Annotated in this window: 51 protein-coding genes (2 of these 51 running past the window's edge); 14 read left to right on the top strand and 37 right to left on the bottom strand. The window is 62.6% G+C overall.

The window, feature by feature from the left end:
• On the top strand, window positions 1-378 hold the 3' portion of the coding sequence (locus RKE25_RS22665) for a hypothetical protein (protein WP_311842475.1). The gene continues 12 nt to the left of window position 1, outside the view; the window shows 378 of its 390 coding nt (coding positions 13-390); the start codon falls outside the window, past its left edge; it ends in the stop codon at window positions 376-378.
• Between the two features lie 113 nt (window positions 379-491).
• On the opposite strand, the gene RKE25_RS22660 is transcribed toward RKE25_RS22665, so the two are convergent.
• From RKE25_RS22660 to RKE25_RS22650, 3 genes are all read right to left on the bottom strand, one after another.
• Window positions 492-1,154, bottom strand: coding sequence for a hypothetical protein (locus tag RKE25_RS22660; RefSeq protein ID WP_311842474.1), 663 nt, complete (start codon window positions 1,152-1,154; stop codon window positions 492-494).
• Window positions 1,155-1,240: 86 nt separating this feature from the next.
• Complete coding sequence (locus RKE25_RS22655; RefSeq protein ID WP_311842473.1) at window positions 1,241-1,888, bottom strand: hypothetical protein; 648 nt, start codon at window positions 1,886-1,888, stop codon at window positions 1,241-1,243.
• 209 nt (window positions 1,889-2,097) lie between these two features.
• On the bottom strand, window positions 2,098-2,391 hold the full coding sequence (locus RKE25_RS22650) for a hypothetical protein (protein WP_311842472.1): 294 nt from the start codon (window positions 2,389-2,391) through the stop codon (window positions 2,098-2,100).
• Between the two features lie 111 nt (window positions 2,392-2,502).
• Between RKE25_RS22650 and RKE25_RS22645 the strand changes: the two genes are divergently transcribed.
• Entirely contained in the window at window positions 2,503-2,739 is a 237-nt protein-coding gene (locus RKE25_RS22645) for a hypothetical protein (protein ID WP_311842471.1), read from the top strand.
• Here the strand turns inward: RKE25_RS22645 and RKE25_RS22640 are convergent.
• From RKE25_RS22640 to RKE25_RS22605, 8 genes are all read right to left on the bottom strand, one after another.
• Entirely contained in the window at window positions 2,716-3,003 is a 288-nt protein-coding gene (locus tag RKE25_RS22640; protein ID WP_311842470.1) for a hypothetical protein, read from the bottom strand. The two genes, RKE25_RS22645 and RKE25_RS22640, sit on opposite strands and share 24 nt — an antisense overlap.
• Window positions 3,004-3,074: 71 nt before the next feature.
• Window positions 3,075-3,314, bottom strand: a complete 240-nt coding sequence (locus RKE25_RS22635; protein ID WP_311842469.1) for a hypothetical protein — start codon at window positions 3,312-3,314, stop codon at window positions 3,075-3,077.
• A gap of 347 nt (window positions 3,315-3,661) precedes the next feature.
• On the bottom strand, window positions 3,662-5,002 hold the full coding sequence (locus tag RKE25_RS22630) for a hypothetical protein (RefSeq protein ID WP_311842468.1): 1,341 nt from the start codon (window positions 5,000-5,002) through the stop codon (window positions 3,662-3,664).
• Between the two features lie 171 nt (window positions 5,003-5,173).
• Window positions 5,174-6,112: a PD-(D/E)XK nuclease family protein gene (locus tag RKE25_RS22625; protein ID WP_311842467.1), complete on the bottom strand. Its 939-nt coding sequence runs from the start codon at window positions 6,110-6,112 to the stop codon at window positions 5,174-5,176.
• A gap of 13 nt (window positions 6,113-6,125) precedes the next feature.
• Window positions 6,126-7,250 (bottom strand): hypothetical protein, encoded by a 1,125-nt coding sequence (locus RKE25_RS22620; RefSeq protein ID WP_311842466.1) that lies wholly within the window; start codon window positions 7,248-7,250, stop codon window positions 6,126-6,128.
• An 89-nt stretch (window positions 7,251-7,339) separates the two neighbouring features.
• Window positions 7,340-7,948 carry a hypothetical protein gene (locus tag RKE25_RS22615; protein ID WP_311842465.1) on the bottom strand — a complete coding sequence of 203 codons (609 nt, stop codon included), beginning with the start codon at window positions 7,946-7,948 and terminating at the stop codon, window positions 7,340-7,342.
• Between the two features lie 278 nt (window positions 7,949-8,226).
• Window positions 8,227-8,403, bottom strand: a complete 177-nt coding sequence (locus tag RKE25_RS22610; RefSeq protein WP_311842464.1) for a hypothetical protein — start codon at window positions 8,401-8,403, stop codon at window positions 8,227-8,229.
• Between the two features lie 152 nt (window positions 8,404-8,555).
• Window positions 8,556-8,861 (bottom strand): hypothetical protein, encoded by a 306-nt coding sequence (locus tag RKE25_RS22605; protein ID WP_311842463.1) that lies wholly within the window; start codon window positions 8,859-8,861, stop codon window positions 8,556-8,558.
• A gap of 750 nt (window positions 8,862-9,611) precedes the next feature.
• Between RKE25_RS22605 and RKE25_RS22600 the strand changes: the two genes are divergently transcribed.
• The 4 genes from RKE25_RS22600 to RKE25_RS22585 all read left to right on the top strand — a co-directional run bounded on the left by RKE25_RS22600 (window position 9,612) and on the right by RKE25_RS22585 (window position 13,186).
• Window positions 9,612-10,403, top strand: coding sequence for a hypothetical protein (locus tag RKE25_RS22600; protein WP_311842462.1), 792 nt, complete (start codon window positions 9,612-9,614; stop codon window positions 10,401-10,403).
• Window positions 10,403-12,139 (top strand): ATP-dependent helicase, encoded by a 1,737-nt coding sequence (locus RKE25_RS22595; protein ID WP_311842656.1) that lies wholly within the window; start codon window positions 10,403-10,405, stop codon window positions 12,137-12,139. The genes RKE25_RS22600 and RKE25_RS22595 overlap by 1 nt, the downstream gene beginning before the upstream one ends.
• 30 nt (window positions 12,140-12,169) lie before the next feature.
• Window positions 12,170-12,580, top strand: coding sequence for a hypothetical protein (locus RKE25_RS22590; RefSeq protein ID WP_311842655.1), 411 nt, complete (start codon window positions 12,170-12,172; stop codon window positions 12,578-12,580).
• Window positions 12,581-12,664: 84 nt separating this feature from the next.
• Complete coding sequence (locus RKE25_RS22585) at window positions 12,665-13,186, top strand: hypothetical protein (protein ID WP_311842654.1); 522 nt, start codon at window positions 12,665-12,667, stop codon at window positions 13,184-13,186.
• Between the two features lie 480 nt (window positions 13,187-13,666).
• On the opposite strand, the gene RKE25_RS22580 is transcribed toward RKE25_RS22585, so the two are convergent.
• From RKE25_RS22580 to RKE25_RS22545, 8 genes are all read right to left on the bottom strand, one after another.
• A complete protein-coding gene (locus tag RKE25_RS22580; RefSeq protein WP_311842653.1) occupies window positions 13,667-14,320 on the bottom strand; it encodes a DUF4400 domain-containing protein in 654 nt (217 codons plus the stop codon).
• Window positions 14,317-14,868, bottom strand: coding sequence for a hypothetical protein (locus RKE25_RS22575; protein WP_311842652.1), 552 nt, complete (start codon window positions 14,866-14,868; stop codon window positions 14,317-14,319). The genes RKE25_RS22580 and RKE25_RS22575 overlap by 4 nt, the downstream gene beginning before the upstream one ends.
• An 18-nt stretch (window positions 14,869-14,886) precedes the next feature.
• The gene (gene traD, locus RKE25_RS22570; protein ID WP_311842651.1) at window positions 14,887-16,803 is read right to left on the bottom strand and encodes a conjugative transfer system coupling protein TraD; all 1,917 of its coding nucleotides are present in this window, start codon (window positions 16,801-16,803) and stop codon (window positions 14,887-14,889) included.
• A complete protein-coding gene (gene mobH, locus RKE25_RS22565) occupies window positions 16,800-19,601 on the bottom strand; it encodes a MobH family relaxase (protein WP_311842650.1) in 2,802 nt (933 codons plus the stop codon). Before mobH ends, traD begins: the two co-directional genes overlap by 4 nt.
• Before the next feature lie 101 nt (window positions 19,602-19,702).
• Entirely contained in the window at window positions 19,703-20,164 is a 462-nt protein-coding gene (locus tag RKE25_RS22560; protein ID WP_311842649.1) for an HAD domain-containing protein, read from the bottom strand.
• Between the two features lie 178 nt (window positions 20,165-20,342).
• Window positions 20,343-21,074 carry a complement resistance protein TraT gene (locus tag RKE25_RS22555; RefSeq protein ID WP_311842648.1) on the bottom strand — a complete coding sequence of 244 codons (732 nt, stop codon included), beginning with the start codon at window positions 21,072-21,074 and terminating at the stop codon, window positions 20,343-20,345.
• Between the two features lie 332 nt (window positions 21,075-21,406).
• Window positions 21,407-25,099, bottom strand: a complete 3,693-nt coding sequence (locus RKE25_RS22550; RefSeq protein ID WP_311842647.1) for a YadA-like family protein — start codon at window positions 25,097-25,099, stop codon at window positions 21,407-21,409.
• 283 nt (window positions 25,100-25,382) lie between these two features.
• Window positions 25,383-26,471, bottom strand: a complete 1,089-nt coding sequence (locus RKE25_RS22545) for a tetratricopeptide repeat protein (protein ID WP_311842646.1) — start codon at window positions 26,469-26,471, stop codon at window positions 25,383-25,385.
• 874 nt (window positions 26,472-27,345) lie between these two features.
• On the opposite strand from RKE25_RS22545, the gene RKE25_RS22540 reads away from it, so the two are divergent.
• Window positions 27,346-29,097 carry a copper resistance system multicopper oxidase gene (locus RKE25_RS22540; protein ID WP_311842645.1) on the top strand — a complete coding sequence of 584 codons (1,752 nt, stop codon included), beginning with the start codon at window positions 27,346-27,348 and terminating at the stop codon, window positions 29,095-29,097.
• A gap of 19 nt (window positions 29,098-29,116) precedes the next feature.
• Here RKE25_RS22540 and RKE25_RS22535 read toward each other — a convergent pair whose 3' ends face one another.
• Window positions 29,117-29,350: a hypothetical protein gene (locus RKE25_RS22535; RefSeq protein WP_311842644.1), complete on the bottom strand. Its 234-nt coding sequence runs from the start codon at window positions 29,348-29,350 to the stop codon at window positions 29,117-29,119.
• A gap of 40 nt (window positions 29,351-29,390) precedes the next feature.
• On the opposite strand from RKE25_RS22535, the gene RKE25_RS22530 reads away from it, so the two are divergent.
• Together RKE25_RS22530 and RKE25_RS22525 are read left to right on the top strand one after the other, a co-directional pair.
• Window positions 29,391-30,329: a copper resistance protein B gene (locus RKE25_RS22530; RefSeq protein ID WP_311842643.1), complete on the top strand. Its 939-nt coding sequence runs from the start codon at window positions 29,391-29,393 to the stop codon at window positions 30,327-30,329.
• Window positions 30,330-30,340: 11 nt separating this feature from the next.
• A complete protein-coding gene (locus RKE25_RS22525) occupies window positions 30,341-31,045 on the top strand; it encodes a cytochrome c (protein ID WP_311842642.1) in 705 nt (234 codons plus the stop codon).
• Between the two features lie 150 nt (window positions 31,046-31,195).
• Here the strand turns inward: RKE25_RS22525 and RKE25_RS22520 are convergent, their stop codons facing one another.
• From RKE25_RS22520 to RKE25_RS22445, 16 genes are all read right to left on the bottom strand, one after another.
• Entirely contained in the window at window positions 31,196-31,552 is a 357-nt protein-coding gene (locus RKE25_RS22520; protein ID WP_311842641.1) for a copper-binding protein, read from the bottom strand.
• Entirely contained in the window at window positions 31,549-34,728 is a 3,180-nt protein-coding gene (locus tag RKE25_RS22515; protein ID WP_311842640.1) for a CusA/CzcA family heavy metal efflux RND transporter, read from the bottom strand. Before RKE25_RS22515 ends, RKE25_RS22520 begins: the two co-directional genes overlap by 4 nt.
• Window positions 34,725-36,023: an efflux RND transporter periplasmic adaptor subunit gene (locus RKE25_RS22510; protein ID WP_311842639.1), complete on the bottom strand. Its 1,299-nt coding sequence runs from the start codon at window positions 36,021-36,023 to the stop codon at window positions 34,725-34,727. Before RKE25_RS22510 ends, RKE25_RS22515 begins: the two co-directional genes overlap by 4 nt.
• Window positions 36,020-37,189, bottom strand: coding sequence for a TolC family protein (locus RKE25_RS22505; RefSeq protein ID WP_311842638.1), 1,170 nt, complete (start codon window positions 37,187-37,189; stop codon window positions 36,020-36,022). Before RKE25_RS22505 ends, RKE25_RS22510 begins: the two co-directional genes overlap by 4 nt.
• Window positions 37,190-38,625: 1,436 nt before the next feature.
• On the bottom strand, window positions 38,626-39,576 hold the full coding sequence (locus tag RKE25_RS22500; RefSeq protein ID WP_311842637.1) for a hypothetical protein: 951 nt from the start codon (window positions 39,574-39,576) through the stop codon (window positions 38,626-38,628).
• Window positions 39,577-39,631: 55 nt separating this feature from the next.
• Window positions 39,632-41,641, bottom strand: a complete 2,010-nt coding sequence (locus RKE25_RS22495; protein WP_311842636.1) for a DEAD/DEAH box helicase — start codon at window positions 41,639-41,641, stop codon at window positions 39,632-39,634.
• A gap of 216 nt (window positions 41,642-41,857) precedes the next feature.
• Window positions 41,858-42,538, bottom strand: a complete 681-nt coding sequence (gene ssb / locus RKE25_RS22490; RefSeq protein WP_311842635.1) for a single-stranded DNA-binding protein — start codon at window positions 42,536-42,538, stop codon at window positions 41,858-41,860.
• A gap of 543 nt (window positions 42,539-43,081) precedes the next feature.
• The gene (locus RKE25_RS22485) at window positions 43,082-43,885 is read right to left on the bottom strand and encodes a PRTRC system ThiF family protein (RefSeq protein WP_311842634.1); all 804 of its coding nucleotides are present in this window, start codon (window positions 43,883-43,885) and stop codon (window positions 43,082-43,084) included.
• Window positions 43,885-44,499: a DUF2016 domain-containing protein gene (locus RKE25_RS22480; RefSeq protein ID WP_311842633.1), complete on the bottom strand. Its 615-nt coding sequence runs from the start codon at window positions 44,497-44,499 to the stop codon at window positions 43,885-43,887. Before RKE25_RS22480 ends, RKE25_RS22485 begins: the two co-directional genes overlap by 1 nt.
• Before the next feature lie 10 nt (window positions 44,500-44,509).
• Window positions 44,510-45,283 carry a PRTRC system protein B gene (locus RKE25_RS22475; protein ID WP_311842632.1) on the bottom strand — a complete coding sequence of 258 codons (774 nt, stop codon included), beginning with the start codon at window positions 45,281-45,283 and terminating at the stop codon, window positions 44,510-44,512.
• Window positions 45,252-46,580: a hypothetical protein gene (locus RKE25_RS22470; RefSeq protein ID WP_311842631.1), complete on the bottom strand. Its 1,329-nt coding sequence runs from the start codon at window positions 46,578-46,580 to the stop codon at window positions 45,252-45,254. The genes RKE25_RS22475 and RKE25_RS22470 overlap by 32 nt, the downstream gene beginning before the upstream one ends.
• Window positions 46,581-46,583: 3 nt before the next feature.
• On the bottom strand, window positions 46,584-46,997 hold the full coding sequence (locus tag RKE25_RS22465; RefSeq protein ID WP_311842630.1) for a PRTRC system protein C: 414 nt from the start codon (window positions 46,995-46,997) through the stop codon (window positions 46,584-46,586).
• The gene (locus RKE25_RS22460) at window positions 46,997-47,599 is read right to left on the bottom strand and encodes a hypothetical protein (RefSeq protein ID WP_311842629.1); all 603 of its coding nucleotides are present in this window, start codon (window positions 47,597-47,599) and stop codon (window positions 46,997-46,999) included. The genes RKE25_RS22465 and RKE25_RS22460 overlap by 1 nt, the downstream gene beginning before the upstream one ends.
• Window positions 47,600-47,676: 77 nt before the next feature.
• On the bottom strand, window positions 47,677-48,771 hold the full coding sequence (locus RKE25_RS22455; protein ID WP_311842628.1) for a WGR domain-containing protein: 1,095 nt from the start codon (window positions 48,769-48,771) through the stop codon (window positions 47,677-47,679).
• 62 nt (window positions 48,772-48,833) lie between these two features.
• A complete protein-coding gene (locus RKE25_RS22450) occupies window positions 48,834-49,076 on the bottom strand; it encodes a hypothetical protein (protein WP_311842627.1) in 243 nt (80 codons plus the stop codon).
• Window positions 49,066-52,203 (bottom strand): DEAD/DEAH box helicase, encoded by a 3,138-nt coding sequence (locus tag RKE25_RS22445; protein WP_311842626.1) that lies wholly within the window; start codon window positions 52,201-52,203, stop codon window positions 49,066-49,068. The genes RKE25_RS22450 and RKE25_RS22445 overlap by 11 nt, the downstream gene beginning before the upstream one ends.
• Window positions 52,204-52,410: 207 nt before the next feature.
• On the opposite strand from RKE25_RS22445, the gene RKE25_RS22440 reads away from it, so the two are divergent.
• From RKE25_RS22440 to RKE25_RS22425, 4 genes are all read left to right on the top strand, one after another.
• Window positions 52,411-53,655, top strand: coding sequence for a HAMP domain-containing sensor histidine kinase (locus tag RKE25_RS22440; protein ID WP_311842625.1), 1,245 nt, complete (start codon window positions 52,411-52,413; stop codon window positions 53,653-53,655).
• A 49-nt stretch (window positions 53,656-53,704) separates the two neighbouring features.
• Window positions 53,705-54,667 (top strand): hypothetical protein, encoded by a 963-nt coding sequence (locus RKE25_RS22435; RefSeq protein WP_311842624.1) that lies wholly within the window; start codon window positions 53,705-53,707, stop codon window positions 54,665-54,667.
• A gap of 99 nt (window positions 54,668-54,766) precedes the next feature.
• Window positions 54,767-54,982, top strand: coding sequence for a hypothetical protein (locus tag RKE25_RS22430; RefSeq protein ID WP_311842623.1), 216 nt, complete (start codon window positions 54,767-54,769; stop codon window positions 54,980-54,982).
• Between the two features lie 21 nt (window positions 54,983-55,003).
• The gene (locus RKE25_RS22425; protein ID WP_311842622.1) at window positions 55,004-55,684 is read left to right on the top strand and encodes a hypothetical protein; all 681 of its coding nucleotides are present in this window, start codon (window positions 55,004-55,006) and stop codon (window positions 55,682-55,684) included.
• Here the strand turns inward: RKE25_RS22425 and RKE25_RS22420 are convergent.
• Window positions 55,674-56,738: a hypothetical protein gene (locus RKE25_RS22420; protein ID WP_311842621.1), complete on the bottom strand. Its 1,065-nt coding sequence runs from the start codon at window positions 56,736-56,738 to the stop codon at window positions 55,674-55,676. The two genes, RKE25_RS22425 and RKE25_RS22420, sit on opposite strands and share 11 nt — an antisense overlap.
• A gap of 193 nt (window positions 56,739-56,931) precedes the next feature.
• Between RKE25_RS22420 and RKE25_RS22415 the strand changes: the two genes are divergently transcribed.
• Window positions 56,932-57,671, top strand: the 5' portion of a protein-coding gene (locus RKE25_RS22415; protein ID WP_311842620.1) for a thermonuclease family protein. The gene runs 4 nt beyond the window's last position; 740 of the gene's 744 nt are visible here — the first part of the coding sequence; its start codon is at window positions 56,932-56,934; its stop codon lies off the right edge, out of view.

The raw sequence follows: 57,671 nt of genomic DNA, 5'->3' as shown, positions 1-57,671 counted from the left end.
GTAACGATCCCTGCTCCCGAGGGATTCCCTCTCTTTGGCTGGACCGAAGAGAAGGTTAAGGAGTACATCATCGAGAAGCCGCTTGACGTTGGTGAGGTCATGACGATTCTGAGCACCCATGGGGGCATAACTCACTACAGGCTCGCGCGGGTCGAGGCAGTCAATGTCGGCAAGCAGCGGCGCGTCGTGCTCTCGCGAGCGGGCAGCAGTGGGGGTACGGCCTTTCATCGCTCGGGCAAGAATTGCTTCATGCCGACCGGACAGTCGCGGATGCTCCCTCCCCTCGCGGAACTGCCGGAGCTGAATCTCGAACAGGACGTCATCTTGGACGCGCTGTACGGCGTCCCTGGGCGCCCGCGGGCACCAGGGAAGGAATAGGGGTCCAAAGAAAGAGAAGTGGCGAGCTGGCCCCGGACGGAGGTCAGCTCGGCACTGGTAGATCGGTGAGTGCCCGGCGTCGTAGACACGACGCCGGGCGATGTGGTGGTGGATCAGGCAGCCCGACGGTAGTGGTTGGAGAGGAATCCCTCCATGTAACCAAGACCTTCGAAGCCAACCCAGATCTTCGGATGGTCCTTCCAGAGCTGGTACGCCATGGCCAGGTGACACAGGATCGAAACGCATTCGTCGTCCTGCGGCGTCAGACGGACGCTGTAGCCGCCGTAGGCGCACGGGGTGAGGACACGTTCCCGCTTGAGCTGGGAGAAGTACTCCGAGCCCGCGATAGCCTCCTCTGCGCCGTACAGTGTCAGCAGCGAATGCATCAGCGGCACCAGTGCGTCGTAGTGAGCGACAGGGCGTTGCAACAGGCGGCGGTAGCGCTTGATGTAGCTTTCTGCCGACACGTATCCGCTGCTTCCCATGTTGCCGATGTGGATCATGCCGCCTTCGGCATCCCACGATGCCTTGGTGATCTGCTCGATGATGTCGTCCACGCTGCCGAAGGCCCTAAGGCCCCAGGATCGCGCACGAACCTCACGAGTACGACCGTCCGTGCCCCGCTTCATCGTCGTGCAGTTGGAATCGCCCGATTCGACAATCGCGAGGTACAGGTGATCGCGGATGCCAGCCGGGACCGTGATACCGGCGGTGCTCTGAAGTGCGCTCATGTCGAGTGACAGGGCGACGTGCTTGTATTCGATGTGAATGCTCACAGTGAAGACTCCTCGATGAGAAATCCGCGCGCACGCCCCCTAGCGGGAGTTCGTGCCCGCGGAGGGTTGGTTAAATTGCAGGGTTGTTAGAACAACTGAGCCATTGTCGGGGACGGATTGGCCGCGTCCAAACGTGCGGCAAACTCGGCGTGGACGATGGCAGAGAAGTTCTGGTACTGGGACAGCACCGCCAGGCCTACCACGTCCGCGAGTAGGTCCTCACGGTCGTCGCTTAGCTTAGGGATCACCGCTGCCCAGTGACTCTTGTTGAACTCGTCGCATTCCGGCTTCGCACCGCGGTGGCTGAGCCATTCGCGTGTGCGCTCCGAGTCGCGAACGAACTCGTCCCTGTAGAACACGTCCATGGTCAGGGGTTGGATGAGATCCAACGCCGCCTGACCTTGGATGGCGTCTGCAAGAAGCTTGCGGTGCATAGGAATGTAGTCCTCCGGCTTGATGACCTCACCGGACTCGCCATTGCCCACGCGTAGGTGTCCGCGAACCGTACCCACGCTCCGATAGCAGGCATGTCGGATCTGGTGACTGTCACTACCGGCAGCTCGGAACTCCCAACGTGATTGTCCGTTGGACTCGATCTTGGAGAAGGTCAGGTAGACCACGTTGTCGCCATAGCCAATGGACTCGGCGTGATACGGCCAGTACTTCTCGATAGTCGATTTAGCGGGCAGCAGGTCGAATTTCAGGACCACGGTGCTGCGTTCAATGGAGATCATGGGTACGTCCTCAGGTTAATGACCGTTGGACTTCGCACCGGAGGGCGTGAAGCCCTCGGGCGGGTGGGTGAATCCGGCTGTGAGCCCCGGAGATGGCTACCTGCAATGCAGGTGGTGAAAGGTCTTCCTGACGGGCCCGGCGCGCAGACCGGTCAGGAAAACCTCTCGTGACGAGAGGTGTGCCAAGAAGGCAAAAGGAGGTGGCCAGGTCATTCGCAGACTGGCATTTCCTCAGGGATACCGGCCTGTTCATCGTAGAAGGCCATCCAGTTGTGAACGGCAGCCTCCGCGTGATGCAGTGCTTCGGTGTCGGAGCCATATGGCCCATGGGTGTACGCAGGGTCGAACGACGCGCGCCCCTTCTCGCGGGCGACCACGGCCATGTAGGTGGCGATGGTTTGCTCGCTGCCCGAGATAGGCTTCAGGGTGGTCTCGGTGGTTACCTCCCATTTGCCGTCACTGGTGGTGATCCAGTGACCATGCTTGTAGGTGGTGGTGTGCATCTTAAGTCTCCTTCGCGAAGCCGGGTGCGACGTCGTGTCGACACCGGACAACGCTTGTGGGAAGGTGATGCGGCGGGTAGGCTCCTCTGCCCCGCATGGAGGCAAACAACCTTGGAACGTCTGAACAACGGACGCATTCACCTCGACGACGCCGAATGGCGGATCGTGAAGGCGTTCGCTCGGCCATGGATTGGCCAAGCAACCACCGCTCTCGAACTTAACGAGTGTTTGGTGGAGGCCCGCAGCAGGCTTTCGCCTGAGCTGCGGGTCGACCACGCCATCGCACTCGGTCTACTCGAACAGTTCGTCTCCGAAGCCAACGAATCACTGCTTACGGGAACTTGTTAGGCCCGGTTGAACTTGGACTTTGCATTTCTCGTAGAGCTCAGGGCATGCGGCCATGATCTTCGGTGACCCTTCCATGATCAGCATGATGCGCTTGGCCATGCGGATGTCACTGGTGGCCACGTCGATCAGGATCTCGATGCCCTTCTTGACGTCGTCGTGATCTCCGAAGATCACCTTGATTAGCGCCTCCGCCAGTTTGCGGCTGATGGCGCCTTCGTCCCACAGCTCTTGCTGACGCACAGGACGTCGGTTGATGTCTTTCATGGTGCATTCCTCAGGCGACGGTCCCCTCCCGACGGGAAGGGTTTCCCGTCAGGGGTGGTAGTGGTCGCCTATCAGCTCTGGGAGAGCGTCGAGGAACGGTTCGATTTGCTGCGCGGCTTGTACTTTCCGTACGCAGCGCGACGGACCAGTTCCTCCTCGGCTTTATCGAGGAGGTGAGCTGCCTCACGGTACGACGGAGTTTCGCCACGGAGGACGGTGATCACTTCTTCCAGGCCGGCGCGGCGCTGGAGCAAGTCGTCCTGGTCCATGGACTGGAACGAAGCAAGATCGAAGTCGAGATTGATGGACATGTGCGTTTCCTTCCCGATGTGCCGATCGGGTGCAAGAAGAGCGCTCCCCGTGGCACGGCGGGGAGGTATGACACCCGCCAGAAAACGAACACGACCGATCCCGACGGGAAGGCGTATGCGTTCCCGGCGGGAGAAAGGATGAGAAGCCCAGCGGAATGCCGGACTGCTTAGGGGTGATCAGAGATCACTGGAAGAAGATCGAATGGGAATCCATTCTGGGGATCTGTCTCGAGGACAGAAGCGGCCGTTCAGGCGGGCCTCGTCACCTTGAGTGGTGTGAACACACACTCGGGAAATTCATCGGCGCTACGCCGTGTGTTGAACCGTAGCGACCGCGCATTTCTGTGTCAACTGGAACGTAGGGCGCCGGCAACGGCCGCTGTGAGAAGCCGGCGGAGTTGGTTCGGATCATCGTTTGGGTGATGCTCCACCAGTCCGACAACGCCCGGCAGCGACTTCATGCGCGGGTGGGTAATCGCCTTGGACGCCAGGTAGTCTGGGTCCTTATCGAGGCCCATAGTCTCCACGATGATGCGCTTACCGCGCGGCAGCCAGAGCACGAAGTCGGGATGGCAACTCGTGCCGTCGGGGAGCACCTCGGGGAAAAGCGGTTTCTGCAGCTGGACCTCGACGTTGAAGGTGTCCGGCTTCACCCAGTAGGTCAGCTGCGAAAGGAGGATCTCGGCGGTTTCCCTTTCCAGTCCACTATCGACGGCAAGGAGAACGGATTTGCTCAGGCAAGGGTGCGCATAGGCGTTGACCAGGCTGAAGGCCTTCTCACCGCGCGGCTGCGCAATCTGGGCGATCACCCAGAACGGTCCCGCGTTCCCCTTGGTGTAGCCGGGGCGCTTCACGTCGCCACGCACATTCACCGTGGCCACCCGATCCTCGCTCGTTCCACGCCACAGGAGTTGAGTCTCGTTGGGACTGACCTTTTCGATCTCGTGCACGATGCCGACGAACAGACCTTGCGGGCGCGTCCCGCTCGGAAAGCGTCCCGAGATCGCCGGCATGTTCTGCATGAGCTTCGAGAGCCCCGGCAGGAACGTGCAGCCCACGTCGCGTAGCTTCAGCCTGGGTGCCACGGCCTGGTCGAGCAGAGCGTCGAGTCCCGCGTAGGCGTTCTTCGTCTTGCTCTGGGCGTGATGGCCCTTGCGGGTGATGACGTCGGAGGGCAGCACCGTGGTGTAGCCCACGTCCGTCAGCGCCGTGAAGAGGAGGCGCGCGATCGCAGGCACATTGGACGCGGGACTGCGAGGCGCCTGGGAAGGCGCAGCAGGAGCGCTTTGGGAGACATCCTGCGCCACCTGGTTGAGCAGGAGCCAGCGGCCTTGCCAGGGTTTCATGACTCCGTCGACGCCGTCGGATGCGGGACGCTCCGACTCGGTGATCTCCACCCAGAACGGACAGGCTTCGGCGTGCGGCGTCGCGCCGTGTCGCCAGATGTGGATCTGCCCATCGCGCAGACGTGGCGCCATGAGCGGAGGTGGGTCCACCTCCGATGGGCGGCACCCGCACGCGATCCAGTGCTGCTGGTCTCGAAGGTCCATCAGGCCCTTGGTCGCACGCTGACGATCCGTCTCGCTGGGAGACGGATGATTGCCAAAGCATCGGACGAGCGCGGCCGCCAGTGCGGACTCGATGTCGCCGAGGATGTGAGAGCGGTCGTGTAAGCGCAACTTGGTCATGGAGACCTCGTCAAATGGCCTGGTTCGAGGACGCGCATCAAGCATGCCCTCGAAAAAGGCCACTCAAAAGAGTGGCGAAAGGAACGATACAACTGGTTGTAGGGTGGTTGGAGTGGGTGTCCAGATTTATCGGCAAGTATTTCCAGCCTTATGGGCGAGAAATACAGGCTTTTAGGTTGAGCGGGAACGCGGTGGCCGGACGTGCAGGCCATCGCGAATCTGCTTGGAACACCACAGGTGGAAATCGCACATGGTCGTGCAAGGGGTGCAGTAGGAGTCCAGGCTACGGCGAGCGAATCGCTTTCGACGGATGTCGTCTGCAATCCACAGGCGCGACTGGATGTACTCCTCCACCTGCTCCGGCGTACGCGCCGGGACGAGGTGCATCGGTGCGACGACCGGGCCTTCCGCGTCCTTTTTCTGCGGCACCGGCCGCTTCACAGCATTGAGGAATCCGACCTTGTCGATGCTCGCAATCCCCAAGGATTCCTTGTGGGCGTCGAGAACCAACTGCTGACCCGTGAGCTGGCCAGAGTTCAGGGCGAATAGCTCCGTGGAGTCCTGGGACGGAGTTTTTACGTCCAGGATCACCACTTCACCGTCGGGGGTCATCACAACGAGATCGAGGATCGCGGTGTAGACGACATTCCGAGGAAGCCGCACGCGCAACTCACGTTGCACAAGTGGCATGCCCTGAAGGTCGACCATCACCTCGAGCCCGGAGACCTTCCACCATTCGACGAAACGCGAGAGCAGAAGCTCCCCCGTCGCGAGAATGTCGTCGTGGCCCTTCCAGCGTGTGCTGAAGTCGACAACGCGGGTGGCCGCCCATTCCTTGTACGCGCTGACGAAGATCGCATTGGCGTCCACGGAGAGTCCGTAGAGGTCAGCGATGACGAAGGCGGAAACGGCCTGATCAAATGCGGAGCCGAACCCAAGGTTCACGGAACTCGTCACGGATTCGAGACGGTCACGGTAACGGTACGCATAGGCGGCGCCGCACTTCTCCATCAGGGTCGATGAGGAGTGGGACAGGTAGACATCGAACTCAGCCGAACCAGGTGGCCGAGCCGATGCTACCGACGCTTGTGAAACGACTGCGGTAGTCATGGTTGGCTCCTTGTTAGGCTGCGGCCGATGCCGACGGGTTGGTGCAAAGCTCCTTGTAGAAGGTGCGAAGGTGCAGAGCGGAGTCGAACTGTTCCGGCACAGCCACGCCCTTGTGCTGGGCGCGATTGATGGCCTGACGGAGCAGGTTCGGGTTCAGCTCCTCACCGTTGGCGGCCTTCGGTGCAGTCGAGACGCCCTGGAGGGCGATCGGTGCGGCGGAGGCGACCGACTGGGTCGGGACGGGTGTCGACGGGGCCGCGATAACGACTTCGGGTTCCGACGTGGCGGGCGTTTCGACTGTGGCGCTTGCGCGTTGGTCGACCGCTTCGTCTGTTCCTTCCGTTGCAGCCGGCCGTGCGGCTTCTTTCGAAGCTACCTTGCCAGGCTTGGTGCGGGTCTGCTTCGAGGATGTTGGTGCAGTCACGTCAGGCTTCGAGGCTTCGGGGACATCAAGTGCAGCGGTGTCGCTGCCCTCCCCTGTCGCTTCGTTGCATTCAATGGCTGCCGGTGCGTCACTCTGCGCTTGCTCCGGGGCGGTCTGCGTGCCTGCCTGCTTGGCCTTCTCGATGAGAGCTTGGGCTTCGGCGGGCAGCTTGTTGCGGGTGCCGTCGGACGGCGTGGAGATGGCGGAGACTCCATTGCTGTGAGCGTTGCCGACTACCGGAGCCGGTGCCTGCTTCTGCTCGCCGCGAGGGGCGTCTTCACCCGACGTGGAACCCGGGAGACCGAGTGCCTCGTAGAGCTTGCCACGGACCTGCGAGTGACCTTCGGAGAAGGACGATGCCGAGTTGATGATCTTCAGGAACTCAGCGCTTGCGATGAGCCTCTGCTCGGGGTCCCGGAGGAACGCCTTGAAGAGGATCGTCGGCTGGATGGCCATGACCTGGCGGCCGTTACCATCGTCCACGAAGGTATCCGGATCGGGCAGTTCGAGCTTGCCCATCTCGGAGGTCACTTCCAGTGCGTAGCCCTTCAGTGGGCTGAACACATCGAGAAAGCGCTGAGTGCGGTGGTGAACACCGAAGATGTGCACGGGAACACCGTCGCGAACGACGGGGCAACCGAGACGATCCACCATCGGACGAAGCTCTTCCGCAGTGGGTTCGACGTCCTTGAAGGGACCAAAGGCAATTTTCATGGGTGTACTCCTCAGTCGGGTCCGGCCATTGGCGCGGCGTCCTGTCCCGACGTGATGCAAGAAGCCCCGGACGGGGGATTAGAGGTGAGTTACCAGTTGCGAGCGGTAAAGTGGGTTTCGAACGCGTCTTCAGGCATGTCCTTCTGACGGTTCTTTGTCGCTGCATCGTCTTTGGCGTCAGCGAACGAGGGTGTGGAAGGCTTCAACTGCTGTTCCGGACCCTGCGCACTTTGGCGTGGCGGGGGCGGCATGCGCTGTTGACGTTCCGTCTTCACCGGAGCTTGCTGCACAGGCTGTTGGGCCTCCGGAGCCGGTTCCTGGAGAGCTGCGTCTGCGGTCACCGACGCCTCTACGAGCACGTTGATGGTGGTTGCGCGGATGAAGTGCCAGTAACGGCGTCCGGCGGGGCCATCGTCTTCGTCGACGAGTTGCTCGCCCGACACGAGGATGCGTGCGTCCTTCTTGAGCTTGTCCCTGTAGTAGGGGAAGCCATCAGCCGGGACCTCGAACTTGACGTTGAACCAGGTCATGCGACTGCGAAGATCGTTACCACGGCGGTACAACTTGCGACTGCCAATGCGAAGCTTGAAGCGATAGGTGGTTGGAGTGGCCGAACCTTCAGGGAATGCCTTGTACTGCGCGTCCTCCCATACGGTGCCGGAAACGGTGTGGATGTTGGTGTCTTGAATCACGCTCATGGAGTCTTGCTCCGAGATGGTTCCATGGTGACCCGTCGATTGATTTTGGTTTATCGGCAGGCTTGGGCTCTGCTCCGTCCCAGTTGAACAGCTCTGGTGGCGAAGAGAAGTTGATGGGGGAATTGAAGGCTCCCTCTGACCCTTTTGGTGGCGATCGCCACGAAAACCTGTCGACTTATGCATGGGTGTTCTTCGTACAGAGCCTGCCGATCAGGCTCTCCAGGAAGAACACCCGGTGGCGTCCCACCGGGTGCTTGGGTCAAGCGGTGCGCCTTGCGTCATGCGGCCGGCGCGATCACTGCGGGTTCGCGGATGTGATCCATGAATCCCGCGTGGCGGGCCCAGCGCATCACGACGCCCGGTTCAATGCTCTCCTCCGAAGTGCGGATCAGCTCTTCAGCACTTTGGCGAGCAAACTCTTCACGGCGCGGGGAATTCTGCAAAGTGACCATCATTGGAAATCTCCATCGTTAACGGGGCCAGGTCCCCACCAAAGGAGCCGCGAGCAGCTGCTTTGGTGGGAACCTGGTCGTCACCGTGGAGGTGCCGGTGAGCACAGCTCCGGGCGAATGGAATCCATTCGCCACGGAGCGGGCTTACTGCGAGATCAGTCGTTCGAGCAAGTTGCAGCTTCCACCGGGACGTTACCGGTAGCGGCCGCTTCGACGACTGCGTCGATCTTGTTGGTCTGGCCAGAGGCGTAGGCAACAAGACCCGAAGCACTGCAATTCCTGGTTGCAGCCGTTTCGGCAGAGTGATGCGAGTGAATCAGCACCTTCGCGGCGCCGACGACGAGCAGGACAGTGACAACGAACACCCACAGAGCCGGGCTGGTCCAGAGGCTGGAACCTGCAGCAGTACGACCATGAGCGTTGGTATCAGCGACCCAAACCGAGCGATTGTTACGACGCATGAGGAAATTCCAATCCCGCCGTGCCGAGCGGGTAGAAGAAAAGGCAACTCCCCGTGGCACGTCGGGAAGGAAAAAACTTCCCGTGAATGCATGCGTCATCCGTGAGGATGGCGAAGCATCCCCAGGAGGAAAGGAATCTGCGCAGACGTCGCCAAGAAGGCGCGCTGTCCGAAGACAAAATCTGCGGAGGTGAATCTCGCGCGTGGGCGACCGGCGACCGGAGGTCACATCAGGCTCGCAAACGGGAGAAGTCACCTAGACGAACGCAACACTTTGCCGGAGCTGTCCGGGGTGCGTAGGTCGATGTCATGCGTCGGGGGCAGCGTCATTCCCGAGGGAACGGGCGCACGCTCGCACACGCATGGCCGGCAAAGGGCCGGGCTTAAGGCAGCAATGCTGCAGGGTCGTCACGCGACAATGCGAAGCGACGCAAGGGATTGATCCAGTGGATCGAGAGGGTAGCGCTGAGCGCCTTTGAAACACCTGTCTCTAGGAACAGGAACGGCCAGTTGGAGTGGGCCTCGTCACTCTAACGAGTCACACATGCAGAGCATGGGACTCTCGAAAAGCGGTGATGTGAGGTTATGCGCGCGCGCCGCGGGCTGTCAAGCGTCATCGACGAGGCTTCAAGAGCGGGAGACATCCTGTCCGCCCTGGACGGGAAACAAGGGGTGCTAAAGGCGGGGTTTCCGAGGGCGGTTGCAGAGGGTGCTGTTGAGAATGAGGTCACCATAGCCAAGGAGTGCCCTCGTGAGCGCTGTTCTCCAGATTCAAGAAGAAACGGCAGCACCCGCTGCCCCGCCCCGCCCCAACGTCGACCGCCAGGCCGCAAACGCGAACAAGAAGAAGCGCCGCGAGGAAGAGGCGAAATGGCGCCCGGACCACTCGACGCCCTACTGGATTCATCAGCTCGCGCTGAAGACCGACAAGGCCTCGTACGTCTATCACATGGCGTTGGTGCGCGCTCAGCAGTCTTTGTACTTCTTCTATCACACCCTTCCCGACGACGTGGACGCAGTGAGCGCGGCCGAGGCGGAGATCAACAAGCGCTTCGAAGCCATCGAGAAGCAGCTCGGTGACGAAATCGCGCGCTGCAAGGCAATCATCGACGGCATTGGTGCGGACCTCCCGACTGGATACTCCGGTGACCCGGAAATCCACGAAGTGGCGATGTACACCCCCGAGGCAAAGCGCTTCGCCACGCTGGTCGAGAACTACGATCAGCTCAATCAGCAGATGGACGTGCTGTGGTACGCAGGCCACGTCAACCGGAAGGTACGCGCCCAGAAGATGCAGGAGTACCGGAACCTGCTCGTTTCGTTCTCCCGCTGGATCTATGTCGAGAGCCGTCGCGCCAAGAACGCGGTCCGCGAGCACCGCATGATGCGCGATGCCAGCCGCATTGCGCGCGAAAAGGCGAAGGTGACTGGGCAGCGACAGGCAGACGGTGACGTGGTAACCGCGGCACCGAAGGAAGCTGCAGCTGGCGTCGCGTCGGCCAAGGCAACGAAGCGCGGACAGGCGGCCAGCGCTGAGGCCTGATGCTTAATCCAGCCCAGCTCCAAGCCGTTCGGATGCCGGGGCACTGTCTGGTGACAGCATGCCCCGGCTCCGGGAAGACAAAGCTGCTCGAACACCGGGCAGCTTTTTTGCTGGAACCACCGGCAAACAAAGTGCTGGCCGTTACCTTCACGTCCGAGTCCGCTCAGGAGCTGGAACATCGCATCCGGCAGCAGGCTCCCAATGCGCGCAACCGGCTGATGACTGGGACATTCCACGCACTGGCCAAGAAGCAGCTGCAGAACGCGCGCAAGCGCGTGCAACTCATCAACGCGATGCGGCAGAACGACCTCCTGCGCCGTGCCTATCGCGACACGATCGATGCCGACGCAGGAATCTCGTTCGAGGACGCCAGGGCCTTTGTCGAGGCGATGAAGGCCACCGTGGATCCGCACCTGCCGGACCGCCGCAGTAACCCCAAGTTCGACATGTTCCTTCGATATGAGGAGCTTCTCGAACAAACCGGGTCGTCGGACTTCGCGGACCTGCTGCTCAAAGCCGTACGAGGAATGCGCGACGGAACCGTTGCTCCATTCAGAACGCCGTTCATGCTGGTCGACGAGTTCCAGGACACCGACAAGGTTCAGCTGGCATGGATCGCCGAGCACGTCAATCTGCTGGGGACAAAGGTCACCGTCGTTGGCGACGACGACCAGTCGATCTATGAATGGCGTCACGCGATGGGTTTCGTTGGGTTTGAGGACTTCCGTCGGCTGACGGACGCCCCTCACGTCAGTCTGGACACGACGTACCGTTGCGCCCGGGAGATCATGGAGCCCGCATCCCTGCTGATCGCGCACAACGAAGAGCGCGTCGTGAAGTCCCTGACGACCGCAAACACGACGCGCGGGTCCACGGCGGTCAAGCCCTGCGCCGATAAGGAAGAAGAGTGGCTGGCCATTGCGACTGCTATCGCTTCTTCAGGTTCGCCTGGCGACTGGGCTGTGCTCGCACGGACGAACGCGCAGCTCGAGGCCCTTGAGCAGTACATCGCAGGGCGCGTTCCAACCATCCGTTCGGGCGGCACTAAGTTCTGGGAGCTGCGAGGCCCGTCGGTCTACCTGGCCATCTGTGGAGGGCTGACCACCGGCAATATGGCGGACCTCGACCAGGTGCTCGTGCGCGCCGGTGTCGGCGAATCGCAGCTTGAAGCGCTGCACGAGGAATGTCAGAGCCGGCAACCAGGCGCAGTCCATCGCTTCATCCACGGCGCAAAGAAAGGCTCTACCAAGGAGCCTATTGAGCGCTTACGGATTCTCATGCGCCAGTGGTCCGGAATGATCGCCGGCACCGAGATCAATCTCGCGCTTCACGGCATCGCCAACTACATCAAGACCAACATCAAGCTCTACGACAAGGAACGGCGAGCCGATGAGGTCGCGAAGGATGAGTCGCGTCTGGACTCGTGCGCGGCGGCCCTGAGTCGACTGCGGGGGCCGCTGATCCAACGAGTTCGGGCCGTCCTGCAGGAGGAGCGAGAGGAAGGCGGTGCGGCGCGCCTGTTGACCTTCCACTCCTCAAAGGGACTGGAGTTCCCCAACGTCTGGATCATGGGGTGCGAGGAGGGTGTCATCCCATCCACGAACAGCCCGATCGAGGAGGAGCGGCGTCTTTTTTACGTCGGCATGACCCGCGCCAAACTCAACCTGACCATCTCGTACGTTGTGGACGAGAAGGCCCCGCCCACGAGGTTCATCTCCGAGGCCGGACTCAAGTGAACCGCTGAAAGTCAGGGAGGAAGGGATCACATGATGATGGAAGTCGTTGCCGCCACCCTCTTCGCCGCGCTGGCCAGCACCCTTGCGATTGCGCGCAGAGGCCTCCGTCGACGAGACGAAGTGATCACGTCGTATCGCACCCAGTTGGTCGTCTCCCATCGGTATCTACGGGAGATCAAGGCTGCGCTCGCCTGCGACGGTGGCGTAGCCCGCCATATCGCGCACACGCGCCACATCGCCCGAGACTTGGGGCGGTTCGGCGCTGGCTTCCTTGAACGAGCGCCGGAAACAGCCAGCCGGCTCGTTGAGACCGATCGCTACCTCCAGGCCCTAGGCGCGACAGTCGGGCTCCCTACGCAGGCCGTCATGGCCACGCAGGACGAGTCGTTCGAGCGCACCTACGCCCCTCTTTCCCGATACATCACCCCTGACTCCCGCTGACCCTACTTTCTCATCACTGTCTTTGCGTCTACGCCGACGCCCTGATGCGCACTGCGTGTAGCCGCCGCAACCATGGAGGTAACCATGTTCAAGGAATTTGGATTCATCGAAGCCCTGCCCTACTTGTGCATCGCCTTGGGCGCTGTTCTCGCGAAGGGAGTAGGCGCTCTTGCCGACGCGAAAGCCGCCGGCGTGCTGCCCACAGGCTCTGAGCCTGCGAAAAACGGCAATCGCTCGGCCATCGAGACACGCGAGGGCGAGATTCGGGTTATGGACCGCCGCGCGGCGGCCGGCGAGGCGCTGCTCCGCAAGCCCGTACCGCCGCAGCGGATTGAAGCATCGCGCTCGCGGGATGGTGACGGCGATGACTTCACAACCTCGCTGGTAGTGGCCGCGGCGACCCATAGCACGCTTGCCGGCGCGCTCGCCGGCGGATCTTTAGCGGGTGCAGTGGTAGGGGAAGCTCTGGCCGAGGAACGCGACCACCGGGACGATCCGAGCGATTCCTGCCGGGGCGCTGATGATCGCGACAGTTGGGACGAACGCGGCGACAGCGACGCGTGTGTTGGCAATGGCGTTAACTCTGACTGGTCGTCGGACGACTAACCTCACCCCCAGGGCATGTCACCCCGGAAGGCCCGCCCGAAACTGGCGGGCTTTCTTCGTATCGGGTTGACCGATTATTGCGGCCTGAGGGATTTGTGACCTGCACCTTGCAAAGGGCCCGAGTGCTATTCCTGGCGCGGAGATGATCGGCCCCCGTGGCGCCATTCGTCTTCCGCATTCAGAGCGATCGTCACTTTGACACCGAGGTACCGGGCCTCATCACGTTGACTTCGCAAATGCAGACGTCAGTAACCAGGTGACGGTGCTCTGGACGCACCATACCTTCACTCAGGTCTCCTCCGTCTACGGAGGTCAAGACATCATGTCCATCACGCTGGAGCCGACGAGGCAACGATGAGATGGTCAGGCGCGCATTGTCGGGAACACCTTGTAGAAGGACACGCAGGTCACCTACGGTGTGGAACAGAGCTGCTGGAATCTTGGGCATCGAACTGGTCACTCCGAAATGTTGGGCGATCACTAGGCGCGCTTAGCGAACATCGATATCGATGTCCAAAGAGCAATGCTCATCAGCACGATCAGGATTGGGGTCAGCGTCGCCGGCAGCTGAACAGGCGACAGAAGGAGAAGGAAGGCACCCAGAGGTATCGAGAACATGGCGTGTCGTCCGAGGACGTACATGTGAGGCGAAGTGAGCCCAAAGCCAGCGGCTTTGATCTTGCGCGACACAAATGCGTCAACGATAAACGGCACGGCCACCACGAGAGCATAAGTCCACCAGGTGGACGCGACCGCAACACGGACGAAGAGCTGGTACAGGAGTGTCCAGCACACGCGCATACGCCCGGCTGCCCAGTCCCTCAGAGGGCTTAGGAACCCGTTGACCTTCGCGTCCGTGTCGTCAACCTCCTTGCCTGGCTCCATGATCTTGAAGGTGGCTTCAATCACGTGGGAGTGCACGAAGGTCGCCTCCCAGACCGAGCGAGCGTTCCTCTCTGCGCGCGCCGCGGCTCCCTCACCGAGGACAACACGCGTCTGCGCCCTCTCCTCCTCCACCTGGCGAACTAGCCACTCTTCCTTGACGAAGAAGACGTAGGCCATAGTCCAGCAGGCTATGAAGATGAGCCCCCACTTCCAGAGGGTTAGTTCGCGACCTGTGGCTGTTGAGCTCATGCCGCGCACTCACTGAAGACGTCGTACTCAAGGTCGTTCTCGGACGCCGCGAGCACATGCATGTCGTCCGGATCCAAGACACGATATGCGATCGCTGCGGCGAACCGGCGCGGCGACTGAAGCTCGAACCCGTCCCCTTGTAGGAGTGCGATGACCGGCTCGCCGTTCCGCTCGATCCATTCCTGCAGCGGTGCATCGCAGCGCGGATCCCAACGCCGTCCACCGATCGAGATCTCCAGCTCGAGCAAGCGGCTGACGTTCGCGAGCACCAGGTTGATGAATGTGCGCGCCGCGGCTTCGCCCTCTTCCTTGGAGGCAGCGGGAATGGCCTCCTCGAGGAAGTGGCTGAGAAGGCTCTTGTGAGTGAAGGGATAGACGATATGGGGAGGAATGAACCAGGCCAGCCGCAGAGCCACGTCGCGCAGGCGCGGCACACGGCTAAAGAGCAATGCGGCAATGTCTGTCATCCGCAACCCGTCGAGCGCGCGCTTCAGAAGGATCTGCGCTTCGTCCGGTGGGCTGATGGCGGTAGGTGCGGTCGTTTCCATGAAATTCCTCTGCATTCCTTATGCGGCTTTCTTCATTTCGAGAGCATCTTTCAGAATCGGGATTCGGCCCTTCACGAGCCGTCCGCCGGATACCTGGGCGAAGAACTCCAGGTTTGGCAAGCAACCCAACACGTCCGGCGCAACCATCGGCGCCTCGGTCTCCTTCATCGCCTCCGTGATCTTGTACCCGAAGGCGCCCGGTGTGTCGGACTTCGCATCTGTAGCCTGCGAGTACTCGATGTGGCGAACAACTGTGGTCGGGAACGTCTCGGCGATGTACTCCTGCGTGCCGCCGTCGATAGTGCGCAGAACGATCTTATTGTTGAGGTTGCCGAGCACCATGCGCGCCTTCGTCTCGCTGCCAACCTTGGCCGCGAAGTCGGCGAACGTCTGGGTGGCCACGACGAGGCGAATGGCTGAGCCGCCGGCCTTGTTGAGAAGCTGAATCAGCTTGTCACTGACCAGCTCGGCCGCCTCGTCGATGATCAGCGTGACGGGGCGAAGCTTGTGGGGCGACCGCTCGCGCTCCAGCTGTTCGCCGCGCCGCTTGATGAATTCGATGAAGTCGACGTTGTCTTCATAGTTGTAGCGGTCACCCGACACGGAGGTCATGTCAGAAATGAACATCGAGCCGATCGCCGACGCCACCATGCTGTCCGACATGGAGTCGAGACCCAAATAGCAGACCTGCCCGTTGCGGATGATGTTGGCGAAGTTCGTGATGGGACGCTTGTCGTCCAGATCCGACGTGTCAGGCGACAGCAAGTCGCCCAATGTGCCGGCCGTGAGCATCGTCAGGACCGGGGTCAAGCTGGCCGTCATCTTCTGCTGATGCGCCTTATCGTGTTCCAGGTCGCTGATGAGGCCTTCGAGCACGCCGCTCGGCGCTGTCTTCTGCACGAGCGCCTTGTAGAACCGCGAGTAGGCGATAGCGACGTTCAGGTCGTCGGTGCCCTTCGCAGCCTTGAGGTAGCCCTTAACGTCTTCGCGCCACGTGGGCAGGTGCTTGTCGAAGTACGCTTCGCAGGCACGTACGACGAGCCACTCTGGGCCGCTGTCCACAAAGCGCTTCAGAAGCCGCAGCGTCGGCTTCGAGTTGATCAGCAATAGGCCCTCGATCAGGTTGGTCAAGATCATCCACGAGTGCGCCGTGAATGGGTCCGCACCGGTCTCAGAGGGAATTAGCGAGGCAATGCGCGTGGCCAGCTCGGTGGCGCGGTTGAAGTTCTTGAGCGGGTCGATACGCCAGCTCGTCTCTGGGAACGCGGGGTGGAAGAACACGAAATCAGTGGGGCGGCCCTGCAGGTGACACGCCTGCAACGCGGACTCGGCCAGGCCCTTGTCACCCTTCGGGTCCCAGATAAGCACAGCCTCGCCGCGCGCTACGGCCTGGTGGATGATCGTATCCAGCATACGGCTCTTACCCGCACGCGTCGTTCCGACCAGCAGAATGTGGCCGGCCGTGTGATCAAGTGGAATTTCGATAGGGCGCTCGCGCTCCATGCCGATCCCATGGATCCACGGCTGACCCATGAACGCATCTGCAGGTTGGTCGGGTGCGGACAGACGTTGTGGGTCCTGTCTCCGCAGCATGTGGGTGAGCTGGCATTCCGCCTGCGTCCAGTCAAAGCCATAACCCAGAAAAATGGTCCGCTGACTCAATGCGACGCGATCGTTGAGCTCCTGGCGGGACTGGAAAGTGACACCCACGCCGGCGAGAAACTTCTGTTGTCGGTACCGACGAAGCGCGTGCCGTCCGCGCACGATCAGCATCATCAAGCAAAACGAGGCGAAGGCGACGAATGCGGGTGATCGAATATCCGAGGTGACACCCATGAGCGCCATGATGGCAAGTGCGGCGCCCCAGGCAGCGGTTGAGTAGTACTCGTAGACCGGACGAAAGGGGTCCTCAAAGCGGAATACGGCTGCACTCATGCACTCAGCTCCTTTACCGCCACGTTCGCTGCCGCGGCGCGCATGTCCAAGTCGCGATCCCAGCTCGCGTTCTTCACGAGCGGTACGGACGACTGCGAGGACAACGCATTGGTGCCCCGCGAGTCGATCAGGTAGGCGTTCTCGTCCGCCGTGGCCTGCATGTGCAACTGGAAGATCGAACCGACCAGGTCATGTTGCTTTGCGAACTGCTTGAGGAGCGCGCGCCATTCCTTGGGTGCGATGTCGTCCGCCAAGATCTGGTTCTGCTCCAGGTGCTCGCCCATGAAGTCGTCGAACGCCAGGCGCAGATGCGGCCCATCGGATGGCTCCATCGCGCGAGGGTTCTTGATCAAGGCAGCGACGGTAGCCGGGATGTATGGGCCCATGGGTAGAACGCCCGCCTGGAGGCCCTTTGAAGTCTGCACCGCGATAGGCAGCAGGAGGCGCATTGCTTCCGTCACCTCTTCCGACAAACGAATCGCGTTGATCGTCTGGCCTCCGACCTGCAGCGGCACGGTGCTTCGGTTTGCGAACTTCGGGTCGCGCACCATCCAACCCTTCTTCTCGAGCAGCTTCATCAGATCGCCCGGAGGAATACCAAGGTTGTTGACGGCTACTGGGTAGGCAATGTGCAGGTGGGCACCCTCTTCAAACACGTGCGTTCCCTCTTTGAGAGTCCCGTCGCGGATGCGATCAGCCAGGGCGAGCACGTAGATGCCAGCTCCCATGTTCTCGGTCCGCTCGAACCATGCGCGCGCGAGTTCCGGTGATGCGGGTGGCCAGTCGGTTCGGGCAGCCCGTGCCTGCGCCTGACGCACCTCCTCGTCTCGAAGGTCACGATCCACGCGCCGATCACGCACCTCGATGCCCTGACCCGCTTCCTCGGTCTGCGCAGATGCAGGTTCCGCGACGTCTTCATCGCTGTCTTCTGGCTCGCTATCGAACGCGAGCGCAGCCGGAAGGCCGTGGTCGCCGGGGACGTCATCTCCGTCGTCAGTTGATGGTGCCGCTGCCGCAATGGCCGGCTTGGGCTCGGACTGCTTCGCACGGTTACGACTCGGCGCATTTGCAGCCACCGCAGTGGCTGTGGCTTCAGGCGCTGGGACATTTGCTGTGGATAGCTCCGGGAGCGGTGTGCCGGCTGCTCCTGGTACAGGGGCGCCGCCCGCGATGATCGAACCCCAACGATCGCGCGGTGGATCGCCGGCCGCGCTATCGGTTCCCCCCATCGGCGCGGTTGCCACTGACGCCTCGCCTCCTGCAACGGTGGCGTGGGGGCCGTCGGCGGGTGTTTGCGTGCTCGCAACAGCACTCGGAACGTCGCCAGACCCCGGGGCGGCTTCTCCTGGCGTGGCACGCGCCGCCGGTGCTGATGGCGTCACAGGCGCCGATGCATTGTCAGCTCCCACGGAGACGCCACCGTTCGAAATCACCTTGCCTTGCGGGTCGAACACGTCAACCAGCAGTGCCTTCGGAGGAACGATCGAGCTGGGGATGACCTCGTCACGCGTGAACACCACGCCGAGTACCGGCGCGATAGTCGTCTTACCACGATCCTCGATGTGGATACCCAGGTTCCAGTTCTGATACTGGCGACCGTCTGGCATGACGTTGGGTCGCACCATTCCGTGGTCCAATAGGACGGTCACGATCTTCTGCACGTCCGTGGGCAAGGACGTCTCGCCCGCGTCCTTCAGGAGGCCAATTACGTTCGCCAGGACGCTCGGATACACCGCCACGACACCTTCCGTAGTCATGTAGATCCCACTGTCGACGTTGTTGATGACCCATTCGCCGCTCTCGATCTGATCGTGGATCGTCCGGACGACACGCGCGGCAAGGCCACGAGACCCACCCATGCCAGCGGAGGCCTGGCGTTTACGCGATTCCTTGATGTCGCGCTCAACACTGGCGCTATCGGCTGCCTTGATGATTGCGCACAGCGGGTTGCGCGGATCGACGCCACCGCTCAGGGCCATGAGCATTGCGTCGATCGCTTCTTGGCCGTAGTGAGCGCCCAGCCAATCCAATGTGGTCTGAGGGAAGATTCGATACACGAGCGCGCCGGTGAACGCCTCGTGGCGCTTGTGTCGAGCGCCAGGCCGCCAGTGAATGTTGTAGTACGGAAGGTTGTGCGTCTGGAGCCAGTCGTACAGGGACGACGTGTGCGGGTTCCAGCTCAGGTTGCCACTCGCGTCCAGGGCGCCCACGTCGACGATGGGCTTGCCCATGTCGTGGATCATGGCGCCCAGCATCGCGGCGATGCGCCAGCGCGGTTCGAGCTGCTTGCGGACAACCGGCGGGTGATCCAGGGCGAACACCGCTGACTCACACTTCAGGGCCGCAAAGAAGGCGCACTCCAGCCCATGCCGGAACAAGCCACCCTGCCCGTAGTGATGGTGCGTTTCGGACGCCGGAAGGAGATGCACGTACCGGGCGTACTCGTATACCGCCGGCAGGAAGATCCGCTTGAACTCTTCGTGTGACAGACCCGAGGTCCGGTGCAGATCGTCGACGAGGCTCTGCTGACTCTCCACCAGCACCTCAGGTGGGGCCGAAGGAACCGCAAGACCGACGTCCGGGTAAGTTGGAATCGGCTGCCCGTTGAACAAGGGCGCGGTTGACGTCGGCACGGCGGGCGCGAGCGTGTTGGTTGCCGGCGACGGCGTTCCGCCTGCCGCGCTTTGGCCACTTGCAGGTGCCGCGCCTGGCGCTGGCCCGCTCGGAGCCGCTACCGCAGCAGGCGGGGGCGCGGCGAGGTTGCCCCCGCCGAGAATCTTCCTCAAGAACTGAAGCACTGTCGCTCCTGCGTTGCATACCGTATGCAATGCATTCTGTCGTCCGCGAGACTGGCTCCGTTCTCGAAAGGACAGGGTCTTGCGCCCGTGTTTCCCAGTTCCTACGCGGGTGCCAACAAGCGCTGGATGAACTCCAGGGCCTCGCGGCAACGGTCACCGCCTATGCCCTCGTCCGGATTCGTCCGGAACACCCACTCACACGTGGGTGGAAAGGGCGCGTCGTCGAGGGCAACGAACCGGTGCACGCCCCGACTTCGCGCGAAGGCGACGATCTCGTCATGTCGTTTGTAGCGCCCACTCAACTCCGGTCCGGTGACATCACGCACGCGCTCTGCCAGGTGCGATGTCTCGGCGCGACTCATGTCAAGTTGCTGCAGCAGGAAGGCGCGGCTGCCGGTGCGCCAGTTCGTGGATAGCACCACGTCTAGCCACGGGCACGCATCGAGGATGCTGTGAAACTCCGGAAGCCAACAGAACGTCCCTGATTGGTTGTGATGTAGCACGCCATCCACATCGCAAAACAGGACCGGGTGCCCCCGAAGGCCCGGCCACTTCGGTGTCATGGCCGGTGGCTCGACTGCGAGTGGCGCAGTAGGACGAGCAAGAAGACATCGAGGAACGCTTTGAGGAAAGCCATCGTGAGCCTCACAAAAAAAAAGCCCGGGAGGCGCGAAGGCCGCCCGGGCAGGTTTGCAGCACTGAGGACAGGGGGAAACAGCGCTGCAAATGCGGTGCTAGCGCTTAGAACATGCCGCCAATGCTCTGCGCGATCCCGGAACTCAAAACGGGCTCGCTCTCTTCCCACTTCAAGTTGACCTTATTGGCAGTGGAGGTGACGCGGGTGCGGTAGCGCTTGTAGTTGGTCTGCTCGTCATACGTCACCCGGTCGCCGCCGGAGGTGCCCTGCTTGAGGTTCTGCTCGCCATTGACGTGCACGGGGGCCTTCGTGCGTTCGGACACCTGCACGTCGACGATGGCGGAGAAATAGACATCCTTCACCATGTTGCTGGCGATGAAGTCGGCAGCGCCAGCTGCGAGGCCTACGGCGCCGATGCTGCGCCCGCTCAGGTTGCCGTTCAGCGCTGCAGCCGTGGCTGCACCAGCGATGGCGCCATCCAGCGGGCTACCGAAGCCGGTGACCGTCGCGGCCTGCGCCGCAGTCTGGCTGACTTGGCCGACCTGCAGGACGTTCGCTTGCAACTGGTACTGGGCAGCTTCGGGATCGTCGACCAGCGTATAGCCGCGACCCTGCAGCATCGACTTGAGCTGCGTGCCGAAGTTGAAGTTGGGCTTGTCGGACGTGTTGCGCACGTCGACGAACACCGTCTTGGTTGCCGAGGGCGTCAGGAAGACCGTCTCGGACATCTTGTTCTGGACTTCGAGGTTGCGCTTGCTGATGGCCACCTGGCCAGCGGCGCAACCGCCGAGGGTGACGAGTGCAACGGCGAGAAAGAGGCCGCGGATCAGATTCATGGTAAATCCCCTTTGTGGTTTGCAATTTGCCCTCAGCCCGGTCCTGGGTGAGTAGCGGTGATGCGATCGCGCTGCCGTCCTTCTCAACGCGATCGGTACTTCCAGTCGGCCTTCCATGGGCACATGCGCCGTACTCCGCTCGCCATCTCGCGCAGTGGCTCCTGCCTCAAGCGCGCGACGTATCCCGCTCCCTTGGGATGCGCTTCCTGAACTCCTTGTATTCGCTGGCGTGGAGCTTCAGCCGGCGGGGCATCCTGCCCACGTCTCCAAGCTCGCACGCGTCTTTATTCCGTCCAAGCCAAGCGCAGTTTCCGCTGCCAAAACGGGTGCACTCACAGATCTACGCCGATGCCGCCGCCAATCGTTCGGGCGCCGGACGTGACCGCTCCCCCAAAATTGACATGCACTCGATCACCGAGTTGAGTGGCAAATCCAACCGCCAGCGCCTTCTCACCTCCCTGGTAGCCGACGCCAGCTGCGATGCGTCCGCTGCCGCTTGCCCCCGCAGAGGCGGTGCCCATTTGGCTCATTGCTGTGGCCATGGCTCCTGTTCGCGCGACCGAGACGTCGACAGCATGGAACCGGTCATTGACCTTCTGTGCGAACTGGTCAATACCGGTTTGCATATCCACGAACTGTTGCGCCGAGTACGCCTTCGCCTGCTTGATGGCGTCTTGCACGGCGGCGTCGACCTGCCCCACGTTTGCAGCGTCCGTTGTGGCGGTGCCTGCTGCGACATTCGTCACTGCGCGTTCCTTCCCGGCTGCGCCTACGGACACAGTGTTGTCTCGGTCCGCAACAGACCCAGCCCCTAGCGCAACGGCGTTCTGCGCTTGCGCGTCTGCCCCTTCCCCGACCGCGACTGAGTGGTCCTTCTCCACGCTAGCATTGGCACCGAGAGCGACGGAGTGAGTCGCCACCGCCTTGATGTGGGTGTTACTACCCACCGCAGTGGAGTAATCCGCGTTCACTCGTGCCCCCCCACCCAGCGCGGTGTCTCCGGCGCCAGCCGCGAAACTGTCTCCACCGACCGCTGTCGCGTTCTGTCCGTTCGCCGAGGAGGAACCACCCATCGCGACTGCGTTGGTATTGGGCGCGACCGTCGCGCTTTGGCCAGTGGAGCCCGTTGCCGCACCCGCTGCTACCTTTGACTCCAGGCTAGTGATTCGCGCGATATTGGTGGACAGCGCTTTATCAACGGCGACAAAGGCATCGCCGACGCTGCCATAGGTCATTCCTTGCAGCGAGTACGACGGAGGTACAAATACCCCGAACCCAATTGAGGCGCCCCCGCCAAGGGCAGTAAATGCACTCGCGACCTTGTCATCGACGCGTAGGAGCTGGCCATAGTTCACCGCGTCCGAGGTGCTCACACCCGCAGCGACGTTTGCGATCGTCGTCCCGTTCTGTCCACCAAGTTCGAGGCGAGCCTTCGAACCATCTGAGTATGCGACGCCGGTTACAGACCCCGTGGCAACCAGGCTAGCCAGCGCATCAAGCTGGCCTTTATTCACGGCATCGCCAGCGTCCACGCCATCAGCGACATGGCTGACGCGTACCACCCGGGCTCCGTCGCCAAGATCAAGCGCCGTTTTCGAAGAATCGGAGAATCGCACTGCGGTACTGGAAAGGGTCGCCAGCTCTCCCTGTGCAACTCCCAGCTGATTCTGGATGTCGGTAATCGAGCCCGAAACACGGGAGTTGACCGCGGAGAGCTGCCCAACGTTCACCGCATCGCCGTCATCCTGGCCAGCCGCAACATTACTAATTTGGGTCCCTCCGCTACCCTGAAGAACGAGCCTCGACTTCGATGCATCCGAATAGCTCAAGGCGAGCGGGTTTGTCGTCGCTAAGTTAGCGACCGCGGCATCCAGCTGGCGTTTATTGATCGCATCAGTGGCTCCTTGTCCGTCCGCGACACCACTGAGCAGCACTCCGGCGCCATCGGAAGTAAGCCTTACCGCAGTGTGGCTCGAGTCGGTGAACACAACAGCCCGGTTGCCCAACGCTTGTAACGTGCCCTGTATCGAAGTTGTCGAGGCGGTAAGCCCGGCGATACCGTCACGAGCGTTCGTGTCCACAGCTGTCAGCTGGTTCATGTTGACGGCGTCACTTCCGACGACGCCCGCCGCGACGTTCTTGATCTGGGTGCCCGACGCACCCGCTAGCGCAAGCGTTGTTTTGTTGGCGTCCGTATAGGAAAGAGCGAGCGGATCGGTGGCTGGAATGGTCGCGAGAAGCGCATCAAGCTGGCTCTTGTTCACCGCGTCGCCGGCGCTCACACCGTCGGCCACGTTGTGCAAATTGACCGCGTTGATGCCGTCTCCTAGTGTGACCTGCGTGTGACCACCGTCGCCATATACTACCGCGCCACTCTGCAGATTGATGAGCGATGTCTCCAGTCCGGATTTCACGCTGTTTAACAGCGCGAGATTGACGGCGTCATAGTCGTTGACCGCGTAGTCCACGTTGCTCAAGCGGACCATGCCCGCGCCATTCCCTAGTTTTATGGTGCTGGCACTCGTGTACTTCACCGCCGACGCATTAAGTGCGGCTACTGACGCGTTCGCGGCATCTGCGGCCTCCTGCGCGTTTGCGATTCCTGGAGTCAAGGCGCTGTTGAGGCCATCCAGTTGCGCCTTGTTCACGGCGTCGAGTGGACCCACGCCTCCCGCAACGTTGGTGATGGTCACAGCGGACCCCCCGGTTCCCGTCGTACCGAGGGTGATCGCGAATGGGTTGGTATAGCGGACGGTGGATCCAACCACCGCCTGCAAGCCATCGAGCCTGGTTCCCAACGACTGGGACACGCCCGTCAGCTGCGCAACGTTCACCGCGTCGAGATCTGCGACGCCTGATTTGACGTTGCTGAGCGTTGCGCCCTCACTGCCGGAAAGAGTGATCTTGTCCTTGGCTTGGCTGTCATATTGGATCGCGAGACCCACAGCTGCGCTGGCTTGACTGGCTACTTCCCCTACGGCCTTCAACTGGAGGACGTTTACTGCGTCGGTATCCGATGAGCCGGGCGCAACACCGGTTATCTGCCGCTGCCCGTTTGGAGTGCCGATGCCAATCTCGCCCACGGAAGCTTGCGCGCCGAGCATGTAGGCGGTGTAGCTCGCCATTCCTCCCCTAGTCGCCTGTGCGTTTGCACCGAGCGCCACGCTATTTGTCTGCGTTGCGGTTGCACTGTAACCGAGCGACGTCGAATAGGCCGCTGTCGATGACGCTTGACCACCGAGGTCGGTCGTGTAGTCAGCGCGCGCTGCATAGCCAGAGCTGGCTCCAACCGCGACCGAGTAGAGGCCCTGAGTCTGCGCGCCGGTACCAACCACCGTTGCGGATTCGTTGTTCGCCAGTGCGTTCGCACCCAAGGCCGTGGCGCCGTCCAAAGCCATAGCGCCAACACCAACCTTGGCGTAAGAGTACCCAAGATTGATCTGGTCGAGCTGAGCCGACGCACTTGACTTGAATGCGGCGAGGTCACTATTGACGACCTTCAGCTGGGCCACATTTACCGCATCGGTATCAGCAATGCCCGCGGAAACGTATTGAAGGTTGCGTGTGCCAAGGGATGAGCCGATGGATACCGCGCCAACGCTCGATTGGTTCGAAAGAAGGTATGCCGCAACACCGGTGTACGGGTCGTAAGTGACGGTAGAACCGCTACCGAGTGCGACGGAGCCATCATGCCCGGCTTGCGCTCTATAGCCGATCGCCACCGAACCGTTACTCGACGCGCTTGCCTCTGCCCCGAGTGCGACTGAATAAGGCGACGAAACGTTTGCTTCGCCGCCAATAGCAATACCAAACGAACTGTTCGACACCGCGCTGACGCCGATGGCGATATCGGACGTTCCGGTCGCGCTTGAGTAGTAGCCCAGGGCAGTGGCGCTCGCGGAGGTCTTTGCGAAATAGCCAACGCTCGTGCCGTAGTTGGCAGCTGTCGAATTGACGCCGAGGCTTAAGCCGTAGAGCCCCGCATTCGACGCATAGCCCAGTGCGATGGCATAACTGTTTGCCATACTGCCCGGACCCAGAGCGACTGCGTAAAAGTTGGCGAACGAGCCGTATCCCACCGCGACGCTGTCGGTGTTTGCAGATGAGTATGAGCCGAGCGCAACAGCCTCATTTGTAGCGCTCGCGGTCGTCCCGAGCGCCAGGCACGATCCATCCCCCGTCTGGAGAGGACTCCCTGCGGTGGAGGAGCACGTTGCTGCGCTGGCCGAGCCTGTCAGGGATAGCGCGATTGCGCACGCGAGCATGCGACGATTCGAGGTCAACATAATGGGTCCAGTTGGATTGGGGCTACTGGCCGAGGCGCTGAAGCGCTGCTCGGGCTTTTGCACTTCCAAGCGCGGCCGCGCGCTTGTTCCAGCGGGCGGCTTCGTGCAGATTCACGGCTTGCCCGGCCATGCCGTACTCGTACAAAGTTGCCAAGTTCTCGGCTGCAACGACGTTTCCGTCCTTCGCTGCCGTTTCGAGCAATGCAATACCGAAGTGCGCGTCCTGCGGGACGCCCGTGCCGTTGAGATACATGGCGGCAAGATTGGCGCGGGCGTTGTTGTCACCCTGCGCTGCGGCCTGCCGTAGATAAGAGACGGCACCTTCGTAGTCACCCATCGCCACAGCTGCCAGCCCGCGCTGGTTAAGGTCCGACGCGTTGGGCATTGCGGGCGAGACTTGCTGCTTGAGCCGACTCACCTCAGCCTCGAGCTCCGCAATCTTCGCGTCCTTCGCGCGCAGCTGCTGGCTGACCTCGTCCACGTTCGCTGTACCTGCAACGGGCATCTGGACACTGGCCACGACAACGGGCGCCCGCAGGGGATCTGCGTGCATTGGCATCTCGTACCGAATTGGGGTCGCGGCGCTTACCGCCGCGGACGTGGGAGCCGAAGCATCGGAGGCAGGACCTTCCGGCTGCAAGCGCGAGAGCGCCCCGCGAGCACCCAGGTGCCCCTGAACAGCGGCAAGTGAGAAGAGCCGGATGGCCTCCTGACGCTGTCCCTTCCGTTCCAGCTCGCGCGACGCGAGCCAGTAGGCGGCCGCCGCTTCGCCACCATCGGCCGCAACGCGCACCAGCGCTTCGCCGCGACGGATGTCGAGCGGTAAGCCGTCGCCGGTCGCGTACAGGTAACCCATGTGCCAGCAGGCCGCTGGGTCACCATCGGACACGTAAGGCGCTAGCAATTCCTCCGCGCGTCGGGCATGCGACTTGGCGGACGCGGGATCAGTTCCCTGCGCCATGGCCTCACGCGCCTCTGCGAGCCCCTCCTGGCGGCCTGAGCCAACCGAGATCGGAGGGATCGCTGCGTCCGCCTCGTTGAGGAGCGCGCTCGCACGCGCGAACCCCGGCAACGCTAGGGTGATTGCCAGGGCAAGGAGAGTTTTGCGCATTGGGTAGCCATGCCGAGTGGAGATTCGGCAAGGCTACGGGTCCCCCTGGGTCTCGGACCCGGGAAACCCCTGCATATGTCGCGCTTGTTTTCCCCGGTCCTATGCGGACGGGATTCTCTCAATTGTCGAGAGTCCTTAACCTTGGCACTGAAGCCCATTACCTTGGCACTGGCCCTTAACGATGGCATTGGCCGGCGCGAATAGAAGGCCGAAGGTGCATTCCCATCGTCCGCCATGGCCGACCTGAACGCCGGCGACAAAATCACCTTGCACACGGGTTTCAGCAAGCCGTGAATCCCCTTGAACCCACCTCCAGAGTTGAGAGGGCCGAATCGCCCGAGTAAGCTCGGCCAATGAAGTTCTCGTTGCGTCAGCTTGCGTGTTCACGTCGCCTCCGGGCGATGAGCGTGTTGGCGTGGCTGATGCTCGTGATCCAATCCGTCGCGGCCGCTCCCATGAGCATGCCGATGGCGTCTCATGCCCAGGCTGAGGGTGCAATGGTCGCCGCGGCCGCAGCACACGGCATGCATCGCCAGCACGAGGCGGTGTCGGGAGCAGTGGATTCCTGCTGCCATCAGGCGGCGAATTGCTGCAACAGTGCGGTTGGCCAGTGTGCCTGTGCCGCGATGTGTGCCACGGTGCTTCTGTCGATGGTGGCATTGATGCCGGCTTCGATAACATTGACGGCAACCTACTGGACGCCCTCGGGCGTGACGGCCCCTTCGGGGACGAACGCGCCACCGCTCCGACCGCCGGCGATCTGACTCTCCCAGCGTTTCGATGAGTATGGCTCACGACGGTCGCGTGTCGGCCCTCGTAGCTATCGGCTGTGATCGGCATCACTACGACGATGCCGACTGCCTTGGAGAGGCCCATGAAAATCTTTCCCCCGCCCGCGATGAATTTGTCGCGGCGTCGTTTCGTCCAGGGTGTCGCCTTCGGTGGCACCATCGCTGCCCTCGGTCTGCTGCGCCCGTCAAAGGCCTGGGCACTAAACATTGCGGGGCAACCTGCCAGCCACAGCGGCACCGACTTTGCGCTCGACATCGCCGAGACACCGGTGAACTACACGGGCCGGCCACGTCTGGCCACCACCGTCAATGGCAGCGTCCCGGGACCAACCCTTCGTTGGAAGGAAGGCACCACTGTCACGATGCGCGTGACCAACCGGTTGCGGGTGCCCACGTCGATCCACTGGCACGGCATCATCGTGCCCTTCCAAGAAGACGGCGTGCCTGGTATCAGCTTCCCAGGCATCGCACCGGGTGAAACCTTCACCTACCGCTTCCCGGTCCGCCAGAGCGGCACCTACTGGTACCACTCGCACTCTGGATTCCAGGAGCAAACCGGCCTGTACGGCGCGCTGGTGATCGAGCCGGCCGGACCTGATCGTCACCCCACCGCCCGTGACTACGTGGTGATGCTCAACGACTGGACCGACCAGAACCCCGAGCACATCTTCGCCACGCTGAAGCGCCAGAGCGATTACTACAACTTCGCGCAGCCCACCGCGCCCGAGTTCTTCCGCGACGTGCGCGAACAGGGCCTGCGTCAGGCACTGGCCGAACGCAAGATGTGGAATCAGATGCGCATGAATTCCACCGATCTCAGCGACGTCTCGGGCTACGCCTTCACCTACCTGATGAACGGTGCCGCCCCGGCCGGCAACTGGATCGGCCTGTTCAAGCCCGGCGAGAAAGTCCGCCTGCGCTTCATCAACGGTTCGTCGATGACGATCTTCGATGTGCGAATTCCAGGGCTGAAGATGACCGTGGTCAGCGCCGATGGCCAGGATGTGGCACCGGTGCCGGTCGACGAGTTCCGCATTTCGGTGGCCGAAACCTACGACGTGATCGTCGAGCCGCAGGAAGACCGGGCGTTCACGATCTTCGCCCAATCAATCGACCGCACCGGCTACGCTCGCGGCACCCTGGCACCGCGGACCGACATGGAAGCGGCGGTGCCAGCGATGGATCCGCGCATGCCTGTGAGCATGGTGGACATGATGGGCGCGATGGCGCAGGGCAACGGACACGGCGGCATGGCCGGGATGAAGGACATACCCGGCATGGACATGAGCAGCATGGCCGCACCGACCGCAGCGGCGGTACATCACGCCCGCACCGAATACCGCAATCCGGGTGTGGACATGCACGTGGACATGCCGCGCACCAACCTTGACGACCCGGGCACGGGCCTGCGCGACAACGGCCGCCGCGTGCTCACATATGCCGACCTGCACACCCTCGGCGGCTCCATCGACCCGCGCGAACCGAGCCGCGAGATCGAGCTGCACCTCACCGGCAACATGGAGCGATACATGTGGTCGTTCGACGGGGTGAAGTTCTCCGACGCCAAGCCGGTTCATTTCCGCAGCGGCGAGCGGCTGCGTCTGATGCTGGTCAACGACACCATGATGAACCACCCCATCCATCTGCACGGCATGTGGAGCGAACTGGAAAGCTCGGACGGGCAGTTCCAGGTGCGCAAGCACACCCTCAACGTACAGCCCGCGCAGCGCATTGCTTACGGCGTGAGCGCGGATAACCTCGGTCGCTGGGCCTACCACTGTCACATGCTGTATCACATGGAGGCGGGCATGTTCCGCGAGGTGGTGGTGTCATGAGCCCGACATCACGAACCACCTACGTGAATCGCTCCGCGCTGCTCGCGGTGCTGTGGTTGGTACTACCGCTGGCAGCCAGCGCGCAAAGCGCCCCCGCATCGAACAGCACCGCCCCGATGGACATGAGCAACATGCCCGGCATGCGAATGCCGACGGCATCGCCCAGCGGGCCCCGGTCCGCGACTCCGTCCAAGGTGAAGAAACCGGCCAAGAAGCCTTTGCCGACGCAGCCCGTGCCGTCGTCCCACGACATGGAGGGCATGCCCGGCATGGATCACCCAGCGATGCCCGCCATGCCGATGCCACCCAAGCCCGCGGCTAGCTCCGGTGTGGACTACATGAAGGGTATGGATCACGGTGCGATGCAAGGCATGCCTGTGCCCGCCACGCCGGCTTCGTTGGCGGCACCCGCCGGCGCCATGTCGGGCATGGATCACGGCGCGATGCCGAAGAAAGATCAAGGCGGAATGGCCGGCATGGGCGCGATGCCAGGCATGACGATGGGTCCCATGCAAGGCGGTCGTGCGCCGCCGGATGCGCGCAGCCCGGATTATTCCGATGGCATCGGCTACGGCTCCATGCAGGGCATGGACATGGCCGACAACACTCCGCTGGGCACGCTGCTGATCGACCAACTCGAAGCGTTCCACGGCCGTGACGCGAATGGCCAGGTCTGGGAAGCCCAGGGCTGGTACGGCAACGATACGAACAAGCTGTGGATCCGCACGGAAGGCGAACGCAGTCGCGGCAAGCTCGACGATGGTGATCTGGAAGCTTTCTGGAACCACGCCATTGCTACCTACTGGAGCACCCAACTGGGTGCTCGCCAAGACATAGGCGCAGGTCCGAAGCGGACGTGGGCGGCGTTCGGCGTGCAGGGGCTGGCGCCGTACTGGTTCGAGCTGGAAGCCACCGGCTATATCAGCGCCAACGGCCGCACCGCCGCGCGCCTGCGGGCCGATTACGAACTGCTATTCACCCAGCGGCTAATCCTGCAGCCCGACGCCGAGATCAACCTGTACGGCAAGGACGATCCGCAGGGCCGCATCGGTAGCGGCGTATCCGACGTGCAGTTTGGCCTACGCCTGCGCTACGAATTCCACCGCCAGTTCGCGCCCTACATCGGCGTGAACTGGGTCCGCCGCGTCGGCACCACCGCCGACTACGCGCAGCGGGATCATCAACCCGTACTCGACCGGCAGATGGTGGCCGGCGTTCGCATCTGGTTCTGAGGGACTTACCTATGAGAAAGCACACCGCACACGTCATCACGGCCGCCGTCACCTTGAGCGCCGTGGCCATCGGCGCCGGCGCGTTCGTCTATTCTGGCCTATACAACATCGGCGCGGACGACCACCACACCACGCCGGTGTTCACCGTGCTGGAAACATTACGCGACCGCTCGATTCACTTGCGTTCGGACGATCTGACCGTGCCGAATCTCGACGATCCGCAGCTGATCCTGAAGGGTGCCGGCCAATACGCGGCGATGTGCACCAGCTGCCATCTGTCGCCCGGCGTGAACGACTCCGAGTTGCGAGTCGGCATGTACCCGCAACCGCCCAACCTCTCCAAGGTCCATGTCGATCCGAAGGACGCCTTCTGGGTCACCAAGCACGGCATCAAGATGAGCGCGATGCCCGCCTGGGGCAAGGCGGGCCACGACGATCCGACGATCTGGAGCATGGTGGCCTTCCTTGAGAAGCTGCCTAGCATGACGCCCGCCGAATACAAGGCCATCGTGGCGAAGGCGCCGCCAGACGAGGACATGGACATGGATGAAGGTGGTGGCCACAGTCACGGGGACAGCGATGCACAAACCCACGGTGAGGCGCCCATGAAAGGCATGGACATGAAGTCCGGCCAGGATGCGACCTCCGCACCGACACCTGCAACGGCCCGCTCGGTCGGTGCGAAGCCGACCGGCGACGGGCACGCGCATCCGTAACGGCCTTCGCATGGCACGCGGCCGAGCCATGCTTCGCAGGCCGCGCCCATGGCGATTGCGCGAGCTTCGTCGCGCCCGCCTGACTGCGGGCTGCTGATCGCCTTCCGCGGCGCGGACATCTCCGCGCCGCAGTTGATGCCATCGCTTGCCTTACGGCTGGAGCAATGTGACCGATGTCAACATCGTGTCCTTTCCTGCCGGTCGCAAAGTGAACTGCACTTTGTCTCCGACTCTGGCCACCTTCAATAGGTCAGCCGAGGCCACTTTGAACGGCATCGTCATTGCTGGCCAACCGATCGACGCAATCGCCCCGTGCTGCAACGTGATGGTGCCTTGGGTGGTATCGATGGCTTTGACGACACCAACGCCCTGTGCGTCGGCAGACTTGGTGTCATGCGCCATCCCGGCCATGCCGTCCATATTCGGGGCCATCGCTTGTGCGTTGGCGAAACTCGGCGCAATCATCAGGGTGCCGATCAGTGCAAAGGCAAGAACGTGCTTTTTCAAGGGATGGTTCCTTTGTAGGGAGTAAGTACGACAGGCGCCTTGTTGGCCTTGCGAATTCGATGCAAGACCAGGAGGCGAAATGCTGCAGGCACGACGAGCATGGACAGCAGCGGCGCGGTGAGCATGCCGCCCACCATCGGAGCCGCGATGCGCTGCATGACTTCAGATCCAGCGCCATGCCCTAAAAGAATTGGGAAAAGGCCAGCGAGGATTACGGCAACGGTCATGGCTTTCGGGCGCACGCGTTGGACGGCGCCTTCGCGAATCGCCTCATCGAGTTCATCGGGCCCGGCATGTGGATTGAGCGCGATATGATGTTCCCAGGCGTGACGCAGATACAGCAGCATCACTACGCCGAACTCGGCCGCCACACCGGCGAGGGCGATAAACCCAATCATCGTCGCCACGGATACGGCGTGCCCCAGTAGCCAGATCAGCCATAGCCCTCCGACGAGAGCGAGCGGTACGCTGGCCATAATCATGGCCGCTTCACTTGCCTGGCGGAACACCGCATAGATGAGTGCAAAGATGATAATGAGCGCGATCGGCACCACGAATTTGAGGCGTTCTAATGCACTGGCCAGGTACTCGAATTGACCCGACCAGGCCAGCGTCACACTGGGAGGCAACTTGACTTCCTGAGGCACGACTCGCTGCAGGTCCGCAACGACGGCACCAAGGTCACGGCCGGCAGTGTCCACGTAAACATAGGTCGCCAGCTGCCCATTCTCGCTCTTCAGCATCGGCGGCCCTACGTCCAGGCTAATGTCCGCGACCTGGTCGAGGGTCAGCTGGGCACCGTTGCTGGCCACGAACGGCAACTGCCGGAGTGCGCCGATCGAATCACGGTCAACGCGTGGATAGCGCACCACGATCGGATAACGCTCGCGGCCCTGGACGGTCTGCCCGATTGGATCGCCCCCCACCAAAGTGGCGATCAGCTCTTGCACCTGTTGTTGGTTCAAGCCGTAGCGAGCGGCGTCATCGGGACGAATACGCACATCGACGTAGCGACCGCCCTGGGCACGTTCGGCAATGGCCGAGCTGACGCCAGGCACTCTCTTGGCGACGGTTTCGATCTGATCGGCCACGGTTTGCAAGGTCGCGGGATCAGGCCCAAGCACCTTGATGCCGATAGGGCTCTTGATGCCGGTCGCCAACATGTCGATGCGATTGCGGATCGGCGGCACGAACAGGTTCGTCAAGCCAGGCACATGCACGGCTTTGTCCAGTTCGACCTTTAGTTTGTCCATGGTCATACCTGGCCGCCACTGGTCCTTCGGTTTGAAGGTAATGGTGGTTTCGAACATCTCCAGCGGCGCCGGATCGGTGGCGGTCTCCGCCCGCCCGGCCTTGCCGAACACGTGATCGACTTCGGGCACCGTTTTGATCATGCGGTCCGTGAGCTGGGCCAGTTGCGACGCCTTTCCCGCCGACAGGCTCGGCAGTGCGGTCGGCATGTACAGCAGGGTGCCCTCGTCCATCGGCGGCATGAACTCGCTACCCAATTGGCTGAAGGGAATCGCGGCACTGAGAAACAGCACGCCGGCCAGCAGAAGGGTTGCCTTCGGGAAGCGCAGCACGGCCTCCAAGATCGGTCGATACAGCGCGATCAGGCCCCGATTGAGCGGATTGTCCCGCTCGGCGCGAATCCGTCCACGAACCAGATAGCCCATCAACACCGGCACCAGGGTGATGGCGAGGCCGGCTGCCGCAGCCATCGCGTAGGTCTTGGTGAAGGCGAGCGGCTTGAACAACTTGCCTTCCTGGCCTTGCAGCGCAAACACCGGCACGAACGACAGCGCGATGATCAAGAGGCTGACAAACAGCGCCGGGCCCACCTCGGCGGCCGACTCGGCGACCAGTGCCCAACGCGCAACGCCCCGGGGTTCTTGTCCCTCGTGCGCATCACGCCAGTGTTCCAGATGCTTGTGGGTGTTTTCGATCATCACCACCGCCGCATCGACCATCGCGCCGATGGCGATGGCGATGCCACCCAGCGACATCAGGTTGGCCGACACCCCTTGCAGATGCATCACGATAAAGGCCGTCAATACGCCGAGCGGAAGCGTGATCACTGCGACCAGAGCCGAACGCATGTGGCCTAAGAACAGGGCGCATACCAACGCGACGACGATGAACTCCTCGAGCAGCTTGCCCCACAGGTTCTCCACGGCGGCATCGATCAGTTGCGAGCGATCGTAGGTCGGGACGATCTCCACGCCGCGGGGTAGGCTGTGCTTGAGCTCGGCGAGCCGATCCTTGACCGCAGCAATCGCCGCCTTCGCGTTCTTGCCCGTCCGCAACACGACGACGCCACCGGCAACTTCGCCTTGGCCATCCAGTTCGGTGATGCCGCGCCGGAAGCTGGGGCCTCGCCGAACGGAGGCGACATCGCGCAGCAGCACCGGCACGCCGACGGTGTTCGCAACAATCGGTAGACGCTCGAAGTCTTCGCGACTGCGCAGATAGCCCTCGCTGCGCACGATGAACTCCGCCTCGCCTTGTTCAATGACGGAGCCGCCGTTCGCGCCATTGGCGGCACGAATTGCGTCAACCAGCTGTGTCACCGTGACGTTGCGTGCGGCCAACTGTTGCGGATCAGGTACGACCTGCCAGGCCTGCTCCATGCCACCCAGGCTGGCGACTTCGGCAACGTCGGGTACGGTCTTTAGCTGATAGCGCAAGAACCAGTCCTGCAAGGCGCGCAGCTGCCCGATGTCGTGCTGTCCGGTGCGATCAACCAATGCGTACTCGTAAATCCAGCCAAGACCCGTGGCATCCGGGCCCAGCGCGGGGCTGACGCCGGCGGGCAAGCGATCACGGACCTGGCTCAGGTACTCCAGCACGCGTGAGCGCGCCCAATAGAGATCAGTGCTGTCGTCGAACAACACGTAGACGTAGGAACCGCCGAAGAACGAAAAGCCACGGACGGTCTTGGCCCCGGGCACCGAGAGCATGGTGGTGGCCAAGGGATAGGTCACCTGGTCTTCGATCACCTGGGGCGACTGGCCCGGCCAGTTGGTCTGGATGATCACCTGGGTGTCCGACAGATCGGGCAGCGCATCTATCGGTGTACGCACGGCCGCAAAGACGCCGGCCAATGCCAGCGCCAATGCCGCCAACAGCACGAACATGCGGTGCGTTATGGCGTAGCGAATAAGAGAGGCGATCATGGATGGTCTCCCTGCATGGGCATGCCTGGCATCGCTGCGGTCGCCGCGGGCGCGGGTGTTGTCGCTGGGTCATTCAAGCGATCCAGCGCCCCCGACAAGCTGGCTTCCGAGTCGATCAGGAACTGACCGGACACCACCACCTTCTCGCCGCCGCTGAGGCCGCCGAGGATCTCGGTATAGCCATCCGCCGCACGTCCGGTACGCACCGCGACGGCGCGAAAGCGTCCGCCGTCTTCGGCGACGATCAGGCGCGTGTGTTCGCCAGTGGAAATCAGCGCGTCGTCGGGCACGACCGGCACGGCTTTGCCCGGTGTCGGCTCGAGCTGCACCGTGGCGAACATGCCTGGGCTCAACGCGCCGTCCGGATTGGCGAGCACGATGCGTGCACGCTGTGTGCGCGTGGTCATGTCGACATCAGGAAGCACGGCCTCCACTTGGCCGCGGAATACTTTGCCCGGCACAGCATCGACGCGGACGGTGACGGGTGTGTCCGCATGCACGGTGCCGGCCACGGCCTGCGGCAAGGCTGCTTCGACCCAGATAGTGGACAGCCCATTGATCGTCATCAGCGTTTGCCCGGCATTGACGCGCTGCCCCTCGCGCACATCCAGGGTGCTGATCACGCCTGCTTGAGGCGCATGCAGGGTGACCTGCCCGCCGCTTCCCATTGCATGACTATCCGCTGGCGACAGGCCAAGTACCTGCAAACGCTGTTGCGCAGCACCGCGCAAGGCTTTGGCCTCGTCCGACTGGACATGCTGCAAGGCCTGCGACTCGGCCACGGCGCTGCTCCATTGCGGCGCAAGCAACTCTGCTAACGGTGCGCCTGCTGGAATGTTCGTATAGGGAGCGCGTACGTACAGCTTGCTCACCACCGCGTCCACACGGGCGCTGACGACCACGGCCTGGCGCAGGTCCCAGTTGATCGTGCCAGGCACCCGCACGGTTGCCGTCAGCGCACGACGTTCAACCGATGCCGTGCGTACGCCAAGGTTCTGGACCGTTGCCGAATCGATGCGCACGGCGCTCTGGTCGGCGCCAGCATCGGCGTACTTGGGGATCATCGTCATCCCCATCGACGACAAACCGGGTTTGTCATGATGCTCGGCGGGAATCATGGGGTCGTACCAGTACAGCGGCTTGGCACTGGTGGCCGGTGCTGGCGATGCCGTACTGGCGGGATGATCGCCAGAAATTGCTGCCTGCCCGCTACCGTGACGGCCTGCCCAATAAGCCACGATCGCAGTCATGAGCAACGCCGCGAGAGTGAAGGCGATCAAGGGCGCACGTTTCATGGGGTATTCCTCTCGGGGAGCAGGTAGGCCATGGCAGCCCACGCCCGGCCGTAATCGGTCAACATGCGAGCAAAGTCGGTGTGGTGCGAGATTTCGTCGCGGCGTGCGTCCAGCAAGGGCTGGATGTCGCCACCACCGCGATAGCTGGCCAGGGCCAGCGCGGCACGATCGTTTGCTTGCGGCAAGAGTTGGTCGAGATGGCGACGCACCTGTCGCCCTAACGCGTCCCATTGAGCCCAGGCGGCTTGCACCGCTTCGACCTGTTGCCTTCGCGCGTCGTCGTGCTCGGATCGAACAGCATCGAGATCGGCAGCACGCGCACTGATGCCGCGATCCTGCCGATTGCGAGCGAACAGCGGCAGAGTCACGCCGACTTGTACCGTCACCATGTCTGACAGCCCGCGAACGCGGGAACCGTAGCTCAGCCCTACGCTCCACTCGGGGTGCTTCTCCGCCTTGGCCTCGTCCAGCGCAGCCTCGGCGACATGTTCCCGAGCGGGCCAGTCCAACAGGTTGCCTTGTTGGTCCACGCTGGACAGCAGCGCGGACTTGTCGTGCGGGAGTACCGAGAAGTCTGGCGCGTCGGCCAGCGGCTGATTGATGGGAGCACCAAGCCAACGCTCCAACGATGCACGAGCCTGGGTTTCGCGGGAGCTCGCCTCGTCGATGCGATTCTCCAGATCGAGTGCTTCCATGCGCACCGCCAGTACATCGGCCGCACTGCCGCTGCCCCCTCGCAATCGCGCTTTCGCTATCTCGACATCAACGGCCCATTCCTGTCGCAGGCTCTGCAGCATCTGGACCTCCTGGTGAGCGCCCCAGGCGCTGATCCAGGCAGCCGCGACTTGCTGCTCGATGCCAAGTCGCGTCATCGCGGCGGTGGATACGGCTTGCTCGACACGGGCGCCGGCAATCTCGCGCTGCGCCTGCCGCTTTGTCCGTGATGGGAGCACCTGGTTGTACCCAACGGTGCGCATCGTCATCGCGTCACCGCCGGCCGTGAATGCACCTGGCCCTTGAACGGTGAGATTGTCTATTCCGAAGGTGAGTTGAGGATCCGGCAAGGCGCCGGCGCGACCCGCTTCTTCGCGGGCGGCATCCTCCTGGGCTCGACGCGCCAGTACCAGAGGCGTTTGCTCCAGGGCTCGCTGCGTGGCGGCGTTCAACGTAAGTGCCGTCGCGGGGTCGTCCGCCCGAGCTGCGGACGCAACGAGAAGCATGGCTGCCCAAAGGCACAGCCAACAGCGCACCGACAAGGCGCGCCTACTGATTTGATGCGAAAACATGACTAGCTCCGATCACAAAACCGTACGAGCCGCGCATACAGGCGCGGCCGCCTAGTGGTTAGCGATCGAGGACTAAATCAACAGAGTGCAAAACCGCAGCGTGGGCGGTGGCTCTGGACGATGCAATGAGATATCGGGCAGCACCGCCTGGTCGGGCGCATGCACTACCGTCCCCAGTAACGTGGGGGACGCGAGGGGTAACGATAGGGGCGGGACTGGCGGCAAGCGGACGTCGTGTGCCGACGTCGCATTACCGGCGCAATGCTCGGCGCAACGGGCATCCGTATTTTGGTGCTGAAATGACCCTTTCGCCGAGGGCGTCATGCCCATGGTTGCGCAATCGCCCGTCATCACGGTGTCGGCCGGCTTGGTCGGCAGTGTGCAGACATAGGCCGCCATGGCCAACTGTTGGAACAGCAGGCAAAACAAAACCATCCCGGTCCATAGGACGCGACGACGGCGGCTTATGTGAAGGCGCATGCGCATGACGAGCGGATGATAGCGCAGCTGGACGCGGGTCCAGTCAAGTGGCGCGGCAATCCCTTGGGGAAATTGTGAATATTGTGTTTAGGGCCGTGGAGGTTTTTCGATGCTGTTCTCTTGTACGGTCATTCTCTAAGCCCGGCTTTCGATCCGAACCCGGAGAATTTCTGCTGTACGCCCATGAAGGGCGGCGTGACCGGCGGTGACCTCTTAGTATCGGGCGTCATCGATCGCGTCAAAGAGTGCTCGGCTGTGCCGCCGTGGCGCCATTTGATCGTCCCGGCTTCCCACTATGAGCGTCGGCGCGGTAATAGCCAGCACCTCCGACGCAATGTCTACCCGGTCAACTCGACGCTCTTGCCAATTCTCCCTGTAGCAACGCCCCTTGCCACTCACAACCGCATTGCTGAAACCGGTGATGGGACCACCGAGCAACACGCGGAACAGCCGGGCCGTTGTTGGATCAACCTCTTCCTCAATCGCGGCTCGCAATCGAAAAATCTCTACAGCGACCGGAAGATCAAACAACCACCGGTCCTTGCCCCCGGCTCGACAAAGGTCTTGGGCAACATGCGCGCGAACTGGGCGCCGCGGGCGCGCGATGCACCGTCAGCAACGGGGCCACCCGATAGCTGGCCAACTTGGCTGCGATGCGACCAGCGAGGAACCCGCCCAAGCCAGACCTCAAACGAAGGTGCAGAAACGCTGGCACTCGGCTCGACAAGGTCCTTAGCCATGGCACTGAGGCGTAACCTCGGCCGTCCACGGAGGCAGAATTTCCATTGTTAGCTCGGACTTGCGTCCAGTGACAGGGTTAAGTCACTACGGCACTCTCAATAGACCCGGTTGATGACCCAGTCCACCAGGCCAAGTTCTAGGACACGATCGGCCACTCCGGTGCTGTCCATGAGCGTCACGCCGTCTTCCTCGCTGCCTTCGAAGCGTCCCTTGAGGGTGTGGAATACGTAGAACAGGCGGTCATAGTCGAGCCAGCCGCGCTTGCGCTCGATGTAGTCGACGATCTCCGCTCCGGTCGTCTGCGTTTTTACCTGGACGATGGCTTTTTCGCCCGTCAGCGGCATCTCCAGATCGAGATCTTTATCTCGCTGAGTCTTCCCAATGTGCCCTACGCGACGCCAACCGGCTCGGGCGAACATCATGTCGACTAGCACCTCGAAGTCGATGGGATTTAGTCGCTGAATCAGTGGAATAATGGCATCCCGCAGCTCGTGCCGTGCGACCGTCACGCGCTCCACATCCTCAGTGCGTTCACCGTTGATGCGAGCCAGGAGCCTGTCCGAACCTTCTATGGAGCACGTGGTCCCGCGATAGCCGACCACCTTGGTGACGTAGCCGGGCAGGTTCGACTTCCCGAGACGTTGCCCAGCGCTATCGACGCTTTGCCACCCACCGCGGATACGGCGGATGGTAGACAGATCCGTCGGGTCGCCCGGCGCGTACGGCTCAGGCTCGCCAGGCTCAAGAAATCCCCAGCACAGGTCCTCCCCGACGAACGTGATCCAAAGGATGTCCCCGACGTCCGTCCAGAAGCGACGGATCTCGTTGGCGTCCGTGGTACCTCGGCCCTTGCTCTTCCGGGCGGCCTGCCAAGCAGCGGCCAGGTCATCCCACCGTCCCTCACGGCACATGGCCATCGATTCGGGGTCCGCACTTTCAAAGCCAAATCGGATGGTTCCCTCGGCGCGACAGCTCGCTTCCCATTTACCTCCAGACCCCAACTTGATGTAGCGAAGCTCCCTGGGCCGGACTGGGAAAGTGGTCATGTATCACTCCTTTTGGGAAACCTTCTTTCTGCCATTCACTCGCAGCATCGCGCAACTATCCGGTTGGCCGACCTGAAGAACGGCCGGAGAAGTAGTCCCAGTGAGGCATGACCGACTCGATCAGCTCGACCGTCAGCGGCACCCCGAATAGCATCGTTTGGTCCGCGCCGGACTGTGTGCTCGATTCCGATCCGAGATCACCGGTGCCGCGTTGCTGGAGATCCATCTCGGCCAGCTTGAATCCGTCGGTCGTCGAGAGCACCGCATCCAGGCGATCGCGTGTCTTGGCCGAGATCGGGCCTGGGCACCAAAGGTGGCAGTGCCCCACGCCGCCGTTCCGTGCCACTCGCCCGCGCAGCTGGTGCAGCGTGGTCACTCCATACCGATCAGGGTGGACCACCACGATGTCGAACAGGTTGGCCACCGAGATCCCGACCTCGACCACGGTCGTGGTGAGGAGGATCTGTGCGCGCCCTTCGCGAATGTCGTCAATGGCGGCCGCCTTCACGTCATTGTCGTCGTCGCCAGTCATGGCGCGAACCCGGCCGGGATATTTGGCCTCCCAGCGCGGCAGTGCCTGCTCGATGCTGTGTCGGTCGTCGATACCGCCCGCCTGAGGCTTCTTCTTTCCCCTACCCCTTCGTCCCCCCTGGTGACCTTCGTCGTCCGCGGACTCGCGCTTAGGGTAGATCACCATGACCGGGCGACCAGCCTCGATAGCTCCGCGCACATGGCGGAACATCTCCGCTCCATCTCCCTCCCAGAGGTAGGTGTGGATGGTCTTGGGCGCGTGAGTCTCACGCATCGGGAACACCGCCACTTTGCCGAACTGGATCAGAGCCTGCGTGCGAGGAATGCAGGTGGCCGACATTTCGAGGAGGTGAGTGTCCCCCGAGACGTAGTGCTCGCGTTGCGAGCGCGACCACCTCTGCTGCTCATCCACTACGACCAGGTCAAACCTTCCAAGGTCGCGCGTGAGCACGGCGCTGGTACCCACAACGACCATCGCCATGGCTGCATGCGTGTCGTCGTGGTTTTCCGCGACTAGGCAGGATGTGATGTCTCCGTACAACCGCGCGAACTCCTCTGCGAGCTGCACGGCGAGAGGGTACGTCGGGGCCATGATGATCGTGCGCGCGCCAACATCCGCCAGCGCTGCGGCGAGCACGAGTGCTACCCAGGACTTTCCGGTACCGACGTCAGCGGCAAGGATTGCTCGCATCGCGACTGGCTCAGCCAGCTTGGCGGCAATCCCCTTTACTGCGGCGCGCTGGTCGTTCGTCAGCGGATGCGGAAGCTGTGCGACCCGGCGGCCGAGCGTGCGTACCGAATGGGCCGTGGCTCGGCGCGGCTGATGCCCGGAATGCTTGCGGTGGATCGCCGCCAGCGCAGCCAGCTCCATGTACGCGCGGCGCGCGTGCTCGCCCATCGCGGCGCTGGACGGTCGGTGCGTCTCCCAGATCAGCGCTTCAATCGTCCAGTCAGGACACCCGACAGATGTAAGCAGGTCCGCCACCGGGGCGATCGCTTCAAGTTGACTGGTGACGTGCCGGGTTGCACGCGAGACATTCGACCGAAGATACCCGGCTACCACGGCGCGCACTCGTTCGCGCGTATCGCCGCCCTTGCGGCCTGGATACGTCGGCCGCGCCCGCCCCTTCCAACCTGTATCGACGATCTCTTTGCAGGTGAGGTGAAGCCCGCCTTGCCACGGCTTGGCCACGACCAGCATCAGCAGCTCGACACCGTCCGCGATCCCCTTACCGAGTTCGGGATCATCGCCGTACAGCGTGACGGTGTATCGACTGCCAGTGGCATCCTCGATCTTGAAGCGCACCCGGTCTATACCACCCGTGCAACGAGTCGGCGACTCCACGGCATGAACTTCAACCGCAGTCGGCACGCCATGCGCGAGCGATTCAATCTCTCTGCACGGCGCAACGAAGTCGTCGTAGCCTACAGGTAGCAGTAACGGAATCTGCGATGGCCGCTCGATGCGGAACGCCCGCAACACGGCGATAGCCGCGCTGTCCGACGCAACCGTCTGCGCTGCCGGGGCGGGCACTACTTCGCCCTATCGTCGGGCGGCGCGTCAGACTTCGCCTTCCACGGTGGCGGAGCCCCCTGCGTTCGGCGGTTGACCTCGCGCCGAGCCAGGCCGAGTAGCATGCCGATTCCGAAGATGGCAAAGAGTGCGACCGCAACCACCGAGACTAGAAATGACATAAGGATTCACGCTAAGGAAAGGTGCGAGCCATGACGCTCGCACTCAAGTATTGGATCACAGCACGAGCGAGCGGAAAGACGCGCAAGCAAACGGGATGTCATCGAAACTGTTCCCGCCGCCGCCACCGCCCGGGCTACCGTAGTTGGTGTTTCCACCGTAGTTGCCACCATTGCCGCTGCTATTGCCGCCGCGCTGCTGGCCACCTCCGTTGTTGCCATAGTTATCGCCAGCACGCTGCTGGCCACCACCGTTTCCGCCACCGCCATTGCCGTAGCTTCCCTGGCGCTGACCACCGCCGTTTCCACCGCCGCCGCCCTGACGATTGCCCCCGCCGTTGTTGCTGTTGCTGTGCTGACGATTGCCGCCGCCATTGCTGCGCTGACCGTCACCGTCGCCCTGACCTCCACCCAACATCTGCATTTCGCTCGCGATGATGTCGGTGCTAAAGCGCTCGATGCCGTCCTTGTCGGTGTACTTGTCAGTGCGCAGCGATCCCTCGATGTACACCTGGCGGCCCTTCTTCAAGTACTCACCAGCGATTTCGGCCAGCCGGCCGAAGAGCTTCACCCGATGCCACTCGGTGCGCTCAACCTTTTCGCCACTCTCCTTATCGGTCCAACTCTCGGAGGTTGCGACGCGAATGCTGGTGATCGCCGTGCCATTCCCGGTGTAGCGTGTCTCGGGATCGGCACCAAGGTTCGCAACTAGGACGACTTTATTCACACCACGAGCCATGCGCTTCTCCTTTGTTTAATTCCAAAAGTTGCTGATAAATGCCAAAAGCTAGTGATACCGGCATTTACCGTTCTCGCCCGGTTGGGTCGACGCGCCGCACCACTCGATGGACATCGTGCTGCCCCGTGGGAACACGCAAATAACGAACCGAAACTACGCAGCCTTGGCAGTGGGTTGACGCTGCACGTCGGGGCGCAGTGTGTAATCCGTTCCGTACGGCTCTTCCGTGACGCGGAATGCCGCTGCAGACGCAATGGCTTCGACGTCCACGTCGTCCAGCGACGAGCGAGGCGCGCCAAGGCCATTCTCGACCGAGCAAGCGATACCCAGCGCCGAAGCCAGTTCTGCCTGGGTCGTGCAAGTCCGCGGTAGACCCGCGCGAATTACCGTGACACTTACTGACATTTCCCATCTCCTCTGCTCATCTTGGTCCGGAGGCGACGGCAGTATCACTACGCCACCTCGCCGTACATGCCCAAAACGCCCCAAACATCGGCCAGCGTTTCCCGTCGCGAGGCGACGCAGCTCGCCGACGAGCGGGCGCTACTTCTTCTTTCCTGCTTTCTTCTTCGGCGGCTCGTAGCCATAGAACGCCCACGCTTCCGGGTCGATCTTCATCGGGCGGGTGATAACCGCCGGATGCGTCTCGACGTGGTAGCCGTGGTGGTCGATCTGGCCATGCCGAATCAGCGTCCAGAGCATCGCGATTCCCAGCATCGCAACCTGCTGGTTGATCGGGAACTCCTGCCGCGTAATGGCCTCCTCCATCGAGCAAGAAGGCTCCTCGCGGTCCACCCGCTGCATGCTGGCCAGCTCGGGATAGAGGTCAAACACGTTGGGGAGCCGCGTTGCCGCGTCACACTCGCCAAGATGGCCGAGCAGAACCTGACCGCTTTTCGGACCATTGCCGAAGTCAAGCCACAGCAACCCCTTACCCGCCTTGACACCGATCTGACCGATCGCGGCACGTACCGCAGCCTTGTCCGTGCAGGTCACCAGGAGGTGCGGCACTCGATAGCTGGTGCGCAACTCGTTGGCTGCGAAGTAGCGGTGCTCGGGTTCCCACGAGAAGCCATAGGCGAGATTGATGCGCTGAGCCAAGCACATGACCTTGGACGCACCCACGTCCGGCTCGTAGAAGCGCTGTCGCCCCACGTTGGCGCGGCCGACTGTGTCGCCATCAATCAGCGTCACGTCAAAGCCGGGATGACCGAGTGCCATGAGGGTGTGCTGAAGGCGAGCGAGCCCTTCTGCGAAGTGGCTCCCCGTCCCGCCCAACCCAACGATGGTGACGCGGGCACGTTCGCTGCCAATCAGGGACGTAGGAGCATGAAACACGTTCGACATCACAGCACTCCAAGGCGCGTCAGGTCCGCCGGCGAAAGGGGGATCAGATATGGCGGGCATACGAAGCGCATGCACGATTTCAGCGTCTCACGCGATTGGCAGCGTCCAAGAACGACCGCAATGTACGGACCCTCGCGACTCATATCGGACTCGTCGTCGATAGCTGAGAAGTACTCCGGGTGGGCTCCGTGGCTGTGCATGTCGATTAGAAGCGCCTTGTCTTCGAACACGTCCGCGTAGGTCACATGGCTCCCGCTCGCGGACAGAACCGGCGGTTCGACCAGCGCCCAACCCTCCGGCCCACGAACGATCCCAGCGGCGACCTCGCGCGTGCCATCGCACAGGGCAAGGTTCGCGAGCTGTCCGAGCCACGACACCTCCAACGGACCACCCGCCGGACGCAGGAACTCGTCCGTGGGTCCGTAGGGCAACTGCACCGGGGCGATGCGAAGGCGCGCGTGCAGTGCCTCGCTGCGCACCTCCAGATAGACGCCATCGGACGCAAGGAGGAAGCGCTTCCTTCCAACAGCCAGGTCGTCGAGCGCGCCGAAGCGCGGAACCGGGACAGGGGGGCACAGAGAGAACAGCACGTCGTCGCGCTTATCCGTCAGCATGTCCAGGCCCTCAGTGCTGATCCGAAGGCTTGCCGACCAACCAGTCTTTCAGGCATACGCCGAGCGGCGACGGTCGCTCGTCGGGGAAGGGCTGATCGACACCGTCGAGCGATGCCCAGAAGGCGCGCACGTCCTCAGTCATGCCCTGCTTGTCAGCACGCAGCGCGTGACGATTGTTCGAATGGGTGAAAGCGGTGTCGAAGATCACCGACTCCCACTGGCCCATGTCCGCCAGCGTGCAGCCCAGTGGCAACACCGCGTCGCCGGTGCAGACGCGCCCATCAACATAAACGTTGGGCAGGGCCGATTGAAGCAGCTCTGTTTCGCCCGTGGGCCGCGTCGCGCCGTCCCCGGCGAACGAGGCAACGTACAAGGTGCGGTCCACCACCTTGAACACAAGGTTCGGCCAGACGACGTTGAGGGTTTTAGGGTTTCCCTCCGAGTCGCGGACGAACATCGCGCGCTTGGTGGACGGCCACCACCACACGAGGTTGTACGGGTCTTTGTAAAGGAGGTAGTCCGGGAAGACCGTCGCTTCGGTGACTTCTTCCAACCGCGAGAGCAACAGCTTGATGACTTCGGCCTCGTCGGCGCGGGTCAGCGGGCTCCCCGGCCCGATAATCGGGGCGCCGCTGGTGTCGGTCACGTTGTGCGACGTTACCAGTTCCAGGGTGTTGGTATGTGGGCGGCAGTGGAACAAAAGTGCGAGCTTGGTGCTGATCGCTTTGGCGGCGCAGTTCTTGAACTGATCTTCAGATGCGGTTGATACGAGGGCTTTGGGCACGTTCGAACTCCACGAGGTAACTGATGGCGGCAATGGCGGCTGACGCACTGATAATTGCTGCCTTTGCCACGGCCAAAAGTTCGCTCGGTTTCTTCATGTCCTTGGGCGCGAGATGCACCGCATGGGCATCCTCGCCGTGGCCCTGCATTGCCTGCTCGTACAGGTCATCGAGTGCGCTATGCGTCGGCGTGACGCTCGCGTAGAACGCCATCCCATCGGAGTGATCGCGGATCACGCGGTCGACTCGTGCGCGCTCCGTCGCGTGCACGGCAGTCGCTACGGCGTTCAGGCCCTTGAGCAGGCGAGCGGCTGGACCACGCTTCGGTAGTGGCTTGGATTTGCCGATATCTGCATCGTCGGTCGCCCTCCTTGCTGCGCGTCGAAACTTCAGAATCTCCCGGAGGTTGTCGGGATCGATATCGTCGGGGCCGCCCCAGCCCCAGCAGTCGGTCAGGCAGTCAAGCGCATCGGCGTCGTATGAAGGCTCGTTTCCCTCCCACGTCACGTTCTGCTCCAGGTCGCTCAAGCCCTCGTCCATGGACCCAAGAACGTAGTTCGCTGCGTACTTGCTCTCCATCATCGTCAGACCGTGCCCGCCTGCACTGATGACATCCCACAAACGATTCACCTCGGCATACAAAGCCGGGTGTCTCGCGGGGTTGGTCGGGAATCCTACGAAGGGCGTATCGTTCATCACGACGACAATCCCATCGCCCACATCGCCATCGCTGTTGCTGAATGCACCGTCGATGGAATAGCTGTCCTTCAAACACGCAAAGACGCGGTGCAGCGGCGCTGGCAGCACGTCGTAGCAGCTATAGACGTTCTTGGGATGGGGGATCGCTGCTTCATCACAGGTGCGGTCGAAGAAGCGGGTCCAACCGCGCATTGCACAGGTCGCCAGGTCCATGTCCGCGCCGGACTCGACCGCTTCCGTTACCTCATCTGCGGTCAGGTCACCCGATGCGTGAAAGGCGCGCAGCCAGTGGGCCAGCCCGTCAACGACATGCTGCGAGAGCACCCTGATCTCTTTGGTCGCTTTCAGCGACTTGCGCGGTAGCGCCGGCAGGTCCGGGAGCTTTGCATGCTTCGCCATCAGGGCGAACACTCGATTCCCTCGCTGACGCAGCGCACGGTCCACATCACCCGGTTCGACCACGCCTGCACGCAGGGCCTTGATGACCGTTCGGGCAGCGGTGGCACGAGCACTGTCGGAGACGCCACTAAGGACTTCCGACGACACTCGCAGGGTTTGGGCATATGCGCCTGCGTCGAGGCGAGGAATCGACAAGAGCATGACTTACACCAAAGGCAGGTAGGCAGACTTCACGGGCGAAGGAGCTTCGCCAGCAATGCGATGGCAGCGGTCGAATACAGCCTTCCATGCGGAAGTGCGGGACACCTCCTGAGGCGCGCCTGCCCAGTTGCTCAGGCGCGCAATGGTGTCCGCGACGCGCTTCTTCTCGCGCGTGCTCGGCGCGCCCTTGGTCTGGACGGTCGGCTTGCGGATCGGATACACGAGCGCACCGCCTTCCTCTGTCGGCTCACCCAGCGTCGCGTTGGCGACATACGGGTAGTTCGGAACCAGCGCGGCGAGCACCTGCTCGGGCGTCATGGTCGGGTCAACGTCGGGAAGCGTGGTGCCGGTCGGCAGGCGGAAGCGGCGCGGCAGGCGCTGGACTTGCGAGAGGGTCGGGTCGATGGCGGCGTTCATTACTCGGTTTCCTCCACTTCGGTCTGATCGGCTTCTTCTTCCGGCGTCTCGGGCGTCGATTCCTGCCCATCGGTATCACCGGACTCCTCGTTACTCGGCGCTTCGGCGGCGGCGTCGCTCGCCTGGGCCGGTGCGGGGGCTGCGCCACCGGCAGCGGCGCTGAACAGGTCTTGTGCCGGGGGCGCGGCAGGCGCGGGAGCGGGTGCCTTGGCCGGGGTGTTAGTCGTGGTCTTGGCGGGCTTCTGCGCAGGCTTCGTTTTGCTCTTGGCTTCTGCTGCGACCCTCGCGGCTTCAGCCTTGGCAGCGGCCTTGGCTTCGCGGTACTGCTCGATGGCCGACAGTTCCGGCTGACGCTCGGCGTCAAACAGCGCGATAGCCGAGGCCATCTGGTCATCCAGATCAGCGTCCTCGGATGCCGTGATGAAGAACGGCAGCGCGAGCACCGCTTGCAGGTGCGCCAGCTCCTCGTCGTTCGTCTCCGGCTCCATGTCGGCCAGCTTCGGGATGACCAAGAGGCTGTACCCCTTGTCGGTGCGCTTGAGGGTCAGCGTGACCTCGGACTGCCCTTTGAGCAGCGGCTTGAGAGAGTTGAGGAAGGACATGGCTCGCTCCGTTGGAAGTGATTTGATTTCACCGCGCTTAGGCGCGGCGAAAAGATGGAGAGGAAAGTGCGGAGCGTTCAGGCCGCGAGGCGTGTCTCGCCTTTGATCTTGATTTGCGCGAGCGTGCAATCGGCCACCGATACGTCATCGCGCTCGCCCTTATAGACGGGCTGATAGAGCGACCCGCCCTTTCGGGCGAGATACAGATAGATCACCTCTACCAATGCGCCGACGACGGGAATCGAGCGATTCGGCTGGATCGTTACGTTTCCGATCCCGATCCAATCGTTTCCGTCGTGGACTTCAATTCCCACGCTGCGCTTTGTCGGATGGTTGCTGCACACGCGAACGGTCGCCGACTCGACAAACTTCACTTTCAACGCGTCGCCATCGGACTTGCTGAGACCACCGACGTAGGGAGCCGATCCGCGCTTGAATACAACGCCCTCGGAACCGTCAGCTAGGAGCGTCTCATACATGCGGCGCTTGGATGCCGTGAAGGTCGTTGCGTGACTCAGGACCAGGTAGTCTCCAACGTCTGCGACAAACGCTTCGAGCATCGCGTAGCGCGCGCGGAAGCTGCGATGACGAACATCCTCACCCTGGAACTTGAGGAGGTCGAACGCATAGATCGTCTCGCCGACCACTTCGCAGTCGAGCACCGTTTCGCCAGTGAATTTGTAGGCGCTCGACAGCGCGACGGCCTTCGCCGGGACGGCGCGCGGGTTGCCCCTCTTGTTGATCGCGTGGACTTCGCCCGGCCAAAAGCCGATGGGGCAGCGCTCGCCGTCGTGCTTCTCCTGCATCACATAGGTCGGATCGGCGATCAACGAATCCGGGTCCACTGTAGACGTGGCCAGCAATTGAAGGTCGATCTGAAATACCAAGTTCTGCATTGCAGCGGCCTGCTGCGGAACGACGGTCGCTACACCAGCGCCATTGGTACGCTCGGTCTCCACGTAGCCTTTGCGAACCTTGCTCTTGGCAACCTTCTCCAGTTCGCGCACGGCGTCCGCTTCGACCGCGAACATCCCGGCCGATCCGTGGTTCAACGTGCCGCCGATACGTCCGTATTCGGTTTTGACCTCATAGCCACCGGCAGTTGCCAAAACCGAAATCAGGTAGCACTTGAAGCTGCCGTTCTTGGTATTTTCGAGTCGGACGGAAAGCATGGGAGAGGCACCGTGTCGCTGTGAGGTGCCCTCATAGTCACGAAGCTATGCGATTCTCATAGTTAAGCGAGATTCTGCACGGCCCGCGTCAACTGCGTGACGAAAGCACCCGAGGCGACCCACCCATCATCGAACTCCGCGCCGTCATCGAAGTGCGTCCGGCGGTCGAGATAGATGATCTCCCCTTCCGTTGTCGTCTCGCGACCGAGAATCTTTGCGATGTCCGGAGAGGACACGCCTTGGCGATAGATGGTTGCGGTGTCCTCGCCGATCACGATCCGACCTGCGTTCTTCTTATGCTGCATTTTTCAGCTTCTCCCTGAGGTCGTAGGACTTGAGGCCGCTGCGTGCTGCCAGGCCTTCGACGAATCGTTCAATGACGGTGTCCAGGTGAAGGAACTCGGCATCGTCCAACTCTGGCGTGAGGTAGTCGACGGCCGCGCCCGAGGCGTCCTGTTTGAAATCGAGCATCATTGCTTGGTAGGTGTCGAGGCTACCCGGTAGCTCCAGGGTCTCGAACTGGCACGTTTGCATCTGCTGCGGACGCAACATGCGATAACGCGCCTGCATTTCGGTCTTGGTGGTCCATGCACGGGCACCGAAGATGCCGCGTGAGGCCTCCGGGATGTTCAGGCCCGTCTGGACGACGCCATACGTGGCCACCAGCACCTCTACTGGGCCGCGTCGGAAACCCTTCGACAGCAACTCGTTGCGCTCCGTGATCGGCATTTTTCCGTGGAACGCGCGAGCCAGTGCGCCCTGCTGGTTGATCGACCTGGCCAAGCACTCCGCCAGCCCCGGGTTCTCAACGAACACCATCGTCTTGTGCCCGTCCTGAGCGCACATCACCGCGCGCTCGACCGTGAAGCGCTGCTTACTCGTCATCTGGCTATAGGTGGGGAAACCCTTGATGCCGTACTGCGGATAATTCCCCGCCATAAGCACGGCACCAATGCGGGCGAGCAGCGCCACCAGGTTGATCTGCTTCCCGCTGTCGCCCGCCTTCGCGCGCATATCCCGGTACCAGTTCGCGAACTCATCTGCGATCGTCAGCCAGTAGCCGAGGTGGCTGTCGTCCCAGTTCACCTCGTGGTGCTCCACCTCGTACGCCGGCGTCTTGATGTACGGCGACACCTCCGGCTCCTGCGCAATGCGGCGCTTGATGAAAGGTGCAGTCCACGCCCGCAGTGCGGCGAGGTTGGCCAGCTTCGGCACCTCACGCTTGCCGCCGGTGAAGTCTTCCTCGAACTGTGCTGTTACCCACTCGGTGACCACGTGCTCATCGCGAAACACATCCGTGCCGCGACGCGCCGAGTGCATCGAATGCAGAAGATCAGGGGTAAGATAGGGACGATAGAAGCCGAACGGCTGGATCGCCGTGCCGTCGCCGCCCACCCACTGCATCTGGGGAAGGAGGTCGCGCGGCATGTTGGCGATGGGAGTACCGGTCATGCCATACCGACGCTTCGGGCTGACCATGTACACGGCGCGCGTCTGCGCGGAGAAGCGATTGCGCAGCAGGTGCGCTTCGTCGCAGACCATGGTCGCGATACGACGACGTAGCAGGCTCGCGTAGGTGCGGCGCGCGTGCGCTTCATTCACCGGCTTGCGGAGCCTCGAGTACGAGATGATGTTGATACGCCGGAGGTGTTTACAGTCCTCCGGCGACCGGATGACCTGGTACTCCTCGGCCGGCACGCCAACGGAGCGCAGTTCCGTCAGAAGCTCATCAATCAGGTGCGCCTCAACGCATATCAGATTGTGGTTGCCGCCGGCGAGGCAAAGCGCGATCGCAGCGCGCGTCTTGCCCAGGCCCATCTGGAACGCCACGATGCCCGAGCGGGCCATGAGGAGTTCGACGACGTCGCTTTGCTGATAGGTCCAGCTCGCGACGGCCGCGCCGCCGCTGCGATCAAGGCGCACGCGGATTTGCTTGGCCAGCTGCGGATACTTGACCTCGCGGCTGTCGTGGATCGCGGTCCACTGGGGACTTGAGGGGACCTCGCTGAGCATCTGGAAGCCGCGCAAGAGCGCGCTCTCCTCAAGCGAGAGCACTTCACCGGTGGTCGGGTGCGTGGCCGCGTAAACCCCGCCCTCATACGTGAAGGGGACTTCCTGGCCAGGGAGGAACAGCCCAGAACCCCAGCGCGCCGGGTTGCATTGAATCGCCTCCCTCGGGGTCGCAGTGAGAGTGCCGCTCGCCCCGGGGCCATGGATCAGGGCCACGCGGCCAAGCGGGGTTGCGGCGCGGTCGTGCTGCCGGCGCCGGCGGCGCAGGTACCCGGTGATGCCCGGGTCGGGAATGGGTCGGCCTCCAGCGGCACGGATTGAATCAAGGATCTCGCCCCATGCAGCCAGAGGATCCGGCTGGGCAAGAACCAGTTCCAGGTCAAACACACCCTGCCCGGCATACTTCACCCCCACCGGGTAGCGCCCCTCCTCCGGCAGCCGCGGCGGCAGGATGGAGCGCAACAGGCCATTCATTACCTTGGCCTGCACCAGACCGCAGCGGAAATGCATCTGCAGCTTTCGGCCGCAGTGCGTCAGGCGCACGGCGTCGTCGCCGGTTGGGTCCAGCGTGATCACCGGCTCCGACGGATTTACCCGGATGGAGCGCAGCTCCGGGCGGGCTTCGTGAGTATTGGAGCATCGGACAGGAACAGATGGCAGGTCGGCGTCCAGCGAATCCAGGTCCAACACTACCGGCCGAGCCGAACCCACCGCGAAAACCGCGATGGAAACGTCTACATCGGCGGTTTCGGACTTAAAAACTGAACGACCCAGCCGATAAAGCGCTCTGAGCTTCTTACCGAACGCCGGATGCCCCTCCAAGGTGGCGGCAAACGAGGTCGAGAGCACGGCGACGACAAGATCACACGCGTCAAGGGCTCGCTCTAAGGCGTAGGCGTGGCTAACGGCGGACGTATGCGGGCCAAAACGGCCGGCGCACGTCGTCTCGCCACCAACCAGCAAAGGCGACTCCAGATGCACAGAAAACGGCGGGTTGATGAGCCCCACCCCCCAGCCGGAGGCTCGCTGCTCCTCCAGGGCGAGCGCCCGCAGTTCCATCTGGAAACCTGCGGCCCCAGCCTGGTCAACCAGCTGCTCAACGCTCGGCGCATGGATGTCCGCGCCGCCAATGATGTGCTCCTCAGGGTTGGCGAACTGGAGCAGACGTCCGGAGCCAACCGAGTTATCGAACACGGCGACGCGGCTGCCCGGCGACCGCTTCAAGGCGTCAGCCATAGCCGGCCGGACGATGCGCCACATGAGGGCCGCGACGTCATCGGGCGTGAAGAATTGGGACAGGTGTTCCTGTCGGGCCAGGTGCAGGCCAGCCAGGGAGCCCGGGCGGCGGGCCGTGGACCCGAGGCTGCGGACGGCACGCAGCGGGGCATACCAGTCATTGAGGCGGGGGGCGGTCTCGGTCATATCGGGGAGCATGAGACCGAGGGCCGGCGGGCAAAGTTGGGCCGGTTTTGGCGACAATGGGCCCCGCGGCGGGTTTCAACCCGCCCGAATCGCCGATGGTCGCTGAGGGAGCTGCTGGTGTTGGAAGGATTTATGGGCCGTGTTCGGGGCACTTTGGTGCGCCTTAATGCGACCCTGCGTCACAGCGCGCGATTCGCCGAGCGGAGAATGCCGCTTCTCGGCGCGGTGGCTGTCGCCTCCTTCCCGACCTTCTACCTCATCTGGGGTTATGTCTATCCGCAGCCCTACGAGAATCTCGGATGGCGCCTAGTCGTCGCCGCCCTGAGCGTCCCGCTGCTTCTGGCCGGCTACCTGCCGCCCCGCATGCGCGACCTGCTGCCTCTCTACTGGCTGCCCTGCATCGTGGTCAGCCTGCCGCTGTTCACGACCTACATGATGCTCATGAACGGCATGACCACCGTGTGGCTGATGACACAGCTCACGGCAACATTTCTCGTCTTTCTCCTCTTCGAAGTGCGCGTGAGCATCTACGCGCTCCTCATCGGCTGGCTTCTCGCGGGCTTGTGCTGGTACCTCGGCGGGCACCCCGACGTGCCCATGCATCCGCTCGGACCGCTCTCCCTTGTTTGGGCCTTCGCCATCATCACCGCCATTGTGTGTAACTTGAGCCGATCTATTGCTGAGCAGTCCCGAGGCGACAGCCTGCGCGCCACGAGCGCGACCATCGCCCACGAAATGCGGACCCCGCTCGCATCAATTCGGTTGGCCGGTACCGGCCTAGCCAAACACCTTCCCGAGCTGCTGGGCGGATATGAGGCGGCAGTCAACGCCGGCCTGATCAAGCCGAAAATGCGGCAGAGCACGTACAGCGTCATCCGTGACATGGCCGACACGGTCTCGACCGAGGCGGAGCACGCCATGGTCACCATCGAGACGCTCCTCGCCGCTGCGCAATTCGCTGAGCGTGGGACCGACACAGAAGTCGATGCCGGCGCGACCGTGTCCTCGGCACTCAACCGGTATCCGTACGGATCCGCTACTGAGCGCGATCGCGTGCGTGTCGCGGTCAAGGAGACCTTCGTCTTCACAGGATCGGCTCCGGCGCTCACGAACGTGATCTTCAACCTCGTGAAGAACGCGCTGCACTACACCGCCCGCAAGGCAGAAGCGCTCGTGCACATTCAGGTCGACCGGCCAAAAGCCGGTGTGGGCCGCATCACCATATTCGACACCGGACAGGGAATCTCACCGGAACTCCTGCCGCGAATCTTCCACCGATTCGTATCAGGCAAGGAGCGTCCGGAGACAGCCTTGGGCATTGGCCTCGCCTATTGCCAGGAGGCCGTCGCTCAGATGGGTGGGCAGATCAAGTGCTCCTCCAAGAACGGCATCTTCACCCGCTTTGACATCACTTTCCCAACCTCAAACAAGGCCGACACCGGTGCTCCGTAACCTACCTAGCCCCGTACCGCCGTTCTTCTTCCCCACGCGCGTGATCCACGTGGACGATCATGAGACGTACCTGCGCGTCATGCGACCGCACCTTGAACCGGATGTACTTGTGGAGGGATTCGCGTCCGCTGGCGACGCACTGGATGCCATAGACAGCGCGCGAGGCGGCCCGGCTGCTCTCGCCGAGTTGGTGCACCACCGCAAAGACGATAACGGCGTAGAAAACGAGCTCGTGGTCAACGTGAGCATGATCAAGCGGATCATGTACGACCCAAGCCGTTTCGCCATGCCGTCTGTGCTTGTCGCCGACTACGCCATGCCGGAAATGACGGGCCTCAACTTCCTCCAGACCTGCGCCACCGCCAACATTGGCCGTGTGCTTCTCACGGGGCAGGCGGACAAAGCCACCGTCATCAAGGCCTTCAACGACGGTTTGATCGACCGGTACATAGAAAAGTCTGACTCCAACGCTCCCGACGTGCTGATGAAGACGATCGCTGAGCTGCAGTGGCGTTACTTCGCCCGCGCCTTTTCGACCGTTGGCCACGCGCTGTCTCGCGAGGACTACCGAGTGTTGTGGGACCGCGAAGCGATGGAGACCATCGTTGCCTCTCTCAACACAGAGGCGGTCGAGATGTACCTAGTGCCGGAACCCACGGGGCTCCTGTTCCTCGACGGACACGGCGAGGCCGAATTCGTCGTCGTTGTATCCGACACGCAGCTGCTGAACATGATCGACGCCGGCGAAAAGCATTCTATGTCCGATGACGACCTCGCGCAGATGGGCAGTGAAGAGGCGGTGCCGGTGCTGCATGAGGGCGCGAAGAGCTACGACGGTGATCGGGTCAACTACGACATGATTCCTGTGGAAACCCTGCGCACGAGTGAAGGCACCTATCACATCGGTCGCCTGCAGGATCTTTCCCGCTTCAAGCTGGACGAGGTGATGCCGTACGAGCGCTGGCTCGACGAACGCGAGCGTGGAAACGCGGGCGATCCGGCGTTCCGCTGATCTCCACGCCATTTGGGCCCCGCTCGCGCGCGGGGTACCCTTCGGACATCGGTGCTTCCTTCGGAAAGCATCCACCTGCAACCGGAATCGGAGCCTGGCATGCGCAATGAACCCTCGGACCTGTCAGCCACTGTGGGTCAGAAGGACCGCGATCCGCTTGTTACCCCGCTTCAGGCTTTGTGGCGCGAGCGCGTGGCAGCGCGCGCTCCGGTGGCATCGGTTGCTCAGGTGCGCGCTCCCGTCGCGGACGAGGCGTTCGGCATCGAGGAGGTTGCGACGATGCTCCGCCGGGTTGGTGCAGCAGCCACCCGCTAAGCAGCTCCACGTCGACGGATCATGCTCGATCAACTCAACAGCGCCGACCTTCGTCAGCTACTGACCCGCGCCGGGCTGCCCGGCGTGCAGGTTAGGCAGGATGCTGGAGCAACCATCGTCCTAAGCGTCAGGTCGAGCGACTTTGTGCCGGACGGCCTGGCGCTCGCCGGGCATCCAGCCGTGGCCAACGAACTCCTCGGCATCGTCGACTATCCGACCTTTGACCTTACGCTGTCCCTACCGGACGACGGTCTATCCGGTTTTGCTGCGCTGGCAGCTTGGGGAGAGTTGTTGAGCGCCGCGGCGCGCGAGATCCGCATCCGCATCGAGGAAGTCGGGGACCAAGTCACGGCGGCTCGCACCCGGTTTGAAACGGAAGCTGCCGCCCCTTGGCACATCACAGGCTTCGACCCCTACACGCAGAGGATCTCGCTGGGCGGTCGCACCTTGGTGGCCACCGACTGCCGACGCACCGGGCAGCTGGAGGATCTCTCGCGCCTTTTCCTCGGACCGCTCCTGGCCACGGCTGAGAGTCCGGCGAAGATCCAATCTCGCGCACGGATTGCCCCGCGTTGGGCAACCGTCGATTCGGCACAGCGAGGCGGCCACATCATCACGGTGATGACTGGCCGCCGGCAGTCGAAGCGGGTGCGCGTGGATCTCCTCCGACGCGCGGTGATCAAGGGGCCGGTTACCGACTGAGCGTCGTCACGGCATCTGACTTCGGGATGACCGCCAGCAGCGGCAAGCCGCGCGGCATCGGCCTGACGATCGTCATCGGCTCGAAGTTCGGAGACTTCTTGCCGTTGCAGGCCATGAGCACGATGTTGTAACCGCGCATCATGTCGGCGATCACTCGGATTGAACGATCCATCACTTCGAGCGTCGCGGGCACCCACGCCTCTTCACCACCATCCAGGTCTGCGCGCTCGCACTCGGACATTGTGTTGGCCAGCAGCTGCGCCACGAGCTGTAATGCAACGATCTGCTGCGCACGCGCCGTCCATGCGCCGGCAACGACGGCCTGGGCCATGACCTCGATCTGAACCGACTTGGGTGCACGACGCTCCCAATCTCGATACTCGTCCTCGCCCAGCGACTTCGCCGTCAGACGAACCGCTTTGTTGTAAAAGGCGACAAGGTGTGCCAGTCGGCGCCAGGCAATGCTCGGCGCGCAGTGGCGCACGTGCGTGTCGATGTCCACGGACATCGCTGTCAAGACATTCTCAATGGCGGCGGTGGCCGCATGCCGGTGATCCGTGATGCGAATCAATGCAGTCCCTTCCGGCAACGACGCCGTGCGAACCTCGCGGAAGGGGACCGTAGGGGTAAACGTGGTGGCGCCCGAGGCGACAGCGATGGTCAGGCCGTTGTTCCACATGCCGGCGGCGCCGTCGGCCAGGTCATTCCACACGGCGACCGGCATGCCGTCGTCGGAGCTGATCTCCACTTGATCCGGGAAACCCATGGCGTCCAGCGCCGATCGCTCGGCGGGATTGGAGCAGGCCTGCCGCAGGAAGGAATCCCAGGCCGCGCCCGAGCGGGTGTGCAGGCGCTCGATCTCGCGGCGAATGTGGCGATGGGCGTCGGTCTCCGGACCGTCAGTCGGCAGCAGACCGACAAGGCGGGTGGCAACCTCGCGCGAATCCATCACCTGAGCGAGGTAGTAGGCCTCCGCCGGGCTGGGTATCGGCAGGCGGCTCTCACCGCGCTTGATTTCGCCGTTCTTGGTCTGGGCACGGCTGGTCCGGGACATACCTGTCTTCCTTTGTTGAGCTTCCGTATCGGCGCGATAGCAGCCACTGAAGGCAGGTCTTCGCCGAACTGATAATGCAGCAATAGTCAAACGACGACTACAGAAAAACCCCCCGAAAGAACGCGCCGTTTCGCCATTTGCCGTGGAGCCTCCGCACCTAACCTTTCCTCACTTGGTCACAGGAAAGGAAGAAATGGCGAAGAACTCGAAGCCCCAGAATCGGGGACTGTTCACAGCATTTGCTCTGGCGGGCACAGCCATCTTCGGCTACGTGATGCTCCAGCAGTGGACAAAGCACGATAGCTTGCCCCCGGGCGACGGTACCGTGGCGGCAGACGAGCACATGCTCGACCGCCTTGATGACACCAATGCCGTCGGGCGAGCGTTGAAGGAAGTTGTCCAGCCAGCCAGCAGCCGCGGATCGTCGACAAGCAGCGATGCGCCGGCCGTCATGCGCCAGGCTGCCCCACCACCGCCCGTGGATCAAACGGACAAGCAGACAAGAGAGAACGCAAAGCGCGGTGCCATTGTCGGCCTTCCGGCGGTGGTCTCCGCCAATAGCTTCCAACTTCAGGGACGGACGGTCGTCTTGTGGGGAGTGGCGGTCCCGCAGTCGCAGGTGCCGTGTGTGACTGGGCAGGTGTCATGGTCGTGCGGCACCGAGTCGCTCACTGCCCTTAGGCAGTTCCTTGGGCTGCACGAGGTCGCTTGCTTCGACAAGGGCAACGACAACGCCGGGCGCATGGTTGCGCAGTGCTTCGTCGGCCCGCTCGATGTCGCCGGCGACCTGGTGCGCAACGGCTGGGCAGTCGCCGATTCGAATTACACGCGGGCGTACACACCGCAGGAATCGGACGCCAAGTTCAAGCGCCGAGGGATCTGGACCGGAACGTTTGATCGCTCGTCGTTTGTCGGCGCATTCGGCGCGCCGCT

Source organism: Dyella sp. BiH032 (genome assembly GCF_031954525.1).
Taxonomy (GTDB): Bacteria; Pseudomonadota; Gammaproteobacteria; order Xanthomonadales; family Rhodanobacteraceae; genus Dyella_D.
Note: the sequence above shows the minus strand (reverse complement) of the source record. Positions and strands in the feature narration are given on the sequence as shown.

Coding starts and splice junctions, on each gene's coding strand:
- RKE25_RS22480 (WP_311842633.1), bottom strand. CDS start 44,499: ATGCTGACGGATAAGCGCGACGACGTGCTGTTCTCTCTGTGCCCCCCT.
- RKE25_RS22485 (WP_311842634.1), bottom strand. CDS start 43,885: ATGTCGAACGTGTTTCATGCTCCTACGTCCCTGATTGGCAGCGAACGT.
- RKE25_RS22555 (WP_311842648.1), bottom strand. CDS start 21,074: ATGAATCTGATCCGCGGCCTCTTTCTCGCCGTTGCACTCGTCACCCTC.
- traD (WP_311842651.1), bottom strand. CDS start 16,803: ATGAGTGCAGCCGTATTCCGCTTTGAGGACCCCTTTCGTCCGGTCTAC.
- RKE25_RS22510 (WP_311842639.1), bottom strand. CDS start 36,023: ATGAAACGTGCGCCCTTGATCGCCTTCACTCTCGCGGCGTTGCTCATG.
- RKE25_RS22455 (WP_311842628.1), bottom strand. CDS start 48,771: ATGCTTTCCGTCCGACTCGAAAATACCAAGAACGGCAGCTTCAAGTGC.
- RKE25_RS22560 (WP_311842649.1), bottom strand. CDS start 20,164: ATGACACCGAAGTGGCCGGGCCTTCGGGGGCACCCGGTCCTGTTTTGC.
- RKE25_RS22450 (WP_311842627.1), bottom strand. CDS start 49,076: ATGCAGCATAAGAAGAACGCAGGTCGGATCGTGATCGGCGAGGACACC.
- RKE25_RS22550 (WP_311842647.1), bottom strand. CDS start 25,099: ATGGCAAACAGTTATGCCATCGCACTGGGCTATGCGTCGAATGCGGGG.
- RKE25_RS22625 (WP_311842467.1), bottom strand. CDS start 6,112: ATGACTACCGCAGTCGTTTCACAAGCGTCGGTAGCATCGGCTCGGCCA.
- RKE25_RS22460 (WP_311842629.1), bottom strand. CDS start 47,599: ATGTCCTTCCTCAACTCTCTCAAGCCGCTGCTCAAAGGGCAGTCCGAG.
- RKE25_RS22635 (WP_311842469.1), bottom strand. CDS start 3,314: ATGTCCATCAATCTCGACTTCGATCTTGCTTCGTTCCAGTCCATGGAC.
- RKE25_RS22605 (WP_311842463.1), bottom strand. CDS start 8,861: ATGCGTCGTAACAATCGCTCGGTTTGGGTCGCTGATACCAACGCTCAT.
- RKE25_RS22425 (WP_311842622.1), top strand. CDS start 55,004: ATGCTCGATCAACTCAACAGCGCCGACCTTCGTCAGCTACTGACCCGC.
- RKE25_RS22470 (WP_311842631.1), bottom strand. CDS start 46,580: ATGCTCTTGTCGATTCCTCGCCTCGACGCAGGCGCATATGCCCAAACC.
- RKE25_RS22420 (WP_311842621.1), bottom strand. CDS start 56,738: ATGTCCCGGACCAGCCGTGCCCAGACCAAGAACGGCGAAATCAAGCGC.
- RKE25_RS22540 (WP_311842645.1), top strand. CDS start 27,346: ATGAAAATCTTTCCCCCGCCCGCGATGAATTTGTCGCGGCGTCGTTTC.
- RKE25_RS22610 (WP_311842464.1), bottom strand. CDS start 8,403: ATGATGGTCACTTTGCAGAATTCCCCGCGCCGTGAAGAGTTTGCTCGC.
- RKE25_RS22595 (WP_311842656.1), top strand. CDS start 10,403: ATGCTTAATCCAGCCCAGCTCCAAGCCGTTCGGATGCCGGGGCACTGT.
- RKE25_RS22585 (WP_311842654.1), top strand. CDS start 12,665: ATGTTCAAGGAATTTGGATTCATCGAAGCCCTGCCCTACTTGTGCATC.
- RKE25_RS22580 (WP_311842653.1), bottom strand. CDS start 14,320: ATGAGCTCAACAGCCACAGGTCGCGAACTAACCCTCTGGAAGTGGGGG.
- RKE25_RS22545 (WP_311842646.1), bottom strand. CDS start 26,471: ATGCGCAAAACTCTCCTTGCCCTGGCAATCACCCTAGCGTTGCCGGGG.
- RKE25_RS22590 (WP_311842655.1), top strand. CDS start 12,170: ATGATGATGGAAGTCGTTGCCGCCACCCTCTTCGCCGCGCTGGCCAGC.
- RKE25_RS22640 (WP_311842470.1), bottom strand. CDS start 3,003: ATGAAAGACATCAACCGACGTCCTGTGCGTCAGCAAGAGCTGTGGGAC.
- RKE25_RS22655 (WP_311842473.1), bottom strand. CDS start 1,888: ATGATCTCCATTGAACGCAGCACCGTGGTCCTGAAATTCGACCTGCTG.
- RKE25_RS22500 (WP_311842637.1), bottom strand. CDS start 39,576: ATGACCACTTTCCCAGTCCGGCCCAGGGAGCTTCGCTACATCAAGTTG.
- RKE25_RS22615 (WP_311842465.1), bottom strand. CDS start 7,948: ATGAGCGTGATTCAAGACACCAACATCCACACCGTTTCCGGCACCGTA.
- RKE25_RS22525 (WP_311842642.1), top strand. CDS start 30,341: ATGAGAAAGCACACCGCACACGTCATCACGGCCGCCGTCACCTTGAGC.
- RKE25_RS22650 (WP_311842472.1), bottom strand. CDS start 2,391: ATGCACACCACCACCTACAAGCATGGTCACTGGATCACCACCAGTGAC.
- RKE25_RS22430 (WP_311842623.1), top strand. CDS start 54,767: ATGCGCAATGAACCCTCGGACCTGTCAGCCACTGTGGGTCAGAAGGAC.
- RKE25_RS22535 (WP_311842644.1), bottom strand. CDS start 29,350: ATGTCGTGGGACGACGGCACGGGCTGCGTCGGCAAAGGCTTCTTGGCC.
- RKE25_RS22440 (WP_311842625.1), top strand. CDS start 52,411: ATGCCGCTTCTCGGCGCGGTGGCTGTCGCCTCCTTCCCGACCTTCTAC.
- ssb (WP_311842635.1), bottom strand. CDS start 42,538: ATGGCTCGTGGTGTGAATAAAGTCGTCCTAGTTGCGAACCTTGGTGCC.
- RKE25_RS22630 (WP_311842468.1), bottom strand. CDS start 5,002: ATGACCAAGTTGCGCTTACACGACCGCTCTCACATCCTCGGCGACATC.
- RKE25_RS22515 (WP_311842640.1), bottom strand. CDS start 34,728: ATGATCGCCTCTCTTATTCGCTACGCCATAACGCACCGCATGTTCGTG.
- RKE25_RS22465 (WP_311842630.1), bottom strand. CDS start 46,997: ATGAACGCCGCCATCGACCCGACCCTCTCGCAAGTCCAGCGCCTGCCG.
- RKE25_RS22575 (WP_311842652.1), bottom strand. CDS start 14,868: ATGGAAACGACCGCACCTACCGCCATCAGCCCACCGGACGAAGCGCAG.
- RKE25_RS22445 (WP_311842626.1), bottom strand. CDS start 52,203: ATGACCGAGACCGCCCCCCGCCTCAATGACTGGTATGCCCCGCTGCGT.
- RKE25_RS22530 (WP_311842643.1), top strand. CDS start 29,391: ATGCCGATGCCACCCAAGCCCGCGGCTAGCTCCGGTGTGGACTACATG.
- RKE25_RS22620 (WP_311842466.1), bottom strand. CDS start 7,250: ATGAAAATTGCCTTTGGTCCCTTCAAGGACGTCGAACCCACTGCGGAA.